This is a genomic window from Cellulomonas sp. P2_B4 (assembly GCF_056404795.1).
This window is the reverse complement of sequence record NZ_JBFUDI010000003.1, coordinates 566,133-623,803: the sequence shown is the minus strand read 5'-3', so window position 1 is coordinate 623,803 and position 57,671 is coordinate 566,133. Positions and strand designations below refer to the sequence as shown.

Here is a 57,671-nt window from a genome sequence, read left to right as displayed (position 1 = left end):
GCGGGCTCACCGCATCGGGCGCGTCGATCGTGTTCGTCGTGTAGGGGTCCGGCGTCCAGAGTAGGTCCGCACTCACGACGTCGACCGCGCTCACGCCGGCCAGGTCGATCGTGACGTCGGCGGTCGTGCCGGGGGAGCGGTTCGCCAGGTGCACGAGCGCCTCGTCGCGGCTGGGGCTCACAGTGACCACGCAGGTGACGACGTCGTCGGGACCGTTCGTCGCGTGCACGGTGTGCCCGGCGCTCCGTGCGACCGCGGCGAACGGGTGGAACGTCGCCTGGCGCCACGCGGCCCGGCCCGGCTCGGCGCGGATGGGGCCGATGACGTTGACGAGTTGGGCCATGGCGGCGATGGAGACCACATCGGCGTGCCCCACGATGCTCTGCAGCAGCGTCCCGACGACGACGGCGTCCGCGAGCGTGTATGTCTCCTCGAGCAGCCTCGGAGCCTCCTCGAAGGGCCGGCAGTCGTCCAGGGCGTCGTACGCGGCGTAGTTCCAGACGTTCCACTCGTCGAGGCTGATCCGGATGTCGCGCGCGCTGCGGGTTGCCGCCCGGACGTGCGTGATTGTCGCGGCGACGTCGTCGAGGAACTGGTCGAGCACGTCTGACGAGCGCAGGAAGGCGCCAAGGTCGCCGTCGTCGTAGAAGTAGATGTGGCAGGAGAGATAGTCGACGACGTCGATGGTGCGGGTCAGGACGTCGCGTTCCCAGGCCCCGAACGTGCTCATCTGCGGGTTCGAGCTGCCCACGACGACGAGCTCGAGCGTCGGGTCGAACATCCGCATCGCCGCCGCTGTCGCGGCGGCTCGCGCGGCGTAGTCGTCGGCCGAGCGGTGCCCGAGCTGCCATGGACCGTCGGCCTCGTTGCCGAGGCACCACAGGCGGACGTTGTGCGGCTCGGGCGCCCCGTTGACCACGCGCTCGTCCGACAGTCGGGTGCCGCCCGGGTGGTTCGCGTACTCCAGCAGGTGCAGTGCTGACCGGGTATCACCGAGCCCCAGGTTGAGGGCGAGCATCGGCTCGACGCCGGCCCGCCGGCACCACGCAATGAACTCGTCGGTGCCGAAGGCGTTCGTCTCGACGGACCGCCACGCGAGGTCTAGCCGTCGTGGGCGCGCCTCCCGAGGGCCGATGCCGTCTCGCCATTCGTACCCCGAGACGAAGTTGCCCCCGGGATAGCGCACGACGCTCACGCCGAGCTCGCGGACCAGCTCGAGCACGTCGGCGCGGAACCCCTCGGGCGTGGCCGACGGGTCCTCCGGGTCGAACACGCCGCCGTAGACGCCCCTGCCCAGGTGCTCGACGAACGACCCGAACAGCCGGGGGTCGGCGGTCCCGACGCGACGCCCGATGGCGAGGGCCACGGAGACGACCGGGGTGTCGGCATGGTCGGCGGAGGGTGTGGTCACGGGCGAGTCTCCTTCGATTGGCAATTCATCGATGAAATTACGGCCAGCCGTCCCGGCTGTCAACCGACAGACACGATCCGGTCACGACGCTTGACGAAAAGGGTTTCAGGCCGGATCCTCGGTCCAGGGCGAATGGTTCAGCGATGAAATGGCGTCCGATCAAGTTCGCCAGCGTCCAGCAGATGCCCGGTCAACGAAGACAACGAGAGGCGGATTTGCTCATGAGGAACCAACGTCGATCCGGGGCGCTCCTCGCGCTCGCAGGGATCGCGCTCGCGCTGTCGGCGTGCTCGTCGGGCGGCGGCTCCGACGCCGGGTCGTCCAGCAGCGCCAGCAGCGCGGAGAAGGTCACGCTGACGGTGTGGCACTACTACAACACCGACGGCCAGGTGGCAGGCCTGCAGGAGCTCGCCGATGCGTTCGAGGCGGACCACCCGAACGTGACCGTCGAGTTCGAGTACGTGCCTGTGGAGCAGATGACGACCAAGGCGGTCACGGCCGCCGGCGCCGGGAAGGGTCCCGACGTCCTCGTCTTCGGGGCGTCCGGCACGTATTCGCTAGCCCAGGCTGGTGCGATCGAGCCGATGGACAGCTGGTGGGACGAATTCTCCGACAAGGACCAGTTCCCCGAAGGCGTGATGCAGCGCGTCGACGACCAGCTCTATGGGGTGCAGGGCTACGTGAACCTGCTCGGCCTCTGGTACAACCAGGATCTGCTGGACCAGCTCGGCGCCAGCGTGCCCACGACGATCTCCGAGATGGAGGACACCATGGCCGCGGCCGTGGCGGCGGGCAAGCAGGGGATCACGCTGACCGGTAAGCCCGGGCTCGAGAGCCAGTGGCAGGGCTTCCCATGGTTCACGTCCGACGGGTTCTCCTACGGGGACCCGCAGGCCGCACCTATGGCGCAGACATACTCGATGCTCCAGGACTGGACTGCCAAGGGCTACCTGTCCAAGGAGGCGTCCACGTGGGACCAGGCGGTCCCCTTCCAGGTGTTCGCCGCCGGTGACTCGGTCTTCGCGGCCAACGGCAACTGGCAGATCGGCGCCGCCGCGGAGGCCAAGTTCAACTACGGCGTCGCCGAGCTCCCCCTCACCTCGGACGGTGGAGTTCTGCTGGGTGGTGAAGTCCAGAACGTCGGTGCCTTCTCAGAGCACAAGGATCTCGCCGAGGAGTTCCTCGAAGACTCGTTCTTCTCGGTCGACGGAGAGCTCACCCTGCTCGAATCCTTCGGCTCCATTCCCGCACGGGCCGACGCGGCCTCGTCGTCGACGATCAGCGACGACCCGTTGCTGAGCACGTTCGTGGACATCGTGCAGAAGCAGGGCCGGCCCTCACCGAGCCCTCAGGTGCCGTCGAAGAACGTCAACGCTGTCGAGACGTTGGTCGGTGACTACTGGAGCAAGGCCGTGGCCGGTCAGGGAACCCCTGACGAACTCGCCGACGAGCTCATGGTTCAGCTCGTCCCGCTCATGAAGGACTGACGGCTCGATGCAGATGCGCGCGCTCTCGAAGGCCTCCTCCACCTCCTCTCGGGGGTTCGCGCAGAGGCCCCCCTCGTCGGGACACGCCGTCCCGACGAGGGGGTCCGCCGGCAGGCGCGACCGCCGGCTGGCATTCGCCTTGCCGGCCGCCGCGCTGCTGCTCGCGATAGCGATCTGGCCCCTGGTGCAGCTCGGCGTGATGAGCGTGCACGACGTCACAGCCGCGACGTTGAACGACCCGTGGGCGTACATCGGGCTCGGCAACTTCACCTCAGTGCTGCACGACCCCGAGCTCACGGGCGTTGTACTGAACACTCTCGCGTTCGTGCTGGTAGTCACCGTTATCGGCATGGTCGGCGGCTACGTGGTCGCGGTCTCCATGTCGTCCTCGACACGAGGCGGCTCGTTCCTGCTCGGAATGATGGTCTTCGTGTGGGCGCTCCCGCCCGTGGTCAATGGGTCCATCTGGAAGTTCCTGCTCGCGGACAAGGGACTTCTCAACGGGGCGTTCCAGGCGCTCGGTGGGACGACGAGCATCGGCTTCCTGTACGACCGGCACCTGGCGCTCTGGTCCGTGGCCCTCGTCAACGCGTGGGCGGTTGTGCCGTTCAACGCACTGATCCTTCGGGCATCTCTGCTCAGCGTCGACCCGCAGGTCTTGGAGGCAGCAGAGATCGACGGCGCGGGCCCATGGCAGCGCATCCGCTACGTGCTGACCCCCTCCGTACGGCCCGCCGCCACCGTTCTCTCCGTGCTGACCGTGGTCTATGCCTTCCGCAGCTTCGACTTCATCTACGTGATGACAGCCGGCGGGCCCGGTACCTCCTCCACGACGCTGCCGTACCTCGCCTACGTCCACGCGTTCGTCGAGCTCAACTACGGGCAGGGAGCTGCCACAGCGCTCATCGCTCTGGTGGTCGTGCTCGTGCTCGCCCTCGTCTATGCCCGTGATGTACGCCACAACGAGGAGGACTGACGATGACCCGGCACCGACGCGAACCGGTCGCCTTCAGCATCCGGACCGCGCTCTACGTCCTGTACGGACTCCCGCTGCTGTGGATCGTGCTCACCTCACTCAAGAGCCAAGGTGACGTGCTGTCCTCCCAGGCCTCAATCGTGTTCCGCCCGAACCTCGACGCCTACCGCGCGGCACTCGCTGACCCAGCCCTGCTCGACTCGCTCCGGCAGTCGGTGATCGTCTCGGTCGGCACGACCGTGCTCTGCCTCGTGTTCGCTGTTCCGGCGGCATACGCGCTCGCCCGCGTGCGTGCCCGGCTCGTCGTCCCAGCGCTCGCAGTCCTGGTCGTCCTGCAGATGGTGCCGCAAACCGCCAACCTCATCCCCCTGTTCTGGCTCCTGTCGAGCTGGGGCCTGATCGACACCACACGGGGCCTCGTGCTCGCGGACGCGGCGCTGTTCCTCCCGTGGGCGATCCTGCTGCTGCGCCCTTTCTTCGGGGCGATCCCCGTCTCGATCGAGGAGGCCGCCCGCATCGACGGCGCAGCAGTGATGCGCTCATTCCGCTCGGTTGCCCTACCGCTCGCACGAAACGGCGTGCTGACGGTCGCGGCGATCGTGTTCCTCGTGACGTGGGGCGAGTTTCTCTACGGCATCACGTTCATGCTCACCCCAGACAAGTACCCGCTCAGCGCGCTCATCGCCGTGCAGTCGGGCGCGTACGGCGTCGACTGGCCAGCGATGATGGCCTTCGCGGTTGTCTCGGCCGTGCCGGTGTTCTTCGTCTACGTCGCGAGCTTCCGTCTGCTGCGGACAGGATTGACCATGGGGGCCGTGAAGTAGTTCCGGGCCTTGCCACAGCACGAGCCGTGTCGGGCCGGTCTCGACGATCGCGGGACCGGCCCTCCGGCACGTGGCACCGTCGGCTGGCGCTGTCAGCTGCGGGGACCTCGAGCGGTCGACCTGTCCAGGCTGCGAGGTGGCCCGACGTGGCGGGCGTTCACAGAACAGCTCAGCGGCAACCGCGCCGACGTCGCACTCGGCGGGGCGTTATTCAGGGGGGCAGGGATAGAATCCACCGAAAGTGCTGGTCAGAGGCCACGCCGGGATCCTGGAGACAGGAGCCTGACGTGGCCATCGGCCATTTGTCGGACATCGTGCCGACTCGACCTGTTGCCGGGTATCCGTTGCGCAAGGTCCTGACCTGCTCCATCTCCGCGCGGGGCCCCGGCAAGGTCGATGGACGCGAACGCCACGTCAACACCGACAGGCCGCCGCGCGCCAAGGTGCTCGGCTGCGTCCAGAAGGACGCTCATCGCTTCGAGAGCAGTGGGACCGCCAGCTCCCGGCGCCTCAGCCGTTGGGCCGCGTGCTGCGGACTCCACAAACTCAGCGATGGGTATCAGGTCGGCCCGGGCTGCGACCACCAGCTACTACGCATCGCCGACCGGCTCCGGAACGGCGTGCTCGCAAGCCGCGCCCTGTTCGATTGGTCAGCTGAAGACGGCCGTTCGACAGAGCGACGAAATGGAGTAGATCATACATATGACGTTTCCCCAATCCTCCGGTAGAGTCCGAAACCGGATCGTGACCAACGACGGTCGCCGGCCGACACCGAAGGAGACGCGCTGTGCGCAGTGCTGCATATACAGGGAACGGGGCGGTCGAGGTCCTCGTGTCCGAGCCCGTGCCACCGCCCAGCGGGCACGTGCAGGTCCGCGTGGCCTTCGTCGGGTTGTGCGGGACGGACCTGCACATCGTCCACGGGGCCATGGACGCCCGCGTGACCACACCGCTGATCTTCGGTCACGAGATGAGCGGGACGATCGAGAGGGTAGGCGAGGGCGTCGACGGCTGGTCGACGGGGGACGCCGTGACGGTCATGCCGCTCGCCTGGGACGGGACCTGCCCGGCGTGCCAGGCCGGTCACCAGCACATCTGCCAGAACCTGGAGTTCATCGGGATCGACTCCCCGGGTGCATTGCAGACCCTGTGGAACGTGCCGGCCCAGACGCTCGTCGCGCTCCCCGCAGGCCTGGCCCTGGACGTCGCGGCGCTGGTCGAGCCCACCGCCGTCGCCGTCCACGACGTACGCCGCGGTGAGGTCGCGCCCGGCGACCACGTGGTCGTGCTGGGGGGCGGGCCGATCGGGGTACTGATCGCGACCGTCGCGCGGCACGTCGGCGCGGTCGTCGCGATCGTCGAGCCCGATCCCCACCGTCGTGCGCAGATCGAACAGCTCGGTCACATCGCCCTCGACCCGGGCTCGACCGATCAGGCCGCCTGGGTGGCCGGGTGGACCGACGGTGCAGGAGCCGACGTGGTCTTCGAGGTCTCCGGCGCTGCGGCTGCGGTCGCTGCCGCCACCGGGCTGGCCAAGGTCCGAGGGACGATCGTCGTCGTCGCGATTCACGCAGTCCCCAGAGAGGTGGACCTCCGGCAGGTCTTCTGGCGCGAGCTGCGCATCCTGGGTGCCCGCGTCTACGAACGGTCCGACTTCGAGACAGCGAGCTCCCTGCTGGCCGACGGGGTCGTGCCCAGCGAGCTGCTCATCTCACAGGTCGTGCCGCTGACCGCTGTGCGGGCCGCATTCGACGACCTCGAGCGCGGACTGGCCATGAAGATCCTGGTGGACGTCGCCGCCGAGGAGGGCGCCAAGTGAACCCGTTCGACCTGACCGGACGGCTCGCCGTCGTCACAGGCGCCAAGCGCGGCATCGGGTTCGCCTTCGCGGAAGCGCTCGCCGCCGCGGGTGCCGACATCATTGGAGTGAGCGCCACTCTCGAGCGCGAGGGAAGTGCCGTGGCGGGGGCGGTCGAGTCGCACGGGCGCTCGTTCCAGAGCTACGCCGTGGACTTCGCCGATCGCGACGGGGTCACCAAGCTCGGGGAAGAGCTCGCCGAGCGAGCGCCCGACATCCTCGTCAACAATGCGGGCACGATCGCCCGGATGCCGGCCGCCCAGCATCCCCTGGACTGGTGGGACCGCGTCCTGGAGGTCAACCTGACGAGCCACTTCGTGCTGACTCAGCTGATCGCGCGCCCGATGCTGGAGCGCGGCGCCGGGAAGATCATCTTCACCGCGAGCCTGCTGAGCTACCAGGGCGGGATCAACGTCCCCGGCTACACCGCCTCGAAGTCTGCGGTCGCCGGGCTGACCAAGGCGCTGGCGAACGAGTGGGCGCCACGCGGGGTCAACGTCAACGCGATCGCACCCGGCTACATCGCGACCGACAACACCCAAGCCCTGCAGGACGACCCGGCGCGCTCGACAGCGATCCTCGAGCGCATTCCCGCCGGCCGGTGGGGCAAGGCCAGCGACCTCGGGGGAGCGGTCGTGTTCCTCGCGTCCTCCGCATCGGACTACATCGACGGCGTCACCCTCCCGGTCGACGGCGGCTGGCTCGGACGATGAGCGGGTTGCCCGCGATGTGGAGACGTCGCCGGCGTCCAGGAGCTGAGTCGCGAGCAGAACGGACGTGTGGATGAGGATCGCCCGGCTCGGCCGTCCAGGCGGAGAGATTCCTGTCGTCGAGGTCGAGGGTGTCAGCTACGACCTCCGCACGATCACCGAGGACGTCGACGGCGCCTTCCTGTCGTCGCAAGGTGCGCAGAGAGCCCGCGAGGCACTGGCGTCGGGCAGCTTGCCTGAGCTGGTCGACGCCGAGTCGCTGCGGGTGGGCGCACCCATAGGCCCGCCCGGCAAGATCGTGTGCGTCGGGCTCAACTACCGCGACCACGCGCAGGAGTCGCACGCGGACGTCCCCGCAGAGCCCGTCGTCTTCATGAAGGATCCGTCGACCGTCGTCGGCCCGTACGACACGGTGTACATCCCGCGGCGCTCCGTGAAGACGGACTGGGAGGTCGAGCTGGGCGTGGTGATCGGCGCTACGGCTCGCTATCTCGAGTCCCCGGCAGAGGCGCGCACGCATGTTGCCGGCTTCGTCCTCTCGCACGACGTCTCGGAGCGCGAGTTCCAGCTCGAGCGCGGCGGACAGTGGGACAAGGGCAAGAGCTGTGAGACCTTCAACCCGCTCGGCCCCTACCTCGTCACGGCTGACGAGATTGTCGACCCCCAGGACCTCGGTCTGCGCCTGTGGGTCAACGGGACCCAGCGGCAGAACGGCACCACCGCACGCATGATCTTCGGCGTCGATCACCTGATCTGGTACCTCAGCCAGTTCATGGTGCTCCACCCCGGGGACCTCATCAACACGGGAACGCCGGGGGGCGTCGCGCTCGGCCTGCCCGACCACCCCTACCTTCGAGCCGGCGACGTCGTCGAGCTGGAGATCGATCACCTCGGCCGCGCCCGGCAGACCTTCGCCCAGGCCTAGGAGGTCCGGCAATGGCTGAGTTCGGGGGGCTCGTCGCAGCAGTCACCGGCGGAGCATCAGGTATCGGGCTCGCGACGGCGACTCTCCTGGCGGAACGTGGCGCGCGAGTGGTCGTGCTCGACATCGCCCCGCACGGCCTGCCTGCGGGGATCGTCGGCGTCGTGTGCGACGTGACGAGCAGGGAGTCGATCCACGCCGCGGTCCGGACGATCGACGTCGAGCTGGGCGCCCTGGACGTCCTGGTCAACAACGCCGGGATCAGCGCGGTCGGCACCGTCGAGGACAACGACGACGCCGAGTGGGCGCGGGTCCTGGACGTCAACGTGATCGGGATGGCGCGCGTGACTGCAGCCGCCCTGCCTCTGCTTCGCGCGTCGCGCTCGGCCGCCGTCGTCAACCTGGCGTCCATCGCGGCGCTCAACGGCCTGCCGCAGCGCGCTGTCTACAGCGCCTCCAAGGGTGCGGTGCTTGCGCTCACCCTCGCGATGGCGACCGATCATGTGCGCGAAGGAATCCGGGTCAACTGCGTCAGTCCCGGGACCGTCGACACGCCGTTCGTCAGCGGGATGCTCATGAACTTCGAGGATCCCGTTGCCGAGCGGGCGGCGCTGGAGGCGAGGCAGGCCATCGGTCGGATGGTGACCGTGGAGGAGGTCGCTCACGCGATCGCCTACCTGGCGAGCCCGCTCTCCGGCTCCACCACGGGTACCGCGCTCGAGGTCGACGGGGGCGTGAGCAATCTGCGGGTACGCGCGCCGCAGGCACGCTGACCGCGGTACTTCCGCCCCCGTGCGGAGGGCGCGACGGCCCCGGTGCACGCGGGGCCTTCGGCGTGGTCTCACGGTTGCAGCGTTCGGAACCCAGCACGGTCACATTGCGGACACCCAGTGTCGTCATACGTCATACATGTGATAAACCTTCGACGTCAGGCATCGTCGCCTTCGCGAAGCGGGAAGATCACATGACATCGACGTCAGTTCTCCAGCCAACTACCCGAGGTCGGCGGCGCATAGCGCGCTCGTCGGCCGCAACCATCAGCGCCGTCGCCGTCGCCGTCGTCGCCTCCGCGTTGACCGCGACGAGTGCGCAGGCAGCGTCACCCACGACGTTCTACGCCGCACCCGACGGCGGCTCGTCAGCGTCCTGCACGCAGGCCGACCCCTGCTCGATCGAACAGGCCCAGGCCGTCGTCCACGGAGCGCCGAAAGACGGCGACATCACGGTTCAGCTCGCCGACGGCATCTACCGCATCGGATCCCCGCTGCGGTTCGATGCCGCTGACGGGGGCGGCGACCACACGGTCCAGTGGAGCGCCGCTCCGGGCGCGCATCCCGTGATCACGGGCGCGAGCGCGGTCTCCGGCTGGCAGAGGTCGACCGCCGGCGCCGGCATCTGGGAGGCAACGACGCCGGCCGGCCTCGACACCCGTCAGCTCTTCGTCAACGGGGTCATCGCGCCTCGGGCCGGCATCAAGGTGACGGGCTCCGACATCGCGCTCACAGCCACCGGCATCACGATCAAGAACGCTGCGCTCAACGACCTCGCGACGCTTCCCGACCAGGGCCGGATCGAGTTCGAGTCGATGGGCGACTTCACCGACCGGTACTCGCAGGTTCAGAGCATCAGTGGCAGCACCATCACGATGAAGCAGCCGGGCTGGGACAACAACACCTGGGGCTGGGACACGAACCAGAGCTCGTTGCTCGCCGCGCCGACCTGGTACCTCGAGAACTCGCTCCGCTTCCTGACCGATCCCGGGCAGTGGTACATCAGCCCCGGCGCAGGCAAGCTCTACTACAAGCCCGTGAGCGGTGTCGACCCCAACGACCTGGACGTGGAGCTGCCTCGGCTGCAGTCGCTGCTGAACATCGGCGGAACCTACGACGCGCCGATCTCGGGCCTGGCCTTCACCGGCATCCAGTTCTCGGGCACCTCGTGGCTCGGGCCGTCCTCGGCCGAGGGCTACGCCGACCAGCAGAACGGCACGTTCCTGAGCGGTAGCTACTCCTACCGTCCGAGCGATGCGTTCACGAGCTGCGCACGCGGGTGCGAGATGTTCGAGCGTGCCCGCACGACCTGGCACCAGGAGCCCGCCGCGGTGCAGGTCTCGGCCGCGAACCGGATCACGTTCACGGGCAACACGTTCACCGCGCTCGGCCAGTCCGCCCTGGGCATCGGCAACGACGCTAACGCGACGGTCACCGGGGTGGGCCTCGGGGCGAGCAACGTGCAGGTGATCGGCAACCGGTTCACCGAGGCCGCCGGGCACGGCATCGCCGTGGGAGGGGTCCTGCCGGACGCCCACCACCCGAGCGATCCCCGCATGACCAACCAGGACATCCTGATCCGCGACAACACCGTTGATCGCGTCTCGGTCGACTACAAGGACAACGGCGGCATCCTCAGCACCTATGTGACGCGGGCCCAGATCCTGCACAACGAGGTGCAGAACGTGCCCTACGACGGCATCGACACCGGCTTCGGCTGGGGCATCAACGACGCCGGCGGGTCGAACGACTACGTCGACCGCGGGTACTACAAGTGGAACCCGCTCTACACGACGCCCACGACCCTGAAGGACAACCGCGTCGAGGCGAACCTGGTGCACAACACCAAGGGTCGCTTCGCCGACGGCGGCACGGTCTACAACCTGTCGGCCAGCCCCGGGACCGTCATCGACAAGAACTACCTGTTCAACATCTCCGGTGTGGCGTTGTACGCCGACGAGGGTTCCCGATACCTCACGTACGAGAACAACGTCTTGCAGGGCGGCGGTGCGTGGGCGTTCACCAACGGCTACAGCCTGCGCAACAACACCAGCGACAACGTGCTGCAGAACAACTGGTACAACTCTGGCGGCGCGTCGACACCGAACGCGGCGGCGCACCGCAACCTGCTCATCAACAACGTCAAGGTGACCGGCGCCAACTGGCCGGCGGCCGCCCTGGCCGTGATGTGCGACGCCGGCGTCGCGCCGCAGTACCGGACGCCGCTGAACGCCAACCTCGTCGGGCTGAGCCAGTGCCCGACGACGGCCCCGGTCGACCCGGCCTTCTCGACCTACTCCTCAGCGATCACGTCGGTCTTCGGACAGTCCGGCTCCGGCTTCGGGATCGCGGCGAAGGGTGCGGACGTCTGGGGTGGCGGGGGCCAGCATGACGACCAGTACGGCTCCATCTACCGAGCAGCGTCCTTCACGCCCGATGCCAGCGTCGCTGCCCGGGTCGTCTCGGTGAACGATGCGAACGCGTGGGGAAAGTCGGGCGTCATGGTCCGCAACAGCATCTCGTCGGCCGGCTCGGCAGGCGGGTATGCGGTGGTCGCCGTCACGACTCGCAACGGGGTCGACTTCGAGTGGGACGCGAACGGCGACGGCTACCTCGACAGCAGCGCCAACGCGAAGGTCGACAGCTATCGGCCGGTGTGGGTGAAGCTGACGCGCCTCGGAAAGGTCTACACAGCGTCCTACTCGCTGGACGGGACCAGCTACGCACAGATCGGGTCGCCGGTCACTCTCGCCTCGGCGGCGCAGACGCAGGATGCCGGCATGTTCTCCACCTCGCACGACGCGACGCAGTCGGCGATCAACGTGTTCGACTCGTTCAGCCTCCGGGCCGCGAGCGTTCCTCAGGCGCCGAGCACTCCCCAGGTCATCGCGACGCCGACCGGCGTCACGGTCTCGTGGGCGGCGCCCAGCGACGGTGGGAGTCCCATCAGCGGATACCGCGTCTACCAGGACGGCGTGTCGAACCCGGTGGCAACGACCGGGCCAGGGGTGACATCGGCGACGATTGCCGGCTGGCCCGGCGACGGTGCGCGATTCTCGGTATCGGCAGTCAACATCGTCGGTGAGAGCTCCCGGTCCGACTGGGCGTCGCCGCTCGACGTCACCGCACCGGTGGTGGCACTGGAATGCCCGAGCAGCCCGGTGCTCCTCGGGGCATCAGCGACCGCTTCGTGGACCGCTACCGAGGAAGAGCACGGCTCGGGCCTGGCGACACCGTCGAGCGGTTCCCTCACGCTGGACACGTCCAGCGTGGGCACCAAGACCGCAGAAGCCCCTGAGGCGACGGCTGTCGACAACGCAGGCAATGCGTCCGTCGGCGTGAGCTGCAGCTACTCGGTCGTCTACGACTGGGACGGCTTCGCGGCCCCGGTCGACATGGGAGGCGTCGTGAACTCGGTCAAGGCCGGCAGCGCGGTCCCGATGAAGTTCAGCCTCCACGGCGACCAGGGCACCGGCGTCGTGGCGGCAGGTTCGCCGACGGTCTCGTTCGGATCGTGCTCTCCCACGGCGACGATCGACGCGATCGAGGAGACCGTCACAGCCGGGGCCAGCGGTCTCCAGTACGACCCCACCTCGGACCAGTACGTCTACGTCTGGAAGACGGACAAGTCCTGGGCCGGAAAGTGCGCCACCTTCTCGTTGCGGCTCGACGACGGGACGACGCACAGCGCGCTGTTCACCTTCCGTAAGTAGCACGTGGGATGCCGCGTGCCGCCCCGACCGGCGGCACGCGGCATCTGCGTGTCCCGGTGGCCCAGAGCTCGACGGGCTCTGAGCCGTCGCTGCTCGGACCGCAGCCACGGGTCGAGGAGGTGCGCGCCGACCTGCCATCGTGGGCACTCGAGGACCATCTCGCCGTGCCCTGCGACGCTGCCCGCCTTCGTCCCTGAACCAGCTGTTCAACCGATCGATCGAGGAGAAGTCACCATGCCCCTGGACCTGCGTGCTGCGGCCGACGTCCGCTACGACGCCGTCTCGCTCGGCGAAGTCATGCTCCGGCTAGACCCGGGCGAGGGCCGGATCCGCACCGCCCGCCAGTTCCGCGCGTGGGAGGGCGGTGGCGAGTACAACGTCGCGCGGGGCCTTCGTCGCGCCTTCGGACTGCGCACCGCGGTGGTGACGGCGCTGGCGGACAACGAGGTCGGGCGCCTCGTGGAGGACTTCATCCTGCAGGGCGGCGTCGACACGTCGTTGATCCGGTGGATGCCCTACGACGGCATCGGCCGCACGGTCCGCAACGGGCTCAACTTCACCGAGCGCGGCTTCGGCGTGCGCGGCGCGGTCGGTGTGTCCGACCGTGGGAACACGGCCGCGAGCCAGCTCGGCCCCCAAGACGTCGACTGGGACCACCTGTTCGGCGAGCTCGGCGTGCGCTGGCTGCACACCGGCGGCATCTACGCCGCCCTCTCCGAGACCGCAGCCCGGACCGTGATCGCCGCGGTGACCGCTGCCAAGCGGCACGGCACCGTCGTCTCCTACGACCTGAACTACCGCCCGAGCCTCTGGAAGGCGATCGGCGGCCCGGAGCGGGCCCAGGAGGTCAACCGGGAGATCGCCCGCCAGGTCGACGTGATGATCGGCAACGAGGAGGACTTCACCGCGGCCCTGGGCTTCGAGGTCGAAGGCGTCGACGAGAACATCTCGGCGATCGACGTCGACTCGTTCGCCTCGATGATCGACCGTGTCGCGGGCGAGTTCCCGAACTTCCAGGTCATCGCGACGACGCTACGCACGGTCCGCACCGCGACGGTCAACGACTGGGGAGCGATCGCCTGGTCTCCGGAGACGGGCTTCGTGGAAGCCACGCGGCGCGCCGGCCTGGAGATCCTCGACCGCGTCGGCGGCGGTGACTCCTTCGCGTCGGGACTCGTCTACGGCCTGCTGGACGGCCAGAGCCTGCACACCGCCGTCGAGTACGGCGCAGCGCACGGCGCCCTGGCGATGACCACCCCAGGCGACACCACCATGGCCTCGAAGGCGGAGGTGCTCAAGCTCGCAGGCGGCGGCGGCGCCCGCGTCGACCGCTGAGCGCGCCCTTGGTGACGGCGTCGGGCCGGTCCTCGCCGGACAGGGAAGAAGTCGTGCGTCGTCGCAACACCCCGAGGCATGTGGTGGCGAGTTCCGGCCGGATTTCCAGGGACCGGGCGATCACGATCTCGACCGCCGACAATGAATGCGCTGAACTCGAGATCGACGTCGACAATGCGACATTGTCTGCGGGCCACCAGGGTCCTGCCGAGCTGCGACGCCCCGCCGGCCAGGCGGTCCGAGCACCGAGGATCCAGCATGGTCGTCCGCTTCGTGCAGGCCCGCAGGAGCGAGGCCGCCAACCGCCGCTGCCTCGTCGACCGCACGGCTGGAGCGGCCGGGCGGAGGCGTCCGAAACTCGGACGATCGGAGCCATTGCGGGCGAAACCCGGACACGCTAGGTTGATCGAACCGGTTCGACGGCGAACCGGTTCGACGGACTATCGGAAGGCACGCGGGCGTGGCGACGATCCATGACGTGGCGCGGGAGGCAGGTGTCTCTCGCAGCACCGTCTCGTACGCACTGTCGGGCAATCGCCCGATCTCTCGCGAGACGCGTGCACGCATCGACGACGCGATCCTCCGGCTCGGCTTCACGGTCAACGCCGGTGCGCGAGCGCTCAAGACTGCGCAGACGATGGTGATCGGCCTGCTCCTGCAGTTCCACGAGGACGAGTTTCCCCCCGCGATGCTGCAGTACATCCTGGCGGTGACCAACGCGGCACGCGCGAGCGGCTACGACACCCTCCTGATGACCGATGTGGACGGCCCGGCGGCCATTCGGCGCGTGACGTCCTCGAACATGGTGGACGGGCTGGTCCTGCTCGACGTCGCCCACGATGACCCTCGCCTCGATGCTCTGCGCGCTGCGCCGCAACCAGGTGCTCTGCTCGGGCTGCCGCGCGACTGGGCCGAGCTTGACGTCTTCGACCTGGACTTCCGCGCCTCGGCCTGGCTCCTGGTCGACCATCTCTATGGACTCGGCCACCGGGACATCGTTCTGGTGTCACCGCCCCGACACGTGTTCGAACGCGGCGGAGCCTACGCGTGGCGCTTCCGCGATGCTGCGCTAGAGCGGGCGGCAAGCTACGACCTCAACGTCTCCGCCTACTACGGCGAGTCGCAGGAGCCTGCGATCGAACGCAGTCTCAACGCGATTCTCGACGAGCGTCCCGAGGCGACCGCGCTGATCGTGCACAACGATGCGTCGATCGCCGCGCTGCCGGCCGTGCTCCGTCAGAGGAACGTGCAGGTGCCCGATGACCTGTCGGTCGTGAGCCTCTACTCGCGTGATTTCGGACGCACCTTCCTCCTGCCGTACACGGCCGTGGAGACGTCTCCCGACCGGGTGGGTCGCGAAGCGGTGGAGCACCTGGTTCGACGAATCGTCGATCCCGGATATGCGCCGCCGGTCCTGAACCTGATCGCGCCGGAGCTGACGGATCGCGGCAGTACGGCCTAATCCGGGATCGAGAAGCGGCCTCTTTTGACGCCCTCGAGCGAACCGGTTCGATAGCCGAATATGACTGGCCTCACACGTTCAGAGAGGAATCGCTGTGAAGACGCATCTCGCAGGTCGTGGCATGCCGACCCGCCTGGCCATCCGTCGGCCACCAGCGACACGGGGCACTGGCCCAGGTGAGTGGTCCTGGCCTCCGCCGCTCGCGGCGGTTTCCCAGGCCGCTGCGCAACGCGGAATCGCGGCGATATGCGATCCGCCCGGTCGATTGCGGGTCGCGCGATTGTGCCACCTCAGCGGCCGGGCCGCACGAGAGCTCGATCGGTTGGATTGCTTTGACGTCAATTCTCCGCCGGTCGTCAGAAGAAACAAGTGCAAAGGAGCATGACATGTGTGCAGAACGACAGCTGGACAAGAACAAGGCGGTGATCGTTCGATGAGTGCCACGCGAAGCGGACGGCTCCGCTGGGCCATCGCGAGTGCCGCGGCCGCCGCCGTCGGCCTGAGCATGATGGGCTTTGCCACGTCGAGCTCAGCCGCAACCGGGCCGACCAAGGAGCTCTCGGTCGATCTGGCCACGACCACAGGTCCGTCGATCGGGGTCGCGCAGGGCCTCCTGTACGGGATCACCCAAGACGGGTCGCAGCCCAGCGACGACTACGTCAAGCCCCTCAACCTCAACTCGTTCCGCGGGGGTGGTTGGTTCGCGGGCGGCTGGAGAGGGGACAACTACGCCCTCGGACCGAAGACCCAGTCCGAGATCGACTCGATCATCGCGCAGGCGACGAGGCTCAAGGCGGCCTCGAGCAACCCGGCCGGCTTCCACTACGAGGTCATCCTCAGTGACCTGTGGGGCTCGACCGGTGGCGCACCCGCGAACTCGCAGTGGCCGTGCAACAACGGCGACTGCACCAACTGGGTCCAGTTCATCACCCAGACGGTCACGCAGCTCGAAGCATCGGGGATCACCTTCTCCTACGACATCTTCAACGAGCCGGACCTGTCGATCTTCTGGGCCCCCGGGGTGAACACCCCGCAGTACTTCCAGATGTGGGACGTCGCCTACTCGACGCTCCGCCAGGTTGCACCGGGCAAGCTCATCGTCGGCCCGTCGTTCGCGTACACGCCGCAGCGTCGCGCGTCGCAGTGGACGTCGTTCTTCGCGCACGTCAAGGCCGCTGACACGGTGCCGGACTGGGTGTCGAACCACAACGAGGGCGAGGGCGGCGTGCCGGAGGGCGTCGACGACCCGGTGGTCGTCGGGCAGTCGATCCGCGACGCCATGACGGCGGCTGGGATCAGCCAGCGGCCGTTGTCGTCCAACGAGTACCAGGGTGCCGGGCACCAGACGGCCGACAACACCGCGTGGTACGTCAACCGCCTGGCGCAGTCGAGCTACACGACGGCCATGCGCGGCAACTGGAACTGCTGCATGATCCCCAACCTGACCGGTCTCCTGACCAACGCGCAGACCGGCTGGGCGCCCACGGGCAACTGGTGGGCGGAGAAGACCGGTGCGGACATGACCGGTTCGCTGGTGCAGACCTCCAACGAGGTCGACACGATGTCCATCTCGGCCGCCAAGGACGACACCAAGCAGCAGGCGGTCGCCTTGCTCGGAGACATCAACGCGTTCACCGGATCGGCGAACGTGAAGTTCACCGGTCTGGACTCGACGCCCTACCTGGTGAGGAACGGCATGGTTCACGCCACCGTGTACGGGATTCCCCAGGGCGTCCTGTACGCGCCCGTCGTGCAGTTCGCGGGGGACCTGCCGGTCGCCGCTGACGGGTCCGTCACGGTGCCGGCGAACTTCCTCGGTACCCACGATGCTGCCTCCATCTACCTGTCCTGGGCCGGCCCGCAGACGATGTCCATCGCTGCGCCTGCCGCGCTCGTTCCGGGGCAGGCGTACGACGTGCCCGTGACGATCACCAACAGCGGTGGCGTGTCGGCCTCTCAGGTGGCGACCTCGCTCGGCATCACCGCGAGCGACCCCACCAAGACGGCGGGGATCGTCATCACGTGTGCTGGCGGTGGTGCCACATGCCCCACTGTCGACCAGCTGGCCCCGGGTGAATCGACGATCGCAACGTTCCACGTCGCTCTCCCCGCGTCCGCCCCGACGATGGCCTACCGCCTGGTCGGGACCGCAAACCTGGTCGTCGACGGTGCGCCGAAGACGATCAGCAACTCCGTCGACATCGTCAGCACGTGCGTGACGGAGATGAACTGCGAGGCTGAGGACGGCACGCTCGCCGGTGGCGCCTGCTACGCCACGAACCACACCGGGTTCACCGGCAGCGGCTTCGTGGCCTGCTACGACACGACAGCGTCGGGGCGCAGCGTCACGCAGAAGTTCTCCGTCGCATCGGCCGGCACCTACACGCTGGACCTGCGCTATGCAGCCGGTCACGACGGTCCCGCGGCGAATGCCAACCGCACGGCGACGCTGACCGCCAACGGCTCGTCGCAGCAGATCTCGCTGCCCCCGACCACCAACTGGAACACGTGGGCCGTCTCGACGGTGACCGTGAACCTGGCGGCCGGTACCAACAGCGTGTCGATCGTCAAGAACGCCGGCGACAACGGCTGGTTCAACCTGGACCACCTGGTGCTTCACGCACCGGTTCCACCCGGGCCTCAGGTCGTCGTCACGGCTGCCACCCGCTGCGTGGCGGGCAAGGTCGTCGTGACGGTCACGGCGAACAACCAGGACCAGGGCTCCGCGACGGTGACGACGGTGACCCCGTACGGCACCGCATCGTTCGGGTCGATGGTTGCTGGCTCGAGCGTCAGCAAGGCCCTGACCACCAGGCTGGCCAGCATTCCCGCGACCACGGTGACCACCACCGCGACCGCGATCGGTACCAGCACCATCCAGACCCCGGTCGCAGCCACCACCTGCGGCTGATCTGGGCCCATCCAGACGCGGTGGCCCGTGCCCTGACAGCCAGGTCACGGGCCACCGCGAAGGCACCACACCGGCCCCAACGGCCGGTCCAGACATGGGGCGGCGGATGACGCCGCCCACCGAATGGAGAACTCGATGAAGAGGACCAATCCCATGGCGGCGCGAGTCGCGCTGGTGGCCGTCAGCGGAGTACTGATGCTGGGGGGAGTTGCGGGCGCAGCCTTCGCCGATTCAGAGCAGGGGTCGGACGACGTCGACGTCAACGTCACGATCGACCCGTTGACGGTTCCCGGCACTCTCGCGATGACCGTCGCTGCCAACACGACGACGCTGACCGAGGGCACGTCGTCCGACCTGACCCAGCGTCAGTTCTTCGGCACCCTGCCGTCGGTCACGGTGACCGACACCCGCACCACGATTCCGGCGGGCGCTGCCTGGGCCGTTCTCGGCCAGGCGTCCGACTTCGTCGCGGCCGGCGGCGGCGGCCAGCCCGACATCTCCGCCGCCAACCTGGGATGGACGCCGAGCGTGGTCGATCCCGGCACCACCAACGACGTCATCGCCGGCCCGCAGGTCGACACCGTCCTAGATCCCGGTCCCAACAACGTCGGCCTCGAAGGCGCGGCAGGCCCTGAGCTGCTCGCGCTGACGAATCCCGACTCCGCAACGGCGCAGGCCACCGCGGGCTCGTGGACCGCAAATGCCGACCTCTTCCTGAAGGTGCCCGTGGACACCTCGGCCGGCACCTACAAGTCGGTGCTCACGCTCTCGCTGTTCGAGTAGCCGGTTCGCGGGCGGGGCGGTGGGGTCGCTGGGCCCCACTGTCCCGTCCCGCACCTGCTGAGGAGGTAGACCGTGTTTCCCCATCGTGTTCGGTCCGGCCGCTTGCGCACCCTTGCGCAGGCGGCGACTGCTGTATTCCTCGGGTGGCAGCTGATCGTGCCGACCGCCGTGCCTGCCGCCGCCGCGGATGACAGCGACTCGGCGGTCACCTGGTCGGTGCAACCTGCCGACGAGGCCGGCCCGGACGGGCGTCCCTGGATCGAGGACACCCTGGACCCAGGGGCGAGCGCCGTGGAGCATCTCGCGGTGCGCAACTTCAGCGATCATCAGGTCGACTTCGGCCTCGCCGCGGCAGACGGAGTCTTCAACCCGAACGGCCGCTTCAACATCCTGCCGCCCGACACGAAGTCGACCGGCGCAGGCACGTGGATCGCCATCGCCGACTCGGTCACGGTGCCCGCCGGTCAGACCGTCGTCGTGCCGTTCACGATCACCGTGCCGCCGAACGCGGAGCCAGGCGATCACGCTGCGGGAGTTGCCGCGTCGATCATGTCGACGTCGACCGGCAACAGCGGCGCCAGTGTCGGCATCGAGAGCCGCGTGGGCTTTCGTGTCATGACCAGGGTGACCGGCGACCTGGTGCCGGGGGCGAAGACGGAGAACCTCACGACCTCCTACCACCCCTCGTGGAACCCGTTCGCACCTGGCGACCTCACCGTCGAGTTCGACGTCGTCAACACCGGGAACACTCGGCTGCGGGTGACCGGACAGGCCACCGCCGGTGGTCACACAGGAGCGTTCCCACCCAAGGACGAACCACAGGAGCTGCTCGTGGGGGACAGTCGGCACTTCTCGGTGACGATCGCCGACGTCTGGCCGTCGGTCCTGGTACCGGTTTCGACACGTGTCGCCCCGGAGGTGGTCGTCGTGAGCGGCGTGGCGCCCGGGCTCGCATCGATCAGCACCGCGACGACGGCGGTGGCGGTGCCGTGGCCGCAAGCGATCCTGCTCGTCGGCATCGCACTGATCGTCGTCGCCGTCCTCATGCAGCGGCGCCATTCGAAGCGACGTCTCGACCGGCTGCTCGAGGGCGCTCGCGAAGAGGCGCGTCGCGATGCGCTCCAGGCCGAGAGGACTCCATGACGCCATTCGTTGTCGATGATGTGGTGTCCGCGCCGGAGCGACAGGTCGGTCTGACGGCGGGCAACGCGGACCGGGTGTCGCGCGACGACGCGGCCCGGCACGGCACCCTAAGGTAAGACCGCTCGTCGCCCCTGTTCGCGACGGCTAGGGAGAGGCAGATGGCGACGATCGGCGACGTGGCACGCGAGGCCGGCGTGTCCCGCAGCACCGTGTCGTCGGTCCTGACCGGTCGCAAGTTCGTGACGCCGGACACGCGGGCGCGGATCGAGCAGGCGATCGAGAAGCTGAACTTCACCGTGAACTCCGGCGCTCGTGCGTTGGCGACCTCGCGGACGATGGTGATCGGGGTCGTCGTCCAGCTGCACGGGCTCGAGTTCAGCCCCGCGCTCGCGCCGTTCGTGTTCGCGGTCTCCGACGTCGCGCGCGGCTTCGGCTACGACGTCCAGCTCCTCACGGAAGCGGACGGGGTCGCGGCCATCAAGCGCGTGACGAGCGCGCACCAGGTGGACGGGCTGATCCTGCTCAACATCATCGACGACGACCCGCGTCTGCCGTTCCTCGAGGGGAGGAACATGCCCGCGGTGCTGCTCGGCATGCCGCGCGACTCTCGGGGCGTCGACGCGGTCGACCTGGACTTCGCCGCCGCGGCCCGACGGCTGGTGACCTACCTGCACGAGCATGGGCACCGCGACGTGCTGTTCGCGCGCTGGTCGCCTGCGATGTTCGAGGCCGGTCATGCATTCGTGCGCCGATTCAGCGACGCTGCCTTCGCCGCGGCGCACGAGCTGGGCATGGGCATGGTGGCGTTCGACTGCCCGACCGAGCCGTTGCAGGTGCCGCACGAGCTCGCGCGCGCCCTGCGCGACCGCGGCCGTGCCACGGCTGTGCTCGTGCACGACGACGCCGCGACCGCACTGCTGCCGGCCGCGCTGCACGAGGCGGGGCTGTCGGCGCCTGACGACGTGTCGGTGGTCAGCCTCCACTCCGCTGAGCTGGGACGCTCGCTCGCCCTGCCGTACACGTCGGTCGAGTCCGACCCGGGCCGCGTCGCGGAGGCCGCCGTCGCTGTGCTGATGCGGCGGATCGCCGCCTCTCCGTCCGACGACTCGGGCGCCGTGCACGAGCTGCTGACACCTCGCATCACCGAGCGGGGCAGCGTCCGTGTCCTCTGAGCCGTGCCGCGCGACCGTCGACGACGCGACGGCTTCGGACCGCACCTGAAAGTTGCTCGGGCGGACGATCCCGGGCGTCCGACGGCTCCACCGCCCGAGCGGGGCGTACCGGTTCGCTGAGAGTGCGCTGTGTGCGGGCCTCAACCCGACATTCGTCCCCGACAGGGCACGGCGGTCGAGGGAGGCGCCCGGGGATCCTCAGAAGCAGCACAGCCCGCCTCCGAGACGACTGCTGAACGGAAAGAGCCAAATGACCTGCACCGATACATGGTGAGCCGCCGGCCGGGGACCCGACGACGAGCCGGCGAAGGGTACGCGGCGTATAACGATTCGATCACGGCGAACCGGTTCGCTTGACGACCGGAGCCTTCGACGCCGAGACTCCTGATGAGCGCGCGAGCGCTTGCATCACAAAGGACGTGATGCGCCGGTCCGTCAAGGAGGACGCCCGATGACCGAGGCCCCACCGCGTGGCTCACGCGCCGACTGCGACACGCACTCGACGACCACGCGCAGCGAGAGATAGCGGCGTCCGGCCGACCCGCCACCCCTACCGATCGAAGACATCGCCCCCGCAGTCGCCGGCGAGATCGCCGGTAACAGGACTTGGAGAGGAACACCCGTGTTGAAGACCACAACGACGAAGCGTCTCGCTTTCGTGGCTGCCACCGCGACGATGGTCGCCGCGCTCGCGGCGTGCAGCAGCGGCGGCGGCGGCGGCTCGACCGACACCTCGAGCAGTGGCAATGCGCTCACTGACATCAAGGTGTGGGACCCGTACCCGCAGAACGACGACAGCTCGGACTGGGCGAAGTACCTCCAGACGTGCGCTCCCGAGGGCACGACGATCACCCGGACGACCGCCGCCACGGCCGACCTGCTGAACAACCTGACGTCCGCGGTCAAGGAGGGCAACGCTCCCGATGTCGTCATCCTGGACAACCCGGCCGTGCCCGACGCCGCCTCGTCAGGTCTGCTGGCCACCGCTGAGGAGGTCGGCATCGACACCTCCGGGTTCGACGCCAACCTCGCCGGCCCCGGCACGGTCGACGGCGTGTCCTACGGCGTCCCGATCGGCGCCAACACCCTCGGCCTCTACTACAACAAGGAGATCCTCGCCGACGCGGGCGTCGACCCGGCGAGCATCACCGACTGGGCGACCCTGAACGACGCACTGGCGAAGGTCACGGCGAAGGGCCACTCCGGCATCACCTTCTCGGGCATCACTGGCGAGGAGGGCGTGTTCCAGTTCCTGCCCTGGTTCTGGGGTGCAGGTGCCGACCTGAACGACCTGGGCTCGGACAAGGCGATCGCGGCGGGGCAGCTCGTGTCCGACTGGATCGGCAAGGGCTACGCGCCCAAGTCGGCCCTCACTGACAACCAGTCCGCGTCCTGGGACCTGTTCCTCACCGGCCAGTACGCGTTCGCAGAGAACGGCTCGTGGTTCGCCAAGGCCGCTTCCGAGCTGACGGACTTCACGGCCGTGGCCATGCCCCTGCCGGGTCAGGACGGCGGCGCTGCGCCCGCGCCGACCGGCGGCGAGTTCGTCCTCGCGCCGCTGCAGAAGGACGACGCGTCGGCGCACTACGCCAACGCGTCGAAGGTCATCGACTGCCTCGTCGGCAAGGACAACCAGGTCAAGACCGCCGACGCCCTCGGCTACTTCGCCGCGAACAAGTCGCTGCGTGACGGCCAGATCGCGGCCGACCCGATCTGGGCGCCGTGGACGGAGTCGATCGAGAGCGCCCAGGGTCGCACGACGGACCTCGGCGCCGACTACACGGCGGCCTCGGCCGCCCTGTCGACCGCACTGACTGGTGCGATCAACGCCGCCGGCGACGCCGGACAGGTCAAGGACGCCTTCACGGCGGCCGCGCAGGGCTGATGCCCTCAAGGCGGGGCGACCTGGCTCACGCCAGCCGGGTCGCCTACCGCCGGCTGAATCCCTCATGAGGCGGCGACCCGGCTCACGCCAGCCGGGTCGCCGCGGCATACCGTACCGAAACCGACATGCGCACACGATCGAGTGGTGAAGACGTTGGACACGCACGCATCACCCCGGGTAGCGGATCCGACCCTCGGGGACCGGCTCTCCGAGCTCGGAGCACCGCGGACGGCCAGGCGCCGACTGCGTCCGACCTCCTGGGCGGGCCTCGCGTTCGCCGCCCCGCTGCTCGTGTACCTGGTGGTCTTCTACGCGTACCCGCTCTACGAGAACGTCTCGATGAGCCTGCACCGGTTCACCCGGGCAACGTACGTGACCGGCAAGGCGCCGTTCGTCGGGCTCGACATCTACCGCGAGGTCGTCGCGTCGCCGCAGTTCTGGCCGACGGTCCGGCACACCGTGATCTTCGTCGTGGTGTCGCTGTTCTTCCAGTACACGATCGGCCTGGCCCTGGCGGTGTTCTTCCGGCGGTCGTTCCCGCTCTCTGGCGTGCTGCGCGCCCTCTTCCTGGTGCCCTGGCTGCTTCCGCTCATCGTCTCCGGCACCACGTGGCAGTGGATGATGGACGCCGACTCGGGCATCCTCAACCGCTTCCTGGGCCTGTTCGGCGTCGACCCCGTCTGGTGGCTCAACGCCCAGCACGCGTTGATGTCGGTCACGATCGCGAACATCTGGCTCGGGATCCCGTTCAACCTGGTGATCCTGTACTCCGGGCTGCAGAACATCTCCACCGACCTGTACGAGGCGGCGTCGCTCGACGGCGCCGGGCAATGGCGGCAGTTCTGGTCCATCACGTTCCCGCTGCTGCGCCCCGTCACCGCGATCACCCTTCTGCTGGGCTTCGTCTACACGCTCAAGGTCGTCGACATCATCTGGATCATGACGTTCGGCACCGGCTCGTCGCAGACCCTCGCCACCTGGGCGTACGCCATGGCCTTCGGCAAGGGGTCGTCCGCGGTCATCCAGTACTCGCAGGCGTCCGTCGTCGGCACGATCCTGCTGGTCGTCGCCCTGTTCATGGGGTTCGTGTACCTGGCCACCCAGCGTCGGCAGGAGGAGCGATGAACACCGTGCGCCGCGCCTGGTGGAAGACCGCCATCGGCATGTTCCTCGTCGTGCTCATGCTGTTCCCGGTGTACTGGATGGTGAACGTCTCGCTCACGCCGCGCGCCGACATCCGCAAGGCCTACCTGTACCCGAAGAACCCGACGTTCGAGCACTACGCCGTCGTCCTGCACGACCAGCTGCCGTACCTCGCGACGAGCCTCGTCGTCGGGCTCGGCACGGTCGCCCTGACCCTCGCCATCTCGGCACCCAGCGCCTTCGCGTTGTCCCGCTTGTTCGTCCCGGGCCGGCGCACGCTGAACTTCCTGCTGATCGTCGCGCAGATGATCCCGGCGGTCGTCATGGCGCTCGGCTTCTACACCATCTACTCGCGGCTCAACGTCCTGGACACCGTGCCGGGCCTGATCCTCGCCGACTCCACGGTCGCGGTGCCGTTCGCCGTCATGCTTCTCACCGCGTTCATGGTGGGCATCCCACGCGAGCTGATGCAGGCCGCCCAGATCGACGGCGCCTCGCACTGGCGATCGTTCATCTCGGTGGTCATGCCCGTCTCGCGCAACGCGGCCGTCACCGTCGCGCTGTTCAGCTTCCTGTGGGCGTGGTCGGACTTCCTGTTCGCCTCGACGCTCAACAGGGGCGGCGGGAAGCTCCGCCCGATCACGATGGGCATCTACGACTACATCGGCGCCCAGAACCAGGAATGGGGTCCGATGATGGCCACCGCCGTCGTGGCCTCGATACCGACCGCCCTCCTGCTCATCGTCGCCCAGCGCTATGTCGCCGCCGGTGTCACCGCCGGCGCTGTGAAGGACTGATCCCACATGACGCACACGCCCTCGTTCGTGCTGCCTGCATTCGACGTTCGAGACATCCCGTTCTCGGTACGCGGGTCGTGGCTGAACCTGTCTCCCGTGGTTGCACTGCACACCCGGTCCGACCGGATTCACCTGGTATCGCACCGCAACGGCATGCACGCGGTCCTGCGCTGCGAACCGGTCACGACCGCGCCGGTCGAGTGGGCAGCGGACCCGGCCATGTTGACGTGGCGGGTGGGAGGGAACACCGTCCGTGCCGTCTTCGTCGGACCGAGGACGCTACGACTGCGTGGCGAGGGTCTGGCCCTGAGGCTGGTCGACGCGGCCGGCGGACTGACCCCGTTCACCGGCACGTACCTCTTCACCGACCCGATCGACAGAAGTGCGGTCTTCACGTCCTACGAGACCGGTCGCCGCTATCGAGTGACGTCCCTCTCCGGCGACCTCGAGGTTCATGGGGGAGAGGCGCTCGGACTGGCGGAACGGAGCGTCGTGCTCGGACGCGACGATGCTGTGTGGGAGGCCACGGTCGAGGAGATCGATGCGGCGGCTGACGTCGTGCCGCCCGGCGGGTCGTTCTTCGACGCAGTCGCTGCCGTGACCGCGTCGTTCGGCGAGTACGTCGACCGGATCGCTTCGTGGCGGACCGCGGACACCCCGGCGGCCTCGCTCGCGGCGTACGTGCTGTGGTCTGCGACTGTGGCGCCCGAGGGCTTGGCGACCCGTGAGTCGGTGCTGATGTCCATGCACTGGATGGACAAGCTGTGGAGCTGGGACCACTGCTTCAACGCGTTGGCGCTGGCCCACGGGGAGACCGACGCGGCCCTCGACCAGTTCCTGGCACCGTTCGACCACCAGGACGCCACGGGCGCACTGCCCGACTCGATCACGCACTCCGAGGTGCTCTACAACTACGTCAAGCCCCCCATCCACGGGTGGGCGCTGCGTGAGCTTCGCAGCCGTACCGACCGTCCGCTGACGAGGGCCGAGCTCGTCGAGATCCACGGCCGGCTGGCGAGGTGGACCGGGTTCTGGCTCGACCACCGCCGCGCGCCAGGCCACCCGCTGCCGTACTACCAGCACGGCAACGACAGCGGCTGGGACAACGCGACGACGTTCGACGTCGACCGGGTCATCGAATCGCCCGATCTTGCGGGCTTCCTCGTGCTGCAGCTCGACGTGCTCGCAGACCTGTCCGACGAGCTGGGCCTCCCGGAGGACCGATGGCGTGCGGCGAGCGCAGCGCTCATGGAGGCGCTGCTGCGCGACCTGTGGAACGGCAAGGAGTTCGTCGCGGTCGGTGCCCTGTCGGGACGACCGAGCACCGCAACCAGCCTGCTCAACCTCCTGCCGCTCGTCCTGGGCCAGCGATTGCCCGCGGACGTCAGGGACGCGCTCGCCGCACGCGTCGAAGGCCATCTCACCGACTTCGGCCCGGCGACCGAACCGGTTGACTCCCCGCACTACGAGGACGACGGGTACTGGCGCGGCCCGATCTGGGCGCCGTCGACCGCCCTCGTCGAGAGTGGGCTGCGCGCCTCCGGTCACGTGCAGCTCGCGGACCAGGTGAGCAGCCGCTTTCGCGCGCTGTGCGAAGCCTCGGGCTTCGCCGAGAACTTCGACGCTCGGACCGGCGCCGGGCTCAGAGACCGCGCCTACACCTGGACAGCCGCCGTCTATCTGACCCTCGCTGCGGACGCCGTCGCCCGCGGGTGAGGGTGCGACCCTGCACTCCGCGGGGATGATCCTGAGCGTCGCACGTGCTCGCGTGTGCGACCGGTCGGCATAGCGGCGAGACTCGTCGACGGGCTGGGCGTCGGCCAAGAGAAGCCTGACGCGGCGCCTACGAGCGGCGCGGCTTGGTGCCGGAGTGGTCGGGCAGGCGTCGACGCTGCCACGCGTCGATGATGTGGGAGTACATCGCGTGCTCGGCCGCCTCGGTGGTGCGGGCCTCGATCGTCGCGAACACGGCCTCGTGCTCCCGCAGCGTCTGCTCGTGGAACGACGGCGGTGTCATCCCGTGGTACCGCGCACTGTCGCGCGCGCGCTCGAAGAGTGACCTGGCGATGCTCTCGGCGAGTCGGTTGCCGGAGATCTCCATGACGATGTCGTGGAAGCGCACGTCGGACGCACTGAATGCGGTGGGATCGTCGAGGGACTCGCGCATCGACTTGAGGGCCTGCCGCAAGGTCTCGAGCTCCTCCAACGAGCGGACGCGAGCGGTGTCGGCGGCCATGGCTGCCTCCAGGCGTGCCCGGACGATGCTGAGCTCGTCGAGGACGCCGAGCGTCTCGTCGTGCGCGATGAGCGCCGTCAGGACGACGCGGTCCATCATGTTCCACGACCGTGTCGGCTGCACCGTGGTCCCGCGGCCTTGACCGACCGACACGAGCCCCTTCTCCTCGAGGCGCTTGACCGACTCCCGCAGGACCGTCCGGCTGACTCCGAACTGCTTGGCGAGCGGGACCTCCGGGGGGAGCGTCTCGCCCGGCGCGACCTGTCCCGTGACGATCACGTTGACCAGCGCCTCGACGACCGCCACGCCCAGGCGCTGAGCAGGCATCCGGTCCTGGATGGACGGGATGCGCGGGCCGCCGACGGCCGATTCAGGAACGGTCATGGCGGGAGTATATGCGGTTGTATTCACTGAGCAGACGTGTGATGTATGCTCTTTTCGTGGCGGCACTGCGGCCGACCGCGCGCCGAAGAGGACGTGTGAGCGAATGAGAATCACCGGTTACCGGACCGTGACGACACTCCAGGACTGGGGGCGCCCCGTCGGAGACGTCAACGGCTTCATCCGGGACGGCATCACGGAGGTGCCCGTGGTCGTCCTCGAGACGGACGAGGGCCTCGAGGGGATCGGCGTCGGGTCGCACGCGGACATCGAGCGTGTCTTTCCCGCGATCGAGGGCGAGGACCCGCGCGCGGTCGTCGCGCTGTACGACCGGATGCTGGCCCGGGTGTTCAAGAGCGGGCACGTGGGTGCGACGTTCGGCGGCATCGGTGCACTGGACATGGCCCTCTGGGACCTGAAGGCGAAGATCGCCGACGAGCCCCTGTGGCGCACCCTGGGCGCGCGCGACCGGTTCGTGCCGGCCTATGCCTCGGCGCTGGAGATTGCGATCCCCGACGACGAGCTCGACGACCTGTACGGCGAGTGGGTCGCCCGCGGTTTCACGAGCGTCAAGGTGAAGGGCGGCCTGAACCTGGACAGCGACCTCGTCAGGTTGGCGCGCGTGCGCGACATCTTCTCGGCCAACACGCCCCGACCGGGCATCATGTTGGACGCCAACGAGTCCTGGAACCGCAAGCAGGCGATCCGGTACATCCACGCCGTCGAGCAGCAGATCGACCTGTCCTGGGTCGAGGAGCCGTTGCGTCGGTGGGACGCCGACGGCATGGCGATGGTCAGTCGCGCTGTTCGCGCGGGGGTCGCGACCGGAGAGAACCTGACCGGTCTGGAGCAGTTCAAGCCGCTCCTGGACGCCGGCGCCGTCGACATCGTGCAGGTCGGCAGCATGTGGGGGATCACGCACTTCCTGCGTGTCGCGGCGGTGGCGCACAGCCGCGACCTGCCCATCAGCCCGGTCGGATCAACGGCGAACCCCGTCTTCCACGCTGCTGCGGCCGTCCCGAACCACCTCTCGGCCGAGCTGCAGGACCTCGGTGCCCCGCTCGGCATGGCGGTCGACTACGAGGTCGCCGACGGTGGCATCGTGCTCGGGGACAAGCCGGGCCATGGCACGACGATCGACGAGACACGCATCGCTCGGGCGGTGCCGCTGGACGGGTGGGCCCAGAAGGATGGGCCGCACGTCCGCCCCGATCGCGCCGGCCTGCGACTCGTGCCCGAGTCGCAATCGGACGACGCTCGCCAGAGCGGCCGATGAGCCTCGTCGACTCGCTCACGGCCCACCGCCTCGTCCCGGTCGTCATCGCGGACGACGAACGGTGTGCGGCCCCTCTGGCCGAGGCGCTCGTGGCGGGTGGCCTACCGGTCGCCGAGGTGACACTGCGCACGTCGGCCGCGCTCGACGTCATACGGACCATGTCGCGACACGGCGGCCTCCTCGTCGGTGCCGGCACCGTGCTGGACGCCGACCAGGTCGACGCGGCCGCGGATGCCGGCGCCTCCTTCGTGGTGTCGCCCGGGCTCGACGGATCGGTCGTCGAGAGGGCACGGGAGCGCGGACTCCTGCCGGTGCCCGGAGTCGCGACGGCGACGGAGGTGCAGGCGGCACTGAAGCTCGGGCTCGGCCTGGTCAAGTTCTTCCCCGCCGAGACCTCGGGCGGGGCCGCCGCGATCGCTGCGCTCAGCGCGCCGTTCGCCGGCCTGCGCTTCCTGCCCACCGGAGGGATCGGGCCGCGGAACGCCGCGGAGTACCTCGCCCTCGGCGCGGTCGCCGCCGTGGGGGGCTCGTGGATGGTGCCGCGCGACGTGGTCGCTCGTGGTGACGTCGGCGCCCTCACGGCGCTTGTCGCGGGAGCGGTGGACCTTGTCGGAGCGGCGATGGTCGCGCACGGGAGTCGTTGAGGTAGACGTGCTGCAGGACCGCATCCGCCCGGGTGGATCGGGCGGGTCCGACGTCGTCGCGCTCGGTGAGGTCATGCTGCGGCTGGACCCCGGCGACCGTCGGATCCGCACGAGCCGGGAGTCGCCGCGGCAGAGGGTGGCGGTGAGTACGACGTCGCCCGGGGAGCCGGGTGTTCGGACGTCAGGACACCGACGCCAGAAGACCCTGGCTCTGCAGGTCGGCCCACAGCGCCGCGGGGACGTCCTCGGAGTACCGGTCCAGGTTCGCGTCGACCTGCGCGACGGTACGCATCCCCAGAACGACCCCCGCGACCGCAGGGTGCTGCAGAGGGAACGCGATCGCAGCGGCCGGGAGGGTCGTGCCGTGGTCCTCGCAGACCCGGGCCAGTGCCTGCGCCCGCTCGATCAGCCCACGCGGTGCGCGCTGGTACTCGTAGCGGGCGTCATCCGCGGGCCACGGGCTGCTGAGGAGGCCGGAGTTGAACACGCCCGCCACGACGACCGCGACGCCGTGCGCGCGGGCGGGCTCCAGCGCGGTCGCGAGTCCGCCCTGCTCGAGCAGGGTGTAGCGGCCGGCCACCATCGCGACGTCGGCCAGGCCGCTCGTGAAGAGCCCCGGCACCTTGTCCGGCGCATTCGTGCCGACACCGATGGCTCGCACGACGCCGTCCGCACGGAGCTCGGCGAGTGCCTCCAGCGCCTCCCGGCCGGCCGACGGGCTCACGAGGTCCGGGTCGTGGGCATACGCGATGTCGATCCGGTCGAGCCCCAGACGATCCAGCGACTCCTCGACAGAGGTGCGCACGCCCTCGACGGTGAAGTCCCACTCGCGCCTCAGGGAGCCCGGCACCACGAAGCCGTCGTCGTCGAGCTCCGTCGGCCGTGGGTTTGGACGGATGAGACGACCGACCTTGGTGGACACGATGAACTCGTCCCGGGGGAGTCCCTGCAGCACCGTTCCCAGGCGGCGCTCGGACAGGCCCAGGCCGTAGTGCGGCGCGGTGTCGAAGTACCGCACCCCCCGCTCCCAGGCACGCTCGACCGCCCGGGAGGCGTCGTCATCGGTCATCGGCCGGTGCAGGTTGCCCAGCGTCGACGCGCCGAACCCGATCTCGGAGATGTGCAGACCGGTGGCGCCGAGCGGGCGGGCGGGAAGGGCCGTCATCACAGCCCGTAGACGCGGGTCGCGTTGACACCGTCGATCGCGTCGCGCTCGGTCTGCGACAGGTCGTCGGTGAGCTCGAGGTAGGCCGTGAGCCAACGGCCGTACCCGCCGGCGAGCTCGACGACCGGCCAGTCGGAGCCGAAGAGCAGCCGTTCCGACCCGAACGTCGCGAGCGCATGCTCGAACACAGGGCGCAACCGCGGAGTCGACCAGCCGTGCCAGTCGTCCTCGGTGACTATCCCCGAGACCTTCATGGCCACGTTCGGGCAGCCCGCGAGCTCGGCGAGGTCCCGGGCCCACGTGACCAGCTCGGTACTGCGCATCGGGACCTTGCCCCCGTGGTCGAGGACAAAGCTCGTCCCGGGGAGGCGGCGGGCGACGTCGGCCGCCAGGGGGAGCTGGTGGTGGGCGATCAGCACGTCGAACACCACGCCGGCGTCGCCGAGATCCGACAGCCCCCGCCGCACGTCGTCCCGGGCGAGCCAGCGCGGGTCCTCTTCGACAAAGGTGACGTGCCGAACGCCGACCAGCCGGTCGCCGCCTGGCAACCCGCGAAGCGTCCGGATCTGCTCCGGTACGTCGGCCGTGAGATCGAGCCAACCCACCACGCCGCGGATCTCCGGCGTGGCATGAGCCACCGCGAGCAGGTCGACCGTCTCCGAGAACTCGTTGACGGCCTGCACGACCACGCAGCCGTCGACACCGTGGAGCGCGAGCTCCGCGACGGCCGCGCCTGGTGGGAAGTCACGATCGATCGCCGACATCGGCTGTGCGTCGAGCCAGGGTTGCGGGTGCTTGGCCCGTTCCCACATGTGCAGGTGGGAATCGAGGAGGTGCCTCACGGAAGGTGCCAGAGCTCCTCGAGCCGGCGCCACCCGTCCGTCGGCGCGGCGGAGCGTCCGAACGGTGTCTGGCAGGGGCCGGTGAGCGCGAGCCACTCCCGCGTGACGGGATCGGCGTCCACGACGGCCAGATCGGCCTCGTGGTCGTCGCCGGTGTACTCGTAGTACCCGAACAGCGTGTCCTCGATCAGGAAGATCGAGTAGTTCGTCACGTGGTGCGCCGAGAGCAAGGCCTCGACGCCCGGCCAGACGTCCGCGTGCAGCCGCAGGTACTCCTCGCGCTTGTCGGGGACCAGGTCGACGACGAAGGCGAATCGTTGCGTGCTCACTCCTTGGTCCCTCCCGCTGTGAGCCCGGCGACGAGGAAGCGCTGGGAGAACAGGAAGATGAGCAGGACGGGCAGGACGGACAGGACTGTCGCGACGGCGAGGGTGGGCAGCTGGATGGCGGTGACGCCGGCGGACGTGGGGTTGAACGACGGGACGTTCGAGAGCAGGTCGGTCAGGCCGACCTGGATGGGGGAGCGGGGGCCGGGGACGGTGAGGAAGGGCAGGAAGAAGTTGTTCCAGTTCGCCACGAAGCTGAAGAAGCCGACCAGCGCGATCACGGGTGTGGCCAGGGGCATCGCGACGCGCAGGAAGACCGCGAGCTCGCCGCAGCCGTCGATGCGGGCGGCGTCGAGCAGGTCGCGCGGGACGCTCGTCGAGAAGTAGATGTAGGTCAGATAGACGCCGAACGGGAAGAAGGAGAACGGCAGGATCGCTGCGAGCGGTTTGCCGATCAGCCCGACGGCGGACAGCTCGAGGAAGATCGGCAGGACGAGTGCGGTGTTCGGGATGAGCATCACCACCAAGGTCGTGGTGAGCAGCAGCTGTCGTCCGCGGAAGCTGCTCAGGGCGAGCGCGTATCCGGCCGGGATCGTGGTGACCAGGGTGATGACCAGGGCGGCCAGGGAGTAATAGGCCGAGTTCCCGAGCCAGCGGAAGACGATGCCGTTCTGGAACGTCACCAGGGCGTGCCAGTTGGCCGCGAGGTCGGAGAACGTCCCGGCCGTGAACGGACCGGTGGTGATCAGGTCGTGGGGTGACTTGCTGGAGGCCAGGAGCAGCCAGACGATCGGGATGACGAAGAACAGGACGAAGAAGACCGCGATGAGGATCTTCACCACGTCGGCCAGCCAGGCACCGGGAGTCTTGTCGAGTCTGGCCTGTCGACGCCGTCCCTCTCGGGTGGCTGGCGTGCGAGCGTCGCGGGCGACGTCAGTCGCGCTCAAAGAGTCCTCCTCGGATGACGAAGAACACGCTCAGGGAGAGGGAGACCACGAGCAGCATCACCGCGATCGCGGCCGAGCCGTTCAGGTCCTGCTGCTTGAACGCGTACAGGTAGGCGAGCTGGTTGAGCGAGTAGTCGTTGGGCACCACGCCGTGGCTGGCCTGCGAGAGCACCTTGGGCTCGACGAACAGCTGGGTGCCGGCGGCGAGCGAGATGATCGCCATGTAGGAGATCCACTTGCGCAGCATCGGCAGCTGGATGTGCAGGGCGGTCCGCACCACACCGGCGCCGTCGATGCGGGCGGCCTCGAGGACTTCGGTCGGGATGCTGTTCAGGGCGCCGTACATCACGACGATCCAGCCGCCGGCTCCCGTCCAGAACGCCATCACGGCGAAGATGACCGGCAGGTTCCCCGGCGAGATGGTCTCCACGAAGCTGTTGAAGCCGAAGGCGTGCAGGACCCCCGAGACGGGGCTCACGGTCGGGTCCAGGACGAACAACCAGAGCACCACCGCCGAGGCGCCTGCCAGAGCGCCGGGGATGTAGTAGATGAACCGCACGCCAGAGCTGAGCCAGCGGGTGCCGATCTGGTGCACGAGCAGGGCGAGGATCGTCACGAAGATCAGCAGGCTGAACAGCCAGATCACGACGAATGCCGCGACGTGCTGGACCGCGGGCCAGAAGCGGAAGTCGTCGATCACCCGCTGGAAGTTGTCGACACCCGAGAACGTTCCCTCGGCGCTGGTGAACGACATCCGCAGGGCGTAGATGGTCGGGAACACGCCGAACGCGAGGGCGAGGAGCACGTACCCAGAGACGAAGGCGTAGGAGATGCGGTTCCAGCGGCCGGTCAGCGAGCGGGGGCGACCTGCCCGCCGGTCCCGGGTTGCGGGACCGGCGGGCGAGGTGGTGCGTTGTGCGATCGACACGTCAGCTGACCTTGTAGCCGTTCGCCTGGGCCTCGTTCTTCAGCGCCTTCTCCCAGGTGGGGAGCAGGTCGACCAGGCTGTCACCGCCGGCGAGCTTCGGCGTGACCGCCTTGGCCCAGACCGACTCCTGGCTGAACTTCGGGTAGCCCCAGCCGTCCCAGATCGCGCCGGCCGCTCCCGTGACGTTCTGCGCGAAGTCGTCGCCGAAGAACCCGGACTCGGCCTGCTTGGCGAGCCACTTGTCGGCCGCAGCCTGGTACGCGGGCAGCCCTGAGGCGAGGTCCACCTGGTAGCGGTCGTCACTCGTGACGAAGGTCAGGAACTTCTTGGCGGCCTCCAGGTTGGCCGAGTGCTGCGAGATGAACCACGTCCCGCCACCGACGTTGCCGGCAGCCGCGTCTTCGCCCTCCCACGCCAGAGGCGGGCCTGCGGCGATGGTCCCCGGCTGGGCGTTCAGGGAGTCCGGGTTGCTGAACAGCGCGCCCGAGAACCACACCGGCCCGGGAAGCATCAAGACCTTGCCGGTGTACTTCTGCACGAAGTCCGGGCTGAAGACACTCTCCTGAGCGAGTGAGCCGGCGTCATTCAGGCTGTCGATCACCTTCGCCATGGCGACCGTCTTCGGGTCGGATGCGTCGGCGCTGAACTGGTCGACGCCGGTCACGGTGTTCATCGGAGCCTTGCCACCCCAGAAGTACACCTCGGGGGTCCAGGAGTCGCCGATGTCGCCCACGATGTAGCCCGGGTGCTCTTCGGCGACCTTCTTGCCCAGCGCCTCGTACTCCTCCCACGTCGTCGGAGGCGTGTACCCGAACTGGTCCATGAGCGACTTGTCGTACCAGGTCACGGTCGGTGCGAGGTCGTTGCGCAGGCCGTACACGGTGCCGTCGACCGTCAGCGGTGCAAGAGCACCCTTGGTGAAGCCGTCCAGGAACGACTTGTCGAACAGGCCCTTGTCGACCGGTGCCGCGAACGGGTCCGTGCCCTGGCTGGCCCACGCGGCGTCATTGTTCTGCGTCGAGAAGACGACATCGGGCCACCCGCTGCCGGCCTGGTTGAACGCCTCGATCTTGGTCTGGAACGACCCGGAGCCGTCCGCGCCTCCGTCGTAGGTCTCGACGTTGAGCTTGACGTCCGGATAGGCCTTCTTGAACGCGTCGACGGCCGGTTGGCGAGACGCATCCACCCAGACGGTGATCGGTGCGGACGGGTCCTGCTTGACCGCATCGAAGCCGTAGGCGCTCGACGCGCCGTCATCCGTCGACCCGCCTTCGCCCGAGGAGCCCGAGCAGGCGGTGACGGTCAGGAGCGAGGCTGCGACCGCGGCCGCGAGCAAGAGGTGACGTGGCCGCCTCAGCACGGCACGCGAGGGCTGTCTGGTCATGTGTCCTAGTTCCTTCTTCCTCGGAGAAACAGGCGCCTCAACGGTGAGCCGGGCGACCAATGGAGTAGATCATACATGTGACGTTTATTCAATCTCCGGTACAGCCCGCCACCGGATCGTGACCAACGACAGTCATCTGCCGGCTCCACGACCGGCACGGCACTCCAGGTCGACGGCGGCCTGCGCAACCTGCGAGCGCGCCCGCTCCAAACCTTCTGGCCTGCACGTGCACCGCCCCAGGGGCTAGGACAGTGCGCGGGTGAGCCACCCGGAGTGCAGCATGGTCGTCGTGCTCGACCTTGCCGTCAGCCGACCACCCGTCGGGAGCAGACGTCGGTGACGAAGGCCGCGTAGGCCCAGCGTGCGGACGTAGGTGACGTCGGCGACCCGTCGCGGTCGGGCGCGGCAGCGGGAAAGTCCCGCTCGACCAGGTCCGGTCGAGTCAGCCGCTCGACCGTGCAGCGCGCTACCAGATGGCCCGCCCGGATCATCCCGGCGTGAACCTTCCTGGCCTACGCTCCGAGCCGGGTGGTCGGATCACGCCGCAGATCGGCCGCCCTCCGTATCGCTCGCTCCCGAAGCTCATCCGGGCACTTCCTCGGCGCTCCCACGACTCGCGTGGGCGCGGCGGCGTTCGGTTCAGACGCCATAGAAGCGCGACGCCGTGCGCCAGGACAGCTGTTCGCGCTCCGCGGGGCTGGCGGCCAGCTCGTCCAGGACGATGGACAGCCATCGGCCCGGGGCCAGCCGTCGGGGCGACATCGCCGAGATCGGCCAGTCGCTGCCCACCATCGCCCGGTCCGTGCCGAACGCATCGAGCGCGACCTCGAGCCAGGGGCGTGCTGCGGATACCAGGTCCTGGTCGTCACGCAGCTCGGGGGGCATCCCTGACAGCTTGACGCTCACCTGGGGCAGGGCGGCGAGCGCGCGGAGGTCTCGCTCCCAGGTTCCGTCATCACCGGTTGCGACCGGCGGCTTGGCGAGGTGATCGAGCACGACGGGCAGCTCCGGAACCTTCGCAAGGAGCGCGGTCAGGGCAGCAAGCTGGTGATGTCGGATGCACGCATCGAACGGCAGTCCCGCCCGCGCGAGCGCGCGCAAGCCCTCGAGCAGGCCGGGATCCTCGAAGAACGACAGCGGCTCATCCTGGAGCAACCGGCGGATGCCGACTGTGCGGCCGGCTTCGCGCAGCGCTGCCAGATCAGTGACGACCCGGCTGCCCTGCTCTAGCGGCGCGTGGGCGACGACGCCCAGCAACTCCGGCCAGCCGAGAGACTCGGCCCAGGCCACCTCGTCCGCCTTGCCCGCTGCGCCCGCCTCGACGAATATGACGCCGGTTGCGGCCGGCGCCGCGGCCTGGAATTCGGCCGGAAGGTAGGGGCGATCGAGCTCACCGTCCAGCCAGGAGTACTCGAGAGCGGTCGGATCCCAGATGTGCACATGGCTGTCGATGAGGCGTGCGCCGTCGTTCTGGTCTGCGGCTCCGGCGGGCACGCGCACAGCACTGGTCGGCGTGTCGACGGCCGTACGCTCGCCCTGGTTCATCGGTCGACCGCACCCGCGGGAGCATCGGCGACGAGACGGAGACCGGTGCGGTGTGACCGCACATGCGGCCCCTGTGGCGTTGGCCAGCTCCCCGGCCGTTGGATGGCGACGATCGCATCCTCGTCGATCGCGACACCGTTGCCGGGACGGTCGCCGAGCACGACCCCGCCGTCGAAGAACTGCTGGTCGATCGAGATGCCGAACGGAGATCCGAGGTCTTGCACCTCGGATGAGAGGTGATTCGGAACGGCGGCCGCTGCGTGCGCGACGGCAGGGTTCGCCGTCAAGCCGACCGGGCTGATGGGGAGGTCGCGGGAGTGCGCGGCATAGGCCACTCGCAGGAAGTGCGTCACACCCCACACGCATCCGACCTGCACGATGTCGACCGCGCCGCGATCGAAGAGCGGGGCGAACTGTTCGAGACCGGTGAGGTTCTCGCCCGTGGCGACTGCGGCGTGGACCGCGGTGCTGAGGCGCGCGTGACCGGCGGCGTCCCATCGCCGCAGCGGCTCCTCGATCCAGGTCAGGTCGCGATGCTCCTCGATGGCGGTGACATATCGCACGGCCTGCTTGAAGTTCCACGATTCGTTCACGTCGAGCATGACCGCCGGAGCGACCGCGTTGCCGCTCAGAGCCTCGGCGACGATCCCCAGGCGTCGGATGTCGGTCCCCAGATCACGACCGCCCTTGAGCTTTCCGCTGGAGAACCCCCGTTCGTTCATCGTGCCGTACCAGGTCGCGAGCTGGTCGTCGTCGAGGGCGATGTCGAGACCGGAGGCATAGCCGCTCACGAAGCGGTCGCGTGCGCCGAGCAGCCGCCACAACGGTTCGCCGGCGAGCTTGGCCTTCAGGTCCCAGAGCGCCATGTCGAGCGTGCCGATCCCCCCGAACGTCGCACCCGAGTGCCCGGCCTTGAACACCCGGGCGAGCATGCGGTCGTAGAGGGCGGTCACGGCTCGAGGGTCTTCGCCTTCGATAGCAGGGAAGAGTCGGTCGATGTCCTGGTGCGACCCCATGCCGACGCCTTCGATGCCCTCGTCCGTCTCGAGGACGACGATCGCCACCTCGCTGATGCCCGGATCGATGAACCCGTTCACGTCTCCGACGGGCCTGCCCCAGTCGTGGAACGTCCGCAGGCAGCGGTAACCGGTGATCTTCATTCGTCGCCCCTCGTAGATCGTTGTGGTGTGCGGGGAGCAGGGAACCGCGGCGTCCTGCCACTACCGGAATGCCAGAGGATGCTGTCGGCGGCGACCCTTGACCGCGTCGTCGCCGGCCGTTCCGTAGGCCTTTCGTGATGCTTGCTCGTGGACGCGACGGGAGGCATCAGGAGACCTACGTCAAGTGGTGGGGTTTTTCGTAGAGGCGCGGTCAAGGAGTCCTCCTCCCAAGACGAAGAGTGCGGTAGCCCGCGGCAGGGAGCATCACGAAGCGCCGCCACGGTCAGGGGGATCCAGCCACGTCGAAGCGGCCGGGACAAGATGTTCCAACTCTTCCCACACAGCGTCAGGGATGTGCGCGCCGGCCGACGCGATGAGACTCGAAATTCTGCTCTCACTCGTGATTCCCACGACTGTTGCGTCGATCCGATCGTCGCGTAGTGAGAACTGGAGTGCCGCCGTGGCCAAGTCGATCCCGGACCTCGTGCAGACCGCGTCCATCGCGGCGATCGTCTCGAGAAGTTCGCGGCCGGCGGTCGTGTACGAGTACGTCGTCGATTCTCGGGGGCGCGCAAGGATTCCGCCGCCATAGACCGCCGCATTCAGAACTCCTACCCCTGATTCCACGGCGCGAGTAAACAGCTCATCGGCGCTGCGATCGACGAGAGTGAACCGGTTGTGGCTCAGGATCACATCGAACACACCCAGATCGAGATACCGGTGCAACAGCCTCGTGTCGCCGGTCGCTATGCCGATGGCATCGGCACGCCCTTCGTCACGGATCTGAACCAGTGCGTCGACGGCCCCCCCGGGGGAAGCCATGTACCCGAAGTCGAATGCGTCGGGATCATGCAGAAACAGCAAGGGGACACTGTGAACCCCTAGCCGTTCCGTACTCTCTCGGAACGACTCGCGCACTCGGGCACCGGAGAAGTCTCCCCCTGCGGCGTCGACCTTCGTTATGACCGAGAAGTCGTCAGGAACTCCCCCTGCCAACGAGATCGCCTTTCCGATTCGACGCTCGCTGGTCCCGTCTCCGTAGTTGTTCGACGTGTCGATAGCGCGTATGGGGCTCCGCAGGAGGGCGCGGACGAAATCCACGGCCGCGGATTCGCTGACGTCATAGCCGTAGAGATGGGGCATCGAGCCCAGAGGCGACGCGCCAGCGATGATGGTCGACGTGACGAGCGGGGTCTGACCGATCCGCCTGTGCCAACCCCTAGACATCCGACGCTGCCGCGTTCATCAGCGCACCTCTACGTGCACGGCCTGCGAGTGATGATCGATCGAGAAGCGGTATCGGCCGCGTTGCACGCGCTCCACCGTGCCGGCCGGATCTGTCGCTACGCCTGCGGACGCGAGGACGTCGTCGAGCAACGCGCCGGTGAGCGCCCCGTCGGGCAAGGTCGCGACATACCAGGCGTTCGCCCGCCGCGTGATGGCTGCACCGCCCGCGAGGTCGCCAGAACCGAACATCGAGAGCACGTCCGCATCCGAGACCCGCACGTGTTCGCTCCACAACGCTCCCGAGCCCGCGAGCTCACCCTCGAGCGTGATCGTCGGCGGTGTGCCCCGACCGTCCAGTCGGGGGTCCGGTGGCGCGAGCGGCGCGAACTCCTCGACGCGCACGCCAAGGGTCGCCTGCAGCGATCCGAGGTAGCCGCCAGAGGTGATGTGCATCCTCTCGTCGACGATGCCGGTCTGGAAGGTCACGACGAGATGGCCACCGCCTTCCGCGTAGGCAGCGAGGTTGTCGAGCGCTGCCGGAGTCGCGCAGAAAAGGCTCGGCACAATGACCGTGTCGTACCCCGACAGGTCGGCATCGGCACGCACGAAGTCGGTGGCCACGTTGCGCTCGAAGAGCAGCGCGTACCACGCGAACACGAGCTCGACGTAGCTCAGCCTCGTCGGCACCGCCTGTTGCTCGAGACTCCGCCAGCTGTCCCACTCGAAGACGATCGCAACCCGCGCATCGACTCGGCTGCCCGCGAGGTCCGCGAGGCCGGCGAGGTCGGCACCGAGCTCGGTGATCTCGCGCCACACCCTCGTGTCGGTGCCCGCGTGCGGCAGCATGCCCGAGTGGAACTTCTCAGCGCCGGCCACGGACTGTCGCCATTGGAAGAACAAGATGCCGTCGGCACCGCGCGCGACCGCTTGCTTCGACCACGCCGCCATCTGACCCGGCGCCTTCGGCGCGTTCCTCGCCCGCCAGTTCACTGCGCTCGGCGCTTGCTCCATGAGGATCCACGGCTGGCCGTGGCGCAGCGACCGCATGAGGTCGCGGGTCATCGCCGCGTATGCGGGGCTGACCGGATCGGCGGGGTCGGGGTAGGAGTCGTCGGAGACGACATCCACTTCCTGGGCCCAAGCCCAGTAGTCGGCACCCTTGAAGAAGCCCATGAAGTTGGTCGTGACGGGGATGGATGGCGTCGCGTCCCGCACGATCGCCGCTTCGGCCCGATACAGCTCGAGCAGCTGATTGGCGCTGAATCGGTCGAAGTCCAGCAACTGCCCGGGGTTGCCGAATGAGGGCGTCGCTCTCGGCGGCTGCACCTCGGCGAACTCCGAATAACGCTGCGACCAGAACGCGGTGCCCCACGCCGCGTTGAGTGCGTCGACCGTGCCATGGCGATCCTCGAGCCATGCCCGGAACGCCTCGGCGCTCGTCTCGCAGTAGCAGTGGCTCACGTGGCAGCCGTACTCGTTGTTGATGTGCCACATCGCGAGCGCGGGATGGTCGGCGTAGCGCTGGGCGATCTTCGATGCGAGCCGCGCCGCGAGCCGGCGGTACACGGGCGAACTCGGGCAGTACTGCTGGCGGCTACCTGCCGACAGCCGCACGCCATCCTTGGTCACCGGCAGTACTTCGCCATAGCGATGCGTGAGCCACGGCGGCGGCGAGGCGGTCGCCGTGGCGAGGTCGACGCGGACGCCTGCCGCGTGCAGCCCATCCATGACGCGGTCCAGCCACACGAACTCGAACTCCCCCTCGCGCGGCTCGAGCATCGCCCACGAAAAGATGCCCAGGCTCACCATGGTGACGCCCGCCTCCTGCATGAGTCGCGCGTCCTCGGCCCAGACCTCTTCCGGCCACTGCTCGGGGTTGTAGTCCCCGCCATACCAGATCACGTCAGCCCTTCACGCCGCCGGTCGCGAGACCGGTCTGCCAGAAACGTTGCAGGTACAAGAACACGATGATCAGCGGGATGATCGACAGGAACGCGCCGGCGATCACGGTCGAGAACAGCGCTTGTGCGCCACCGCCCGCCGCCGAGGTCGCCTGCTGCTGCGCGAGTCCGACCGTCAGGGGCAATAGCTTTCCGCTGTTGAGCATGATGAGCGGCAAGAAGTAGTTGTTCCAGGTCGCCACGAATGTGAACAGCATCACGGTGACCATGCCAGGCGCGAGCAGGCGGAGGGAGACCGTCCAGAAAATCCGATATTCGCCCGCGCCATCCACTCGTGCAGCCTGCATGAGCGAGTCGGGTACGGCGTCGGCCGCGTACACGCGCATGAGGAACACGCCGAACGGACTCACGAGCGAAGGCAGGATGACGGCCCACGGCGTATTGGTGAGGTGCGCGGACGAAAACAGCAGATAGGTGGGGATCGCCAGTGCGGTGAGCGGGATCATGATCGCGCCCAAAGTGATCGCGAACAGCAACTTGTCGCCCGGGAACCTGTACTTTGCGAACGCATAGCCCGCCATGGTCGCGAGCGCGGTCGCGCCGACCGCGGCCACGGTCGAGTAGATGGCCGTGTTCAGCGCCCAACGCGCGTAGATGCCGTCCTGGTACGCGAACACGTCCCTGAGGTTCGCGAACAGGTTGAAGTCATGGCCGAACCACAGCCCGAAGCTGGTGAACAGGTCGCTGTTGTCTTTTGTCGCGGACATGAAGAGCCAGATGAGCGGCACCACGAAGTAGAGCACACTGATCCACATCACCAGGGTGAGCAGATTGCTGCGGCGCTTTCCGCGATTGCCCGCCTTGCGGCGCTTGTCGCTCTTGGACGACTTGCCGGGTGGCGCTGCCACGGGAGTCAACTGGGCGGTCACGACCGGAGCTCCCTCTTCTGCATACTCAGTTGCACGACGTACGAGACGATCATGATGACGAAGCCGAGCAGGAATGCGATCGCCGCAGCGTAATTGATGTCCTGGTTCACGAACGCGACGTTGAAGGCGTAGAAGTTGGGCGTGAACCCCTGCGTGATCGCGGTCGGAGCGATCTCCACCAGCAGTTTCGGTTCGTTGAAGATCTGGAAGCTTCCGATGACCGAGAAGATGACGGTCAGGAAGATGGCGGGCCGAATCATCGGGATCTTCACGCTCCGGGCCAGTCGCCATTGGCTCGCGCCGTCGATCTCGGCGGCCTCGTACAGCTCGGAGGGAATCGACTTGAGCGCCGCATACAGGATGATCATGTTGTAGCCGACGAACGCCCACGTCACGATGTTCATGATCGAGAACAAGACGAGCTGATCCGAGAGAAAGTCCGTGGGTGGCAACCCGAGTGCGCGGGTGACCTGGCCAGTGAGTCCGAAGTCCTGCCCGTAGATGTAGCCCCACATGAGCACGGCGACGACTCCGGGCACCGCGAAGGGCAAGAAGATGAGCAGCCGCACCGCCTTGCTGCCGCGCGCTCGACCGGAGTCGAGCGCGAGCGCGAAGAACAGCGCGAGCCCGAGCATGATGGGCACCTGTATCAGGAGAATGAGTGCGGTACGCCCGAGTCCGTACAGGAAAGCGGGATCCTGGAACGCGCGCACATAGTTTCCGAAGCCGACGAATTTCACGCCGCCGACGAGCTTGTGCGCGAAAAAACTCAGGTAGCCCGAGTAGGCGAGCGGTGCGATGAACATCGTCGCGAACACGGCAAAGAATGGGAGGATGAATCCGTAGGCAACGAGGTGCTGCTTCCGCTGGATCGCGTTGGTCATCTCGAGCTCCTTCGATCAGGTGATGGTTCGGCGGGAGCGGCCCGGGGTTTGATCCCCGGGCCGCCCGCTTTCTATTCGTTKACCGTGAAGCCCTGCTGCTTTGCATAGTCGACGAGCGCGTCCTGCCAGGCATCCAGGCCCGCAGCGAGGTCGCCCTTGGCCGCGACGGCGGCCCCGAACGTTTCGTTGAAGCTGGAGTAGGCGAACTCCATGAAGGGCAGCCACTGCCAATCAGTGTCTACCGTTGTGGAGATCTCCGCGAAGAGCTTGTTGACCTGCTGTCCACCGTAGAAGTCAGACTTCTGGTCGACGAAGACCGGGTCCTCGAGCACCGAGACCTCGGTCGGGAAGAAGTTCTGCTGGGTCGTGAACAGCAACGCTGGGTCGTGTGCGTTGTTGATCCACTTCGCCAGCTCGTAGGCCGCGATCGGGTTCTTCGTGGTCTTGAGCACCGCGTCGGCTGAACCGCCCTGGTTGCCCGAGGCCGGCTTGCTCGTGTCCCACTGCGGCAGCGGCGCGGCGCGCCACAGGCCCGACGTGTCCTTCGCGGCACCGGAGAGGAAGACCGGAGCCCACGCCGCCGTCAGCCAGCCGGCGTACTTGCCCTGGTTGAGACCCTGGTACCACTCGTCGTTGAAGTCAGGGTCGATAGAGACGAGATCGTTCTGGATCATGTCCTGCCAGTAGGCCATCACTTTCTTGGCCTCAGGGCTGTTCACGTCGATCGTGACATTCTGCCCGCCGTCATAGCCGAACGGCTTGACACCCGCCTGCCACAACAGCCCGAGCCAGCCTGCGCCCTGGCTCGGCGCCATGTTGGAGATGTAGGAGTCCGTGGTCGCGCGCACCTTCTCCGCGGCGGTCTTGTAGTCCGCCCACGTAGCGGGAGGCTCAGTGACACCCGCCGCCGTCATGATGTCCTCGCGGTACAGGTTGCCCATGGGCCCCGAGTCCTGCGGGATCGCGAGCACCTGGTCGTTGKAGACGACCTGCTTCCAGACCCACGGCACGTACTGGTCCGCGAGGTCTGCCGCGCCGTACGGCGTCAGATCGAGCAGCTCGCCGGTCTGCGCGAACGAGGAGATGAACTGGTACTCCAGCTGGACCACGTCGGGGCCGCCGGTACCGGCCTTCGAGGCTGTGCGCACCTTGGAATAGTGATCCAAGCCCTGGCCGACGTTCTCGACCGTCACGTGGATCTGCGGGTACTCCTTCTCGAACATGTCGACCTGGTCCTGAACGTCGGGTACCCAGGTCCAAAAGGTCAGGTCGGTCGGCGTGTTCAGCGCTTCCTCGCGTTGCGCATCCGTGATCGGACCGCTGGCGCCGCCCGTGCCATCCGAGCCTGGGCTGCTGTTGTCGTCCGAACCTGAGCTGGACGTGCAGCCGGTGAGCGTCAATGCCGCCACGGCGGCGATCGAGGTGATCGCGACCGCGGCCTTGCGTGCTCCTTGCCTCATGATTGCTCTACTCTCTCTGGCTCCGGGATGTAAACGGCCCCGGAATCGGGGTCGCGTTGCTCGACGAGGACGGTGACATCCCACGGTTCGAGAACGATGGGTTTCTCGCCGCTCCGCTGCGGCGGGTGAGCGGTGGCGGGCTCAGGTGACCAGTTGCTGATGAACCAGACGCGCTCGCCGCCACTGCTGCCGGAGGTGACCGTGACCGGGGCATCCCGCTGCCATTCGCTCGCGCTCGTGATCGGTACGGCCCAGCGAAGAAGGGATGTCGCAAGCGCAAGGTCGGGCAGCGTGCCCACGTAGGTGACGCGCCCTGCACCGTGCTCGCGCGAGGTCACCGCGGGTCGGCCCGCGTAGATGCCCGAGGAGTACACGGCCACAACATCGGCGCCGTCGGCGACGAGCGCATCGGCCCAACCCTCGGCTCGGCCGCCGCCGAAGGTGGCGCCGTCGATGCCGACCGGAGCGTCGAGCGAGGAGTACTCGTCGTACCAGACCCCCGCCGCGGCGGCGAGACGCCCGGGCGCTCGCTCGGGCCGTGCCCGGGCGAGCTGGTCACCGTAGCCGGTTCGGATGCCGACCACGAGATGCCCGCCTGCCTCCGCGTAACGCACGAGGGCGTCGAGCATGCCGTCATCGGCGACGTAGAGGGTCGGCACGACGAGGGTGGGGAACTGGGCCACGACGTCCTCCGCGGCGCGCTCCCGGAACTGGTCTGCGTGCACGATCCGACTCTGGATACCCGCCTCGAAAGCCGCGCGGTAGTAGCGATCGAAGATCCGCAGGTACGACATGCGATCCGGGCCGCCCTCGGCGTCGGCGAGCGGCGGGTAGAACTCGAAACTGTGCTTGGTGTCGATCGAGTAGAGCAGGGCGACATCGGCATCGGGCGTGAACCCCTCGAGCACTGGCCCGAGGTCGCGCAACCGGCGACCGAGCTCCGCGATCTCGCGGTAGATGCGACCGGGTCGGCCACTGTGCGGCAGCACCCCGCCCCAGTAGGTCTCGATGCCGTAGTGGGGTGTCTGCCACTGCCAGTACTCGATCATCCGAGCACCGCGGGCCACGAGCGCGAGGCCCGCGAGCGCTATCTGGCCCGGGTACGGCGTGTGGTGTTGCCAGTGGGACTGCCCGATGGACTGCGCATTCGTCTCGGTGACCAGGAACGGAGCCTGTGCCGAGCTGAACATGCGGTCACCCTGCTCAAAGAGTGCCCACACTCCCGACGACCACCACTTCGCGGTTCGCGGCACCTCAACCCCGATGCGGAGAGCCTCCTGCATCAGGTAGTAGGGATTGCCCGCCGTGACATCGAGCTGCTGCACGAGCTGGCGGTCGTCGATCGCCGGGCGTTCGTACGAAATGCAGGTCGTCACGAACTGGCGGGAACCCGCGTACTCGCGCACGATGCGGGCCTGCCACGCGATGAACTCGGTGACGAGCTCGGCCTGGTAGCGGCGCCACTCGAGCTGGTACTGCGGCGAGTGGTTGCCATCGGGACGCCAGAGCTCGTCCCAGCTGCGGATGCGCTGCGACCAGAACGTGAGCCCCCATTCGCGGTTGAGCGTCTCGACATCCCCGTACCGTCCTTCGAGCCAGCCCAGGAAGCCATCGAACACGCGCTGGTTGTGCAGGAGGAACGGGCCAGGCTCGTTGTCGACCTGGTAGCCGATGATCGCGGGGTGGCTGGCATACCTTGCGGCGATCGCCCGGATGACGCCCTCCGCGTGCTGCCGGAACAGGGGATGCGTGATGTCGACCTCCTGGCGCCACCCCCAGGGATGGCGCACCCCCGTGGCCTCCTCGCCCGCGAGCTCCGGATCCATGGCGCGCAGCCACGGGGGAACGGCATAGGTTGGCGTACCGAGCACGACCGAGATGCCGCGGGCATGCGCACCGTCGAGCACGGGCTGCAGCCAGTCGAGGTGATACACCCCCGGCTCTGGCTCCCACGTCGCCCACACAGACTCGCCAACGCGAATGACCGAGAACGATGCCTCGGCCATCAGGTCAAGGTCGCGCTCGAGGTCACCGTTGACGCGGTACTCGTCGTAGAAGGCTGCCCCGAAGAGGATGCGGTCAGGTAGCAGGTGCGCGTCGGCCAAGAGCTCACTCCATTGTGGCTGGGCTGCGCCGATGTTATCGGCAACATTCTCTGGGGCACCATGATGTTGCCGGTAACATTGCGGTGTCAAGCCCCAGTGTCGTCCTTGCACGGTGGCGGCGTGCCGGCGACGTGAAAAGCGCTCCTGACCTGGGATGATGTGGCTCGTCGAAGGTCGCGTCGCCGCAGCTCGAGGAGCACGTTCCAGGGGAAAGAAGCGGAGCGGGTTGGATCCGCGGTCGACCGTCGACGCTGACGGCGGGTCGGGCGTCTCCCAGGCCGAGCGTTCGACCCGATGAAAGATCGAGGCCTGCCGGTAACGTTATGGTTACGAGTCCAAGTTGCGGCGGAGGAAAGATGATCGAGGCGCAACCAAGCGTCGAACGGCCAGCCACGATCTATGACGTGGCGCGAGTTGCCGGCGTGTCCCACGCGACCGTGACCAGGTTGCTGAAGGGCTACGTGGGCATCCGCCCCGACACGCGCGACCGCGTCGCCAAAGCGATCCGCGAACTCGACTACAGGCCCAACATGAACGCCCGCTCGCTGACTACGGGCCGCTCGCACAGGATCGCTGCGCTCACCCATGAGATCACGCAGGTCGGTCCGAGCAAGATCCTCGAGGGCGCCAACATGGCCGCCCGGGATGCCGGCTACTTGCTGGACGTCATCACGCTGGATGTGCACAACCCCGCAGCGATTCGCGAGTCCATCGACCTCGCATCGCAGTTCGACCTCGCCGGCGTGCTGGCGCTCTCGTCGACCGACGAGGTGACGAACGTGGTGGAGACGACGACGTTCCGGGTGCCGCTCCACCTGGCCACAGGCAAAGACAAGACGCCGACCGACTCCACGCCCGCCGGAAATGGCCTCTTCGCCGTGCTGCGTCACCTCGCCGATCTCGGTCACCGTGATGTCGTGCACATCGCCGGCCCGCAGGATTGGGTGGGGGCGCGCAACCGCATCCGCGAGTACGAGGCCGCGGTCGTCGAGCTCGGCCTGCGCTCTCGCGGCGTCATTCACGGCGACTGGTCCGCCCGCTCCGGCTATGAGGCAATCGCGTCCTGGCCGGGCGAACTGCCCGCGACGGCGTTCGTCGCAGCGAACGACCAGACTGCGCTCGGTGTCATCCTCGCCCTCAACGAGCGCGGCTACCGTGTACCGGACGACGTGAGCGTGACGGGAGTCGATGACACCCCGGAGGCGGCGTACTTCTCGCCGCCGCTCACGACCCTTCGGCTCGATTTCATTGCCCAGGGCAGGGATGCGGTGCAGCAGCTGCTCGCGCGCATCGACGGCGTAGCGCCCCCGCCACTTCCACCGCGACACTCCGAGCTGATCGTGCGTCGTTCGACCGGCCCGGTCCGGCGACGCGCTTGAACCCAGTGGGAGCAACCCTGTGGCGTCGTACGCCCCCAGGGCCTTGACCCCTGAGGGTGGACACGCTGATACCGGGCCCGGCGCGCGGTTGCCAGCCTGATGCCCGACGCTCGGCCGGTGACCGCGGCGACCAGCCCCGTGAGCTCCGCCATCTCGGACCCCGTCACGCCTGGGCGAACGTGTGCTGCGCGCGTCCGAGCTGATCGGGGTCGATGCACTCGATCTTGCCTTCGACGAAGCGACGAGGCGTCGATCAGTTCGGGCAGGCTGCCCGAGGCGATCGCTCGGCGGGTGCGTCGAACGCCGTCCGACGACACGAAGGACGCGTCGATATCGCGCGTCATCGGGCGCAGGTCGTCCGCGGCATCGTCCGGTGTCTCATGCCCGACGGGCGCTCACCCGCGCTGGGGTGGAACGGAGCCGGAGCACGCGGAACGGACGGATCTGGTCATCGTCCGAGCCATCCACCGTCGACGGGCAGGGTGACACCGTCGACGTAGTCCGACGCGGAGGACGCGAGGAACACGACAGCCCCGCCGAGGTCCGCGGCCGCGCCCCAACGTCCGGCGGGGATCCGTTCGAGGATGGCGCGCGAGCGCGCAGGGTCGTCCTGGAGGGCTTGGGTGTTGTCGGTCGCGATGTAGCCGGGTGCGATCGCGTTGACGTTGACCCCGCGTGGCGCCCACTCGTTGGCGAGCGCCTTCGTCAGTCCCGCAACGGCGGACTTGGAGGCCGTGTACCCGGGAACGTTGATCCCACCCTGATAGCTCAACAGGCTTGCCGTGAAGATGATCTTGCCCGAGCCGCGCTCGAGCATCGGGCGCGCGATGAGCTGGGTCAGCACGAAGTGGCTGGTGAGGTTGACCTCGAGTACGTGGTCCCACCAGTCGAGGGGGTGGTGCGCGGCCGGCGTGCGTGCGATCGTGCCGGCGTTGTTCACGAGGATGTCGGGCTCGCGCTTCGCGAGGACCTCACCGAGCCTGGTGACGGCATCCCGATCGGCGAAGTCCGCGGCGTGGCTCTCGAAGGTGCGCCCGTGCGACTCGACCGCCCGCGCCACCGCGCTGCCTTCGCGCTCGAGGGTCGCACTGACGCCGATCACGTCGGCACCTGCGGCGGCGAGCGCCTCCGCGAAGGCGAAGCCGATGCCGCGCTTCGCGCCGGTGACGACGGCGAGCCGGCCCGTCAGGTCGAACGGGCTCACGTGGCATCCTCCACGCCCGCGACGTCCACGAGGATCTTCATGGCGCGCCCCTGTTCCAGGTCGTCGAACGCGGCCCGGACGTCGGTCAGCGGAACGACGCGCGAGATCAGCAGCTCGCTGGGCACGACGCCGTCGGCCAGCAGTGCGGTCGCGGCGTCGAAGTCGGTCCGCTCGTACACGCGGGCCCCGAGCAGTCGAAGCTCGCGCCAGAAGACCCGCTTGAGGTCGACCTCTCTGGGGACTCCGTGGATCGCGACCACCACGATCGTTCCCCTGACCTTTGCGAGGCCGGTGGACGCAGCGACGGCGGTCGCCGCACCCGAAACCTCGAAGACGACATCCGCACCTGCACCGTCGGTCCAGGTGGCGACCCATGCCGCCTGATCAGTCGTGCGGGGGTCGATCGCCACATGACCGAGCTGTTCTATCTGGGCGCGGCGGCCGGGGTCCGGTTCGACGATGGCGACCGTCGCCCCGGCATGCCGGGCGACCGTCGCGATGAGAACACCGATCGGGCCACCACCGAGCACGACGACGCGGTCGCCGGGGACGACCTCACCTCGGCGGACGTCGTGCACGGCGACGGCCGTCGGTTCGACGAGCGCGGCGACGTCCAGGGCCAAGCCCGAAGGCAGTGTGACGACCGTGTCGGCGGGCACGTTCCACAGCGTCTGCAGGGCGCCGGGGGAGTCGATCCCGATGAAGTCCAGGTTCTGGCAGATGTGCTGGTGACCGGCCAGGCATGCCGGGCAGGTCCCGTCCCAGGCGAGCGGCATCACCGTCACGCGGTCACCGGGCGCCCAGCCGTCCACACCCTCGCCGACCTGCTCGATCGTGCCGCTCATCTCGTGACCGAAGATCAACGGTGTGCTCACGCGTGCGTCCATGGCGCCGTGAAGGATGTGCAGGTCGGTACCGCACAGCCCGACGTAGGCGACGCGGATCTGGACCTCCCCGGCATCGGGCGCGCCAGGCGCGACGTCGAGGATCTCGATGGATGCGTTTCCCACGTAGGCGGCCCCCACTGACCGGGTCGGGCTACCGTGTCGATAAGTCATACCTGCGACAGTACTACGGTGCGTCTTGAAGGGAAGAGCAGGCGCGTGCAACGCGCTGTGTGCCATGATTGATCTTACCAATCTGCTTGCCACGAGGAGGATGGAGGTTCGAGCGTGCCGACGCGCAGGCCATGGCACGGGGCGCCACTGACTCGCCTGGGCATCGGGGCCGCCCAGTTCGGGAACCTCAACCGGATCACCACCGACGACGCCTCCCGAGAGGCGGTGGATGCCGCGTGGGATGCGGGCGTCCGATACTTCGACACCGCACCTCACTACGGACTCGGCCTGTCCGAGCGGCGACTCGGCGCTGCACTCCGGGACCGCCCGCGCGACGAGTACGTGCTGTCCACGAAGGTCGGAAGGCTCCTGGTGCCGAGCCCCGAGGGGGCTGGAGATGTCGACGATGCCGGGTTCGTGGTCGCCGCGGCCCATCGACGCGTCTGGGACTTCTCGCGTGACGGCGTCCTACGATCGCTCGAACAGAGCCTGGAGCGTCTGGGTACCGACCGGATCGACGTCGTCTATCTCCACGACCCCGACGACCACTGGGCGCAGGCGAGCACCGCCGGTATCAACACGCTCATCGAGCTCCGCGACCAGGGCGTCGTGCACGCCGTGGGCGCCGGCATGAACCAGTCCGCACTGCTCGCCGACCTCGTTCGACGGTGCGACGTCGACGTCGTCATGGTGGCCGGGCGTTGGACCCTCATCGATCAGTCAGCAGCGAGCGACCTCCTCCCCGTTGCGCACGCGCGCGGCGTGCGGGTGGTCGCGGCCGGCGTCTACAACTCCGGGCTGCTGGCTGCGCCGACCGTTCCCGACGCAGCTCGGTACGACTACGGCGCCGCGCCCGTGACGCTCGTCGAGCGGGCCCGCCGGATCGCAGCCGTGTGCGAGGCGCACGGTGTGACGCTGCCCGATGTCGCCGTCCAGTTTCCCTTCCGACACCCCGCCGTCGCGTCGGTGGTCGTCGGAACCCGAACCGCAGCCCACGTCCGGAGCCTTGTCGCCCGAGCGGGCACCACCGTGCCGGAGGAGCTGTGGACCGCCCTCATCGCCGAGGGCCTCCTGCCGGCAACCACCTTCGAGCGAGGACCGCACGCATGACGACGATCACCGGTGTTCGTGTCCACGACGTCCGCTTCCCGACGTCGCGGTCGCAGGACGGTTCGGACGCGATGAACAAGGACGGCGACTACTCCGCCGCTTACGTCGTCCTGGAGACCGACGACCCGACCCTGGCCGGCTACGGGTTCACGTTCACCATCGGGCGCGGGAACGATCTCGCGGTCGAGGCCGCTCGCCAGCGCGCGCAGCCCTTGATCGGCCGGGACGTCAGCGTGCTGGTCGGCGACCTCGGCGAGGTGTACCGAGAGCTGGGCTCGGATTCCCAGCTGCGGTGGCTGGGGCCCGAGAAGGGCGTCGTCCACCTGGCGATGGCCGCCGTCATGAACGCGCTGTGGGACCTCGCGGCCCGTCGCGCCGGCAAACCGCTCTGGCGACTCCTGGTCGAGATGACCCCGGAGGAGCTGGTCGACGCCGCAGACCTGCGCTACCTCTCGGACGCGCTCACCCGCGACGAGGCGATCGCTCTCTTCGCCGAGATGGAGCCCACGCGCCTCGAGCGGATCGCGGAGCTCGAGTCGCGCGGCGGCTACCCCTGCTACACGACGTCCGCGGGATGGCTGGGGTACTCCGACGACAAGCTCCGTCGACTGCTGCAGGAGGCCGTCGACGAGGGCTACCGGCACGTCAAGCTCAAGGTCGGGGCGGACGTCGACGATGACGTGCGCCGGCTGCGCATCGCTCGCGAGGTGATCGGGTGGGAGGCGAAGCTCATGATCGACGCCAACCAGGTCTGGGACGTCCCGGAGGCGATCGAGTGGGTGGGCCGACTCGCCGAGTTCGCGCCCCACTGGATCGAGGAGCCGACGAGCCCGGATGACGTCCTCGGCCACGCGGCCATCCGCAAGGCAGTCGCCCCCATCGGTGTGGCCACGGGCGAGCACGGGATGAACCGTGTGCTGTTCAAGCAGATGTTCCAGGCGGGAGCGATCGACTTCTGTCAGCTCGACGCCGCACGGCTTGCGAGCGTCAACGAGATCCTCTCGGTCTACCTGATGGCCAAGAAGTTCGACGTCCCGGTGTGCCCGCACGCCGGGGGTGTCGGACTGTGCGAGCTGGTGCAGCATCTGTCGATATTCGACTTCGTCGCCGTGTCGGGAACGCTGGAGAACCGGGTGACGGAGTTCGTCGACCACCTGCACGAGCACTTCACCGATCCGTGCGTGGTCAGGGGCGGCAACTATCTCCTGCCGTCGAGGCCGGGATACTCCGCGCAGATGCACGAGGCGTCGGTGGCGGCCCACTCCTACCCGGGCGGTGCCGTCTGGTCCGGCGGGGACGCCTCCTGATGCTCGATCGACTGCTCCACCGCGAGAAGATGAGCGGCCATCTGGATCCTGGCCGCGTCCGCGTCCCCTCGTCGCAGTGCCTCCAGGATGGCCCGGTGCTCAGCCTGCGTCTGTCGGTTGGCGCCCCGCTCGTGGATCGCCCTCCACAGGCGGTACCGAAATGTCCGTCCCACCAGGCTCTCCACCAGCGCGGCGAGGACCGGGTTGCCGCCGGCCCGCGCGATCGTCGAGTGGAACCGGCTGTCGGCGTCGATGGCCGCCTGGAGCACCTGGGCGTCGGCATCGTTGGCGAGGGCACGGTCGAACTCGTCCAAGATGGCGGCGAGTCTGTCCAGGTCCTCGTCGTCGAGCGCCCTGGCGGCATGTCCGACCGCCTCGACCTCCAGCACCCGCCGGACCGCCGACAGGTGTGCCGAGCTCGAGGGCTGGTAGAGATCTCCGAGGAACCCGACCGGGCTCAGCAGCCGAGCGGCGTCCAACGACGTGACGTAGGTGCCGCTGCCTCGGCGCGTTCCGAGCACGCCGAGCAGCACGAGTGCTCGAACTCCTTCTCGGAGGGGCCCCCGGGAGACCCCGAAGGCTGCCGCCAGGTCCTTCTCGACGGGGAGGCGATCGCCAGGTCCCAGTTCCCCACTGATGATCATATCTTTGATGCCCTGGATCACCACGTCGGTGTGCGAGAGCAGCCCTTCACGATCGTCGGTGTTCCATTCGTCATACATCGCGCCAGTGTAGGAGCCCCCGCGGGAGGCGTGAGGTGACCATCGATGCGCACGTCCACGTGTCGTTCTCGTGAAGCCTGTGGGCCAGGTCGCGCCCCAGAGCGGCAACCGCAGAGAGCTGAGTGACGAATGAGCGAGATCCTGCACCGTCTCGCGTGGCACGGAATCATTCCCGTGGTCGTCGTCGACGACGCGCGCGACGCCGACGCTCTCGCCGCTGCGCTGGTGGGCGGAGGCTTGCCGGTGGCCGAGGTGACCTTCAGGACCGACGCCGCGGCCGACGCCATCCGGGCCATCGCGGCGCGGGGCGACGTCCTCGTCGGCGCGGGCACGGTCCTCACGCCCGCTCAGGTGGACGTCGCCGTCGCGGCCGGGGCTTCCTACGTCGTCTCGCCGGGAACGAGTCGAGCGGTGGTCGAACGTTGCCACGAGCATGGCGTGCCCGTCCTGCCGGGCGCCGTCACCGCCACGGAGGTGCAGGCGGCCCTCGAGCTCGGCCTGAGCGCGGTGAAGTTCTTCCCGGCAGCGACCTCGGGCGGAGCGGCGGCAGTGGCAGCGCTCGCGGCACCCTTCCCGGGGGTCGGATTCGTGCCGACCGGCGGCATCGGCCCAGGAAGCGTGGTCGAGTACCTCGCGCTCCCAGCGGTCCTGGCCGTCGGAGGTTCCTGGATGGTGTCTCGTGACCTGGTGCGGAACGGTGACTTCGACGCCATCCGCGACATGACGGCGCGGGCCGTCAGTCTCATCGACGACCGACGACCGAGTGCGGAGGAGTGACATGATGCCGGACCTGTCGATACGTGACGCAGGTGGAGCGCGGTACGACGCAGTCTCGCTCGGTGAGGTCATGCTGCGGCTCGATCCGGGCGAGGGGCGCATCCGAACAGCACGCTCGTTCCGGGTGTGGGAGGGCGGCGGCGAGTACAACGTGGCGCGTGGTCTGAGTCGTGCGTTCGGCCTCCGCACGGCGATCGTGACCGCCCTCGCCGACAACGAGATCGGTCGGCTCGTCGAGGACTGCATCCTCACCGGTGGTGTCGACACCTCGTTCCTGCGATGGCTGCCCTTTGACGGGGTCGGCCGCACGGTGCGAAACGGACTGAACTTTACGGAACGAGGCTTCGGAGTGCGTGGTGCTCTCGGTGTCAGCGACCGTGGGCATACGGCGGCCGCGCAGCTCGCACCGGGGGACGTCGACTGGGAGCATCTGTTCGGGGATCTGGGCGTGCGATGGTTCCACACCGGCGGCATCTTCGCGGCGCTCTCCGACAGCGCCGCCGAGACGGTGATCGAAGCGGTGACGGTGGCGCGCAAGCATGGCACCGTCGTCAGCTATGACCTGAACTACCGCCCGAGCTTGTGGAAGGCCGTCGGCGGCAAGGAGCGTGCACGAGAAGTCAATCGTGCGATCGCCCCGCACATCGACGTCATGATCGGCAACGAGGAAGACTTCACCGCCTCGCTCGGCTTTGACGTCGACGGTGTCGACGAGGATCTCCACACGCTCGCCCTCGACTCGTTCGCCGCCATGATCGACCGCGTCGCCGCGCAGTACCCGAACTTTCGCGTCATCGCGACCACCCTGCGGACGGTGCACTCGGCCAGCGTGAACGACTGGGGCGCCATCGCCTGGTCGAGAGCCACCGGCGTCGTCAGCGCGACGCACCGCGAGCGTCTGGAGATCCTGGATCGTGTCGGTGGTGGCGACTCGTTCGCGTCGGGGCTCATCTACGGTCTGCTCGAAGGTGAGGAGCTGGAGACAGCCGTCGAGTACGGAGCGGCTCACGGCGCGCTCGCGATGACGACGCCCGGTGACACCACGATGGCCCACGCGTCCGAGGTGCTCAAGCTGGCCGCCGGCGGGGGCGCCCGCGTGGACCGCTAGCTCGAAGGCCGGCCGACCAAGGGCGCCAGGGGGTGGGCCTGTTGTGTCAGCCCTGACCCCCGTCAGGCGCGGTCTTGCGCATACGTCATACGTATGATTTTGTAGATCGAGGGCAAAGCGGCCCCGATCAACATCACGGAAGCGAACAGCCATGACATTGATGTCACGCACGCCAGAAGTTTCTGTTCGAAGGAAGGGCCGGTGGCGAGCGACTGCCGGAGCTGCCGGCGCGGCAACCCTGCTCCTGAGCGGTCTGGGCGCATCGGTCGCCCAGGCGGCACCACCGCAGAAGGACAGCGTCTACTACGCATCACCCGACGGTCGCGACCTCGGGCAGTGCCAGGAGCAGCACCCGTGCTCGCTGGAGCAGGTGCAGGGCGTCGTGCGACACGAGGCCGCCAAGGGGAAGGGCGACGTCACCGTCGTGCTCGCCGACGGCACCTATCGCATCGACCACCCGCTCGAGTTCCGTGCGCCGGACGGCGGCCGGAACGGGTACACCGTGCACTGGACGGCTGCTCCGGGCGCGCACCCCGAGATCTCGGGCTCGACCCAGCTCTCGGGCTGGCAGCAGTACGACGAGGCCAAGAACATCTACGTCACGAACACGCCGGCCGGTCTCGACACCCGGCAGCTCTACGTCAACGGCGTCAACGCTCCGCGGGCCTCGACCCCCGTGGCGCTGAGCGACCTGACGCTGACCCCGACGGGGATGACGATCAACAACCCTGCGCTCGCCTACCTGGCGAACCTGCCCACGCAGAACCGGATCGAGTTCGAGTCGCTCGGCGACTTCACCGACCGCTACTCCCCGGTGCAGAGCATCTCGGGCAACACGATCACCATGGCCCAGCCCGCCTGGGACAACAACACGTGGGGCTGGGACACGGCGCAGTACTCGCTGCTCGCCAAGCCGCACTGGTACCTGGACAACTCGCTCAGCTTCCTGGACCAGGCAGGGGAGTGGTACGTCGACCCCGACGCGGGGAAGCTCTACTACAAGCCCGCGGACGGCGTGAACCCACAGGACCTCGACATCGAGCTCCCGCGAGTGCAGGCCCTCATCAGCGTCGGCGGCACCTATGACGCCCCGGTCTCCCACCTGGAGTTCAGCGGTCTCACCTTCACCGGGACATCCTGGCTCGGCCCCTCCTCGCTCGACGGTTACGCCAGCCAGCAGAACGGGGGCTACCTCAAGGGCACGTACGACTACCGCCCCGCCGACGCCTTCACCAGCTGCAGCCGCGGCTGCGAGCAGTACGAGCGGACGCGCAACACCTGGTTCCAGGAGCCTTCCGCCGTGCAGGTTTCCGCCGCCGACCACATCACGTTCACGGGGAACACCTTCCGCAACCTCGGGTCGTCGGGTCTCGGCATCGGCAACGACGACGACGCGACGCTCACGGGTGTCGGGCTCGGCGCCAGCAACATCGACGTGACCGGCAACGTGTTCACCCAGGTCGGTGGCCACGCCCTGTTCGTGGGCGGGGTTCGGGCGGACGCGCATCATCCCAGCGACCCCCGGATGACGAACCAGGACATCCTCATCGACAACAACACCATCAGCCACGTCGCCGTGGAGTACAAGGACAACTCCGGCATCCTCAGCACCTACGTGACCAGGGCGCAGATCGTCCACAACGAGGTCGAGAACCTCGCCTACGCGATCGACACCGGCTACGGCTGGGGGATCAACGACGCCGGCGGCTCCCAGACCTACGTCAACCGCGGGTACTACAAGTACAACCCGCTCTACCAGACGCCGACGACGCTCAAGGACAACCTGGTCGCGGGCAACCTGGTGCACGACATCAAGGCCTCCTTCGCCGACTCCGGCAACATCTACAACCTCTCGGCGAGCCCGGGGACGGTGATCGAGAACAACTACATGTACAACGTCTCCGGCGTCGGCATCTATCTGGACGAGGGCAGCCGCTACACGGTCTCCCGGCACAACGTCCTGAGTGGCCTGAACACGTGGGTGTTCACCAACGCGTACGACGCAGGCAACGGCACGAACGACAACACGCTGCAGGAGAACTGGTACAACTCCGGCGGTGCCCAGATGCCGAACGCCGCGCAGCGCAACAACCAGCTGATCAACAACGTGAAGGTCAGCGGGAGCAACTGGCCCAGCGCTGCGTGGGACGTCATCTGCGCGGCGGGCGTCGCCCCCGAGTACCGCACGGAGCTCAACGCCAACCTCGGCGGTATCGACCCCCGGTGCCAGACCGTCGCCGCGACCGAGACCCCGTAGCGCAGCTGCTGGCCCTGCCTGGCAAGGCGCCCCCGCGACGTACCTGGCGCGGGGGCGCCTTGCCGCCGGCGGAGTCCCGATGCCAGGGCACGCGCCCGTAGCGTGTG

At 68.3% G+C, this 57,671-nt stretch carries 46 protein-coding genes (1 of these 46 only partly in view); 27 read left to right on the top strand and 19 right to left on the bottom strand.

What is annotated here, in order from left to right; all coding sequences use genetic code 11:
- A protein-coding gene (locus AC1DZC_RS07740; RefSeq protein WP_477038084.1) for an alpha-N-arabinofuranosidase crosses the window boundary here: on the bottom strand, positions 1 to 1,411 show its 5' portion. Its footprint begins 101 nt before the window's first position; 1,411 of the gene's 1,512 nt are visible here — the first part of the coding sequence; it begins with the start codon at positions 1,409 to 1,411; its stop codon lies off the left edge, out of view.
- A 221-nt stretch (positions 1,412 to 1,632) separates the two neighbouring features.
- Between AC1DZC_RS07740 and AC1DZC_RS07735 the strand changes: the two genes are divergently transcribed.
- From AC1DZC_RS07735 to AC1DZC_RS07645, 19 genes are all read left to right on the top strand, one after another.
- A complete protein-coding gene (locus tag AC1DZC_RS07735) occupies positions 1,633 to 2,898 on the top strand; it encodes a sugar ABC transporter substrate-binding protein (RefSeq protein ID WP_477042821.1) in 1,266 nt (421 codons plus the stop codon).
- Between the two features lie 139 nt (positions 2,899 to 3,037).
- Complete coding sequence (locus AC1DZC_RS07730; RefSeq protein ID WP_477042820.1) at positions 3,038 to 3,874, top strand: carbohydrate ABC transporter permease; 837 nt, start codon at positions 3,038 to 3,040, stop codon at positions 3,872 to 3,874.
- 2 nt (positions 3,875 to 3,876) lie between these two features.
- Positions 3,877 to 4,698, top strand: a complete 822-nt coding sequence (locus AC1DZC_RS07725; protein ID WP_477038082.1) for a carbohydrate ABC transporter permease — start codon at positions 3,877 to 3,879, stop codon at positions 4,696 to 4,698.
- Positions 4,699 to 4,985: 287 nt separating this feature from the next.
- On the top strand, positions 4,986 to 5,426 hold the full coding sequence (locus tag AC1DZC_RS07720; RefSeq protein ID WP_477042819.1) for a hypothetical protein: 441 nt from the start codon (positions 4,986 to 4,988) through the stop codon (positions 5,424 to 5,426).
- Positions 5,427 to 5,485: 59 nt separating this feature from the next.
- Positions 5,486 to 6,517: a zinc-dependent alcohol dehydrogenase gene (locus tag AC1DZC_RS07715; RefSeq protein ID WP_477042818.1), complete on the top strand. Its 1,032-nt coding sequence runs from the start codon at positions 5,486 to 5,488 to the stop codon at positions 6,515 to 6,517.
- Positions 6,514 to 7,269 carry an SDR family oxidoreductase gene (locus AC1DZC_RS07710; RefSeq protein WP_477042817.1) on the top strand — a complete coding sequence of 252 codons (756 nt, stop codon included), beginning with the start codon at positions 6,514 to 6,516 and terminating at the stop codon, positions 7,267 to 7,269. Before AC1DZC_RS07715 ends, AC1DZC_RS07710 begins: the two co-directional genes overlap by 4 nt.
- Before the next feature lie 70 nt (positions 7,270 to 7,339).
- The gene (locus AC1DZC_RS07705) at positions 7,340 to 8,191 is read left to right on the top strand and encodes a fumarylacetoacetate hydrolase family protein (protein WP_477042816.1); all 852 of its coding nucleotides are present in this window, start codon (positions 7,340 to 7,342) and stop codon (positions 8,189 to 8,191) included.
- 11 nt (positions 8,192 to 8,202) lie between these two features.
- Positions 8,203 to 8,961, top strand: coding sequence for an SDR family NAD(P)-dependent oxidoreductase (locus AC1DZC_RS07700; protein WP_477042815.1), 759 nt, complete (start codon positions 8,203 to 8,205; stop codon positions 8,959 to 8,961).
- Between the two features lie 191 nt (positions 8,962 to 9,152).
- On the top strand, positions 9,153 to 12,671 hold the full coding sequence (locus AC1DZC_RS07695) for a PxKF domain-containing protein (RefSeq protein ID WP_477042814.1): 3,519 nt from the start codon (positions 9,153 to 9,155) through the stop codon (positions 12,669 to 12,671).
- A 234-nt stretch (positions 12,672 to 12,905) separates the two neighbouring features.
- Complete coding sequence (locus AC1DZC_RS07690) at positions 12,906 to 14,006, top strand: sugar kinase (RefSeq protein WP_477042813.1); 1,101 nt, start codon at positions 12,906 to 12,908, stop codon at positions 14,004 to 14,006.
- A gap of 460 nt (positions 14,007 to 14,466) precedes the next feature.
- Positions 14,467 to 15,468 (top strand): LacI family DNA-binding transcriptional regulator, encoded by a 1,002-nt coding sequence (locus AC1DZC_RS07685; RefSeq protein WP_477042812.1) that lies wholly within the window; start codon positions 14,467 to 14,469, stop codon positions 15,466 to 15,468.
- A gap of 433 nt (positions 15,469 to 15,901) precedes the next feature.
- Positions 15,902 to 18,379: a CBM35 domain-containing protein gene (locus tag AC1DZC_RS07680; protein WP_477042811.1), complete on the top strand. Its 2,478-nt coding sequence runs from the start codon at positions 15,902 to 15,904 to the stop codon at positions 18,377 to 18,379.
- Between the two features lie 135 nt (positions 18,380 to 18,514).
- On the top strand, positions 18,515 to 19,162 hold the full coding sequence (locus AC1DZC_RS07675) for a hypothetical protein (protein WP_477042810.1): 648 nt from the start codon (positions 18,515 to 18,517) through the stop codon (positions 19,160 to 19,162).
- 102 nt (positions 19,163 to 19,264) lie between these two features.
- Positions 19,265 to 20,305, top strand: a complete 1,041-nt coding sequence (locus AC1DZC_RS07670) for a hypothetical protein (RefSeq protein WP_477042809.1) — start codon at positions 19,265 to 19,267, stop codon at positions 20,303 to 20,305.
- 131 nt (positions 20,306 to 20,436) lie between these two features.
- Positions 20,437 to 21,477 (top strand): LacI family DNA-binding transcriptional regulator, encoded by a 1,041-nt coding sequence (locus AC1DZC_RS07665; protein WP_477038100.1) that lies wholly within the window; start codon positions 20,437 to 20,439, stop codon positions 21,475 to 21,477.
- Between the two features lie 622 nt (positions 21,478 to 22,099).
- Positions 22,100 to 23,362 carry a sugar ABC transporter substrate-binding protein gene (locus AC1DZC_RS07660; protein ID WP_477042808.1) on the top strand — a complete coding sequence of 421 codons (1,263 nt, stop codon included), beginning with the start codon at positions 22,100 to 22,102 and terminating at the stop codon, positions 23,360 to 23,362.
- A gap of 144 nt (positions 23,363 to 23,506) precedes the next feature.
- Entirely contained in the window at positions 23,507 to 24,487 is a 981-nt protein-coding gene (locus tag AC1DZC_RS07655; RefSeq protein ID WP_477042807.1) for a carbohydrate ABC transporter permease, read from the top strand.
- The gene (locus tag AC1DZC_RS07650; protein ID WP_477042806.1) at positions 24,484 to 25,302 is read left to right on the top strand and encodes a carbohydrate ABC transporter permease; all 819 of its coding nucleotides are present in this window, start codon (positions 24,484 to 24,486) and stop codon (positions 25,300 to 25,302) included. The genes AC1DZC_RS07655 and AC1DZC_RS07650 overlap by 4 nt, the downstream gene beginning before the upstream one ends.
- A gap of 96 nt (positions 25,303 to 25,398) precedes the next feature.
- Positions 25,399 to 27,018: an amylo-alpha-1,6-glucosidase gene (locus tag AC1DZC_RS07645; RefSeq protein WP_477042805.1), complete on the top strand. Its 1,620-nt coding sequence runs from the start codon at positions 25,399 to 25,401 to the stop codon at positions 27,016 to 27,018.
- Between the two features lie 127 nt (positions 27,019 to 27,145).
- On the opposite strand, the gene AC1DZC_RS07640 is transcribed toward AC1DZC_RS07645, so the two are convergent.
- Positions 27,146 to 27,922, bottom strand: coding sequence for a FadR/GntR family transcriptional regulator (locus AC1DZC_RS07640; RefSeq protein WP_477038067.1), 777 nt, complete (start codon positions 27,920 to 27,922; stop codon positions 27,146 to 27,148).
- A gap of 127 nt (positions 27,923 to 28,049) precedes the next feature.
- Here AC1DZC_RS07640 and AC1DZC_RS07635 point away from each other — a divergent pair, with 127 nt between their 5' ends.
- Together AC1DZC_RS07635 and AC1DZC_RS07630 are read left to right on the top strand one after the other, a co-directional pair.
- Entirely contained in the window at positions 28,050 to 29,195 is a 1,146-nt protein-coding gene (locus AC1DZC_RS07635) for a mandelate racemase/muconate lactonizing enzyme family protein (protein WP_477042804.1), read from the top strand.
- Positions 29,192 to 29,839: a bifunctional 4-hydroxy-2-oxoglutarate aldolase/2-dehydro-3-deoxy-phosphogluconate aldolase gene (locus AC1DZC_RS07630; RefSeq protein ID WP_477038065.1), complete on the top strand. Its 648-nt coding sequence runs from the start codon at positions 29,192 to 29,194 to the stop codon at positions 29,837 to 29,839. The genes AC1DZC_RS07635 and AC1DZC_RS07630 overlap by 4 nt, the downstream gene beginning before the upstream one ends.
- A gap of 181 nt (positions 29,840 to 30,020) precedes the next feature.
- On the opposite strand, the gene AC1DZC_RS07625 is transcribed toward AC1DZC_RS07630, so the two are convergent.
- The 14 genes from AC1DZC_RS07625 to AC1DZC_RS07560 form a co-directional block, all read right to left on the bottom strand.
- The gene (locus AC1DZC_RS07625) at positions 30,021 to 31,004 is read right to left on the bottom strand and encodes an aldo/keto reductase (protein WP_477042803.1); all 984 of its coding nucleotides are present in this window, start codon (positions 31,002 to 31,004) and stop codon (positions 30,021 to 30,023) included.
- Positions 31,004 to 31,816: an amidohydrolase family protein gene (locus AC1DZC_RS07620; RefSeq protein WP_477042844.1), complete on the bottom strand. Its 813-nt coding sequence runs from the start codon at positions 31,814 to 31,816 to the stop codon at positions 31,004 to 31,006. The genes AC1DZC_RS07625 and AC1DZC_RS07620 overlap by 1 nt, the downstream gene beginning before the upstream one ends.
- A gap of 26 nt (positions 31,817 to 31,842) precedes the next feature.
- Positions 31,843 to 32,175 carry an L-rhamnose mutarotase gene (locus tag AC1DZC_RS07615; RefSeq protein ID WP_477038062.1) on the bottom strand — a complete coding sequence of 111 codons (333 nt, stop codon included), beginning with the start codon at positions 32,173 to 32,175 and terminating at the stop codon, positions 31,843 to 31,845.
- Positions 32,172 to 33,119 carry a carbohydrate ABC transporter permease gene (locus AC1DZC_RS07610; RefSeq protein WP_477042802.1) on the bottom strand — a complete coding sequence of 316 codons (948 nt, stop codon included), beginning with the start codon at positions 33,117 to 33,119 and terminating at the stop codon, positions 32,172 to 32,174. The genes AC1DZC_RS07615 and AC1DZC_RS07610 overlap by 4 nt, the downstream gene beginning before the upstream one ends.
- Positions 33,106 to 34,047 (bottom strand): carbohydrate ABC transporter permease, encoded by a 942-nt coding sequence (locus AC1DZC_RS07605; protein ID WP_477038060.1) that lies wholly within the window; start codon positions 34,045 to 34,047, stop codon positions 33,106 to 33,108. The genes AC1DZC_RS07610 and AC1DZC_RS07605 overlap by 14 nt, the downstream gene beginning before the upstream one ends.
- A 1-nt stretch (position 34,048) precedes the next feature.
- Positions 34,049 to 35,431: an ABC transporter substrate-binding protein gene (locus tag AC1DZC_RS07600; RefSeq protein WP_477042801.1), complete on the bottom strand. Its 1,383-nt coding sequence runs from the start codon at positions 35,429 to 35,431 to the stop codon at positions 34,049 to 34,051.
- 639 nt (positions 35,432 to 36,070) lie between these two features.
- A complete protein-coding gene (locus AC1DZC_RS07595; RefSeq protein ID WP_477042800.1) occupies positions 36,071 to 36,976 on the bottom strand; it encodes an amidohydrolase family protein in 906 nt (301 codons plus the stop codon).
- Complete coding sequence (locus tag AC1DZC_RS07590; RefSeq protein ID WP_477042799.1) at positions 36,973 to 38,073, bottom strand: mandelate racemase/muconate lactonizing enzyme family protein; 1,101 nt, start codon at positions 38,071 to 38,073, stop codon at positions 36,973 to 36,975. Before AC1DZC_RS07590 ends, AC1DZC_RS07595 begins: the two co-directional genes overlap by 4 nt.
- A 327-nt stretch (positions 38,074 to 38,400) precedes the next feature.
- Complete coding sequence (locus tag AC1DZC_RS07585) at positions 38,401 to 39,279, bottom strand: aldo/keto reductase (protein ID WP_477042798.1); 879 nt, start codon at positions 39,277 to 39,279, stop codon at positions 38,401 to 38,403.
- Positions 39,280 to 39,381: 102 nt separating this feature from the next.
- The gene (locus tag AC1DZC_RS07580) at positions 39,382 to 41,265 is read right to left on the bottom strand and encodes a beta-galactosidase (protein WP_477042797.1); all 1,884 of its coding nucleotides are present in this window, start codon (positions 41,263 to 41,265) and stop codon (positions 39,382 to 39,384) included.
- A 1-nt stretch (position 41,266) separates the two neighbouring features.
- Entirely contained in the window at positions 41,267 to 42,079 is an 813-nt protein-coding gene (locus AC1DZC_RS07575; protein ID WP_477038099.1) for a carbohydrate ABC transporter permease, read from the bottom strand.
- Between the two features lie 110 nt (positions 42,080 to 42,189).
- On the bottom strand, positions 42,190 to 43,077 hold the full coding sequence (locus AC1DZC_RS07570; RefSeq protein ID WP_477042796.1) for a carbohydrate ABC transporter permease: 888 nt from the start codon (positions 43,075 to 43,077) through the stop codon (positions 42,190 to 42,192).
- Between the two features lie 71 nt (positions 43,078 to 43,148).
- A complete protein-coding gene (locus tag AC1DZC_RS07565; RefSeq protein WP_477042795.1) occupies positions 43,149 to 44,537 on the bottom strand; it encodes an ABC transporter substrate-binding protein in 1,389 nt (462 codons plus the stop codon).
- The gene (locus AC1DZC_RS07560; protein WP_477042794.1) at positions 44,534 to 46,642 is read right to left on the bottom strand and encodes a beta-galactosidase; all 2,109 of its coding nucleotides are present in this window, start codon (positions 46,640 to 46,642) and stop codon (positions 44,534 to 44,536) included. Before AC1DZC_RS07560 ends, AC1DZC_RS07565 begins: the two co-directional genes overlap by 4 nt.
- Positions 46,643 to 46,998: 356 nt before the next feature.
- Between AC1DZC_RS07560 and AC1DZC_RS07555 the strand changes: the two genes are divergently transcribed.
- Positions 46,999 to 48,021: a LacI family DNA-binding transcriptional regulator gene (locus AC1DZC_RS07555; protein WP_477038051.1), complete on the top strand. Its 1,023-nt coding sequence runs from the start codon at positions 46,999 to 47,001 to the stop codon at positions 48,019 to 48,021.
- Positions 48,022 to 48,469: 448 nt separating this feature from the next.
- On the opposite strand, the gene AC1DZC_RS07550 is transcribed toward AC1DZC_RS07555, so the two are convergent.
- Positions 48,470 to 49,225 (bottom strand): SDR family oxidoreductase, encoded by a 756-nt coding sequence (locus tag AC1DZC_RS07550; RefSeq protein WP_477042793.1) that lies wholly within the window; start codon positions 49,223 to 49,225, stop codon positions 48,470 to 48,472.
- A complete protein-coding gene (locus AC1DZC_RS07545; RefSeq protein ID WP_477042792.1) occupies positions 49,222 to 50,235 on the bottom strand; it encodes a zinc-dependent alcohol dehydrogenase in 1,014 nt (337 codons plus the stop codon). Before AC1DZC_RS07545 ends, AC1DZC_RS07550 begins: the two co-directional genes overlap by 4 nt.
- Before the next feature lie 162 nt (positions 50,236 to 50,397).
- Here AC1DZC_RS07545 and AC1DZC_RS07540 point away from each other — a divergent pair, with 162 nt between their 5' ends.
- Both AC1DZC_RS07540 and AC1DZC_RS07535 read left to right on the top strand, forming a co-directional pair.
- Positions 50,398 to 51,393, top strand: a complete 996-nt coding sequence (locus tag AC1DZC_RS07540) for an aldo/keto reductase (protein WP_477042791.1) — start codon at positions 50,398 to 50,400, stop codon at positions 51,391 to 51,393.
- Entirely contained in the window at positions 51,390 to 52,700 is a 1,311-nt protein-coding gene (locus AC1DZC_RS07535; protein WP_477042790.1) for an L-fuconate dehydratase, read from the top strand. Before AC1DZC_RS07540 ends, AC1DZC_RS07535 begins: the two co-directional genes overlap by 4 nt.
- On the opposite strand, the gene AC1DZC_RS07530 is transcribed toward AC1DZC_RS07535, so the two are convergent.
- On the bottom strand, positions 52,658 to 53,422 hold the full coding sequence (locus tag AC1DZC_RS07530) for a FadR/GntR family transcriptional regulator (RefSeq protein ID WP_477042789.1): 765 nt from the start codon (positions 53,420 to 53,422) through the stop codon (positions 52,658 to 52,660). The two genes, AC1DZC_RS07535 and AC1DZC_RS07530, sit on opposite strands and share 43 nt — an antisense overlap.
- A 129-nt stretch (positions 53,423 to 53,551) precedes the next feature.
- On the opposite strand from AC1DZC_RS07530, the gene AC1DZC_RS07525 reads away from it, so the two are divergent.
- The 3 genes from AC1DZC_RS07525 to AC1DZC_RS07515 all read left to right on the top strand — a co-directional run bounded on the left by AC1DZC_RS07525 (position 53,552) and on the right by AC1DZC_RS07515 (position 57,564).
- A complete protein-coding gene (locus AC1DZC_RS07525) occupies positions 53,552 to 54,199 on the top strand; it encodes a bifunctional 4-hydroxy-2-oxoglutarate aldolase/2-dehydro-3-deoxy-phosphogluconate aldolase (RefSeq protein ID WP_477042788.1) in 648 nt (215 codons plus the stop codon).
- A 4-nt stretch (positions 54,200 to 54,203) separates the two neighbouring features.
- On the top strand, positions 54,204 to 55,307 hold the full coding sequence (locus AC1DZC_RS07520; protein WP_477042843.1) for a PfkB family carbohydrate kinase: 1,104 nt from the start codon (positions 54,204 to 54,206) through the stop codon (positions 55,305 to 55,307).
- Positions 55,308 to 55,458: 151 nt separating this feature from the next.
- Positions 55,459 to 57,564 (top strand): right-handed parallel beta-helix repeat-containing protein, encoded by a 2,106-nt coding sequence (locus tag AC1DZC_RS07515; protein WP_477038043.1) that lies wholly within the window; start codon positions 55,459 to 55,461, stop codon positions 57,562 to 57,564.
- The last annotated feature ends 107 nt before the right edge of the window (positions 57,565 to 57,671 follow it).

Coding starts and splice junctions, on each gene's coding strand:
- AC1DZC_RS07735 (WP_477042821.1), top strand. CDS start 1,633: ATGAGGAACCAACGTCGATCCGGGGCGCTCCTCGCGCTCGCAGGGATC.
- AC1DZC_RS07725 (WP_477038082.1), top strand. CDS start 3,877: ATGACCCGGCACCGACGCGAACCGGTCGCCTTCAGCATCCGGACCGCG.
- AC1DZC_RS07705 (WP_477042816.1), top strand. CDS start 7,340: ATGAGGATCGCCCGGCTCGGCCGTCCAGGCGGAGAGATTCCTGTCGTC.
- AC1DZC_RS07700 (WP_477042815.1), top strand. CDS start 8,203: ATGGCTGAGTTCGGGGGGCTCGTCGCAGCAGTCACCGGCGGAGCATCA.
- AC1DZC_RS07695 (WP_477042814.1), top strand. CDS start 9,153: ATGACATCGACGTCAGTTCTCCAGCCAACTACCCGAGGTCGGCGGCGC.
- AC1DZC_RS07690 (WP_477042813.1), top strand. CDS start 12,906: ATGCCCCTGGACCTGCGTGCTGCGGCCGACGTCCGCTACGACGCCGTC.
- AC1DZC_RS07680 (WP_477042811.1), top strand. CDS start 15,902: ATGAGTGCCACGCGAAGCGGACGGCTCCGCTGGGCCATCGCGAGTGCC.
- AC1DZC_RS07675 (WP_477042810.1), top strand. CDS start 18,515: ATGAAGAGGACCAATCCCATGGCGGCGCGAGTCGCGCTGGTGGCCGTC.
- AC1DZC_RS07650 (WP_477042806.1), top strand. CDS start 24,484: ATGAACACCGTGCGCCGCGCCTGGTGGAAGACCGCCATCGGCATGTTC.
- AC1DZC_RS07640 (WP_477038067.1), bottom strand. CDS start 27,922: ATGACCGTTCCTGAATCGGCCGTCGGCGGCCCGCGCATCCCGTCCATC.
- AC1DZC_RS07630 (WP_477038065.1), top strand. CDS start 29,192: ATGAGCCTCGTCGACTCGCTCACGGCCCACCGCCTCGTCCCGGTCGTC.
- AC1DZC_RS07625 (WP_477042803.1), bottom strand. CDS start 31,004: ATGACGGCCCTTCCCGCCCGCCCGCTCGGCGCCACCGGTCTGCACATC.
- AC1DZC_RS07620 (WP_477042844.1), bottom strand. CDS start 31,816: ATGTGGGAACGGGCCAAGCACCCGCAACCCTGGCTCGACGCACAGCCG.
- AC1DZC_RS07600 (WP_477042801.1), bottom strand. CDS start 35,431: ATGACCAGACAGCCCTCGCGTGCCGTGCTGAGGCGGCCACGTCACCTC.
- AC1DZC_RS07595 (WP_477042800.1), bottom strand. CDS start 36,976: ATGAACCAGGGCGAGCGTACGGCCGTCGACACGCCGACCAGTGCTGTG.
- AC1DZC_RS07585 (WP_477042798.1), bottom strand. CDS start 39,279: ATGCCCCATCTCTACGGCTATGACGTCAGCGAATCCGCGGCCGTGGAT.
- AC1DZC_RS07575 (WP_477038099.1), bottom strand. CDS start 42,079: ATGTGGATCAGTGTGCTCTACTTCGTGGTGCCGCTCATCTGGCTCTTC.
- AC1DZC_RS07570 (WP_477042796.1), bottom strand. CDS start 43,077: ATGACCAACGCGATCCAGCGGAAGCAGCACCTCGTTGCCTACGGATTC.
- AC1DZC_RS07555 (WP_477038051.1), top strand. CDS start 46,999: ATGATCGAGGCGCAACCAAGCGTCGAACGGCCAGCCACGATCTATGAC.
- AC1DZC_RS07535 (WP_477042790.1), top strand. CDS start 51,390: ATGACGACGATCACCGGTGTTCGTGTCCACGACGTCCGCTTCCCGACG.
- AC1DZC_RS07530 (WP_477042789.1), bottom strand. CDS start 53,422: ATGTATGACGAATGGAACACCGACGATCGTGAAGGGCTGCTCTCGCAC.
- AC1DZC_RS07525 (WP_477042788.1), top strand. CDS start 53,552: ATGAGCGAGATCCTGCACCGTCTCGCGTGGCACGGAATCATTCCCGTG.
- AC1DZC_RS07520 (WP_477042843.1), top strand. CDS start 54,204: ATGCCGGACCTGTCGATACGTGACGCAGGTGGAGCGCGGTACGACGCA.
- AC1DZC_RS07515 (WP_477038043.1), top strand. CDS start 55,459: ATGACATTGATGTCACGCACGCCAGAAGTTTCTGTTCGAAGGAAGGGC.